General features: G+C 65.5%; 46 protein-coding genes and 1 pseudogene. 21 read left to right on the top strand and 26 right to left on the bottom strand.

Annotated features, from left to right (window positions below):
• Nucleotides 1-10: 10 nt before the first annotated feature.
• The 3 genes from CO669_RS32870 to CO669_RS32860 form a co-directional block, all read right to left on the bottom strand.
• On the bottom strand, nucleotides 11-1198 hold the full coding sequence (locus CO669_RS32870; protein WP_097666496.1) for a pyridoxal-phosphate-dependent aminotransferase family protein: 1188 nt from the start codon (nucleotides 1196-1198) through the stop codon (nucleotides 11-13).
• A 102-nt stretch (nucleotides 1199-1300) separates the two neighbouring features.
• Entirely contained in the window at nucleotides 1301-2026 is a 726-nt protein-coding gene (locus CO669_RS32865) for a thermonuclease family protein (protein ID WP_097666538.1), read from the bottom strand.
• A gap of 154 nt (nucleotides 2027-2180) precedes the next feature.
• The gene (locus CO669_RS32860; RefSeq protein WP_097666494.1) at nucleotides 2181-3908 is read right to left on the bottom strand and encodes a hypothetical protein; all 1728 of its coding nucleotides are present in this window, start codon (nucleotides 3906-3908) and stop codon (nucleotides 2181-2183) included.
• Nucleotides 3909-4339: 431 nt separating this feature from the next.
• Between CO669_RS32860 and CO669_RS32855 the strand changes: the two genes are divergently transcribed.
• Nucleotides 4340-5188, top strand: coding sequence for a caspase family protein (locus tag CO669_RS32855; protein ID WP_097666492.1), 849 nt, complete (start codon nucleotides 4340-4342; stop codon nucleotides 5186-5188).
• 178 nt (nucleotides 5189-5366) lie between these two features.
• Here the strand turns inward: CO669_RS32855 and CO669_RS32850 are convergent, their stop codons facing one another.
• Complete coding sequence (locus tag CO669_RS32850; RefSeq protein ID WP_198964385.1) at nucleotides 5367-6257, bottom strand: efflux RND transporter periplasmic adaptor subunit; 891 nt, start codon at nucleotides 6255-6257, stop codon at nucleotides 5367-5369.
• 291 nt (nucleotides 6258-6548) lie between these two features.
• Between CO669_RS32850 and CO669_RS32845 the strand changes: the two genes are divergently transcribed.
• On the top strand, nucleotides 6549-7160 hold the full coding sequence (locus tag CO669_RS32845; RefSeq protein WP_097666488.1) for a PAS domain-containing protein: 612 nt from the start codon (nucleotides 6549-6551) through the stop codon (nucleotides 7158-7160).
• An 8-nt stretch (nucleotides 7161-7168) separates the two neighbouring features.
• On the opposite strand, the gene CO669_RS36260 is transcribed toward CO669_RS32845, so the two are convergent.
• The 3 genes from CO669_RS36260 to CO669_RS36585 form a co-directional block, all read right to left on the bottom strand.
• The gene (locus tag CO669_RS36260; protein ID WP_198964384.1) at nucleotides 7169-7339 is read right to left on the bottom strand and encodes a hypothetical protein; all 171 of its coding nucleotides are present in this window, start codon (nucleotides 7337-7339) and stop codon (nucleotides 7169-7171) included.
• Nucleotides 7340-7405: 66 nt separating this feature from the next.
• Nucleotides 7406-8548: a lactonase family protein gene (locus CO669_RS32840; protein WP_097666536.1), complete on the bottom strand. Its 1143-nt coding sequence runs from the start codon at nucleotides 8546-8548 to the stop codon at nucleotides 7406-7408.
• A gap of 128 nt (nucleotides 8549-8676) precedes the next feature.
• On the bottom strand, nucleotides 8677-8808 hold the full coding sequence (locus CO669_RS36585; RefSeq protein WP_283806837.1) for a hypothetical protein: 132 nt from the start codon (nucleotides 8806-8808) through the stop codon (nucleotides 8677-8679).
• A 139-nt stretch (nucleotides 8809-8947) separates the two neighbouring features.
• Here CO669_RS36585 and CO669_RS35785 point away from each other — a divergent pair, with 139 nt between their 5' ends.
• From CO669_RS35785 to scpC, 3 genes are all read left to right on the top strand, one after another.
• Nucleotides 8948-9124: a hypothetical protein gene (locus CO669_RS35785; RefSeq protein WP_158228808.1), complete on the top strand. Its 177-nt coding sequence runs from the start codon at nucleotides 8948-8950 to the stop codon at nucleotides 9122-9124.
• Between the two features lie 102 nt (nucleotides 9125-9226).
• Nucleotides 9227-9349 carry a hypothetical protein gene (locus CO669_RS36580; protein ID WP_283806835.1) on the top strand — a complete coding sequence of 41 codons (123 nt, stop codon included), beginning with the start codon at nucleotides 9227-9229 and terminating at the stop codon, nucleotides 9347-9349.
• Between the two features lie 231 nt (nucleotides 9350-9580).
• Nucleotides 9581-11074, top strand: coding sequence for a succinyl-CoA:acetate CoA-transferase ScpC (scpC, locus tag CO669_RS32830; RefSeq protein ID WP_097666534.1), 1494 nt, complete (start codon nucleotides 9581-9583; stop codon nucleotides 11072-11074).
• A gap of 200 nt (nucleotides 11075-11274) precedes the next feature.
• Here scpC and CO669_RS32825 read toward each other — a convergent pair whose 3' ends face one another.
• From CO669_RS32825 to CO669_RS36255, 3 genes are all read right to left on the bottom strand, one after another.
• The gene (locus CO669_RS32825) at nucleotides 11275-11832 is read right to left on the bottom strand and encodes a hypothetical protein (protein WP_097666486.1); all 558 of its coding nucleotides are present in this window, start codon (nucleotides 11830-11832) and stop codon (nucleotides 11275-11277) included.
• 169 nt (nucleotides 11833-12001) lie between these two features.
• A complete protein-coding gene (locus CO669_RS32820) occupies nucleotides 12002-14662 on the bottom strand; it encodes a bifunctional diguanylate cyclase/phosphodiesterase (protein ID WP_097666484.1) in 2661 nt (886 codons plus the stop codon).
• A 233-nt stretch (nucleotides 14663-14895) separates the two neighbouring features.
• Entirely contained in the window at nucleotides 14896-15615 is a 720-nt protein-coding gene (locus CO669_RS36255) for a hypothetical protein (RefSeq protein WP_502694548.1), read from the bottom strand.
• A gap of 183 nt (nucleotides 15616-15798) precedes the next feature.
• Here CO669_RS36255 and CO669_RS32810 point away from each other — a divergent pair, with 183 nt between their 5' ends.
• Nucleotides 15799-16908 carry a LysM peptidoglycan-binding domain-containing protein gene (locus CO669_RS32810; protein ID WP_097666482.1) on the top strand — a complete coding sequence of 370 codons (1110 nt, stop codon included), beginning with the start codon at nucleotides 15799-15801 and terminating at the stop codon, nucleotides 16906-16908.
• A gap of 368 nt (nucleotides 16909-17276) precedes the next feature.
• Nucleotides 17277-18569, top strand: coding sequence for a Spy/CpxP family protein refolding chaperone (locus CO669_RS32805; RefSeq protein ID WP_097666480.1), 1293 nt, complete (start codon nucleotides 17277-17279; stop codon nucleotides 18567-18569).
• Here CO669_RS32805 and CO669_RS32800 read toward each other — a convergent pair whose 3' ends face one another.
• The 3 genes from CO669_RS32800 to CO669_RS32790 all read right to left on the bottom strand — a co-directional run bounded on the left by CO669_RS32800 (nucleotide 18570) and on the right by CO669_RS32790 (nucleotide 25098).
• Nucleotides 18570-19397, bottom strand: coding sequence for a hypothetical protein (locus tag CO669_RS32800; protein ID WP_245444619.1), 828 nt, complete (start codon nucleotides 19395-19397; stop codon nucleotides 18570-18572).
• Between the two features lie 940 nt (nucleotides 19398-20337).
• Nucleotides 20338-22785, bottom strand: a complete 2448-nt coding sequence (locus CO669_RS32795; protein ID WP_097666471.1) for an adenylate/guanylate cyclase domain-containing protein — start codon at nucleotides 22783-22785, stop codon at nucleotides 20338-20340.
• Nucleotides 22786-23031: 246 nt separating this feature from the next.
• On the bottom strand, nucleotides 23032-25098 hold the full coding sequence (locus CO669_RS32790) for an AsmA family protein (RefSeq protein ID WP_097666469.1): 2067 nt from the start codon (nucleotides 25096-25098) through the stop codon (nucleotides 23032-23034).
• A gap of 247 nt (nucleotides 25099-25345) precedes the next feature.
• On the opposite strand from CO669_RS32790, the gene CO669_RS32785 reads away from it, so the two are divergent.
• Nucleotides 25346-26020, top strand: a complete 675-nt coding sequence (locus tag CO669_RS32785; protein ID WP_097666467.1) for a Crp/Fnr family transcriptional regulator — start codon at nucleotides 25346-25348, stop codon at nucleotides 26018-26020.
• Nucleotides 26021-26208: 188 nt separating this feature from the next.
• Here the strand turns inward: CO669_RS32785 and CO669_RS32780 are convergent, their stop codons facing one another.
• The 4 genes from CO669_RS32780 to CO669_RS32765 form a co-directional block, all read right to left on the bottom strand.
• Nucleotides 26209-29358 carry an efflux RND transporter permease subunit gene (locus CO669_RS32780; RefSeq protein ID WP_097666465.1) on the bottom strand — a complete coding sequence of 1050 codons (3150 nt, stop codon included), beginning with the start codon at nucleotides 29356-29358 and terminating at the stop codon, nucleotides 26209-26211.
• Nucleotides 29358-30287, bottom strand: a complete 930-nt coding sequence (locus tag CO669_RS32775; RefSeq protein WP_097666463.1) for an RND family efflux transporter — start codon at nucleotides 30285-30287, stop codon at nucleotides 29358-29360. The genes CO669_RS32780 and CO669_RS32775 overlap by 1 nt, the downstream gene beginning before the upstream one ends.
• Nucleotides 30288-30445: 158 nt before the next feature.
• The gene (locus CO669_RS32770) at nucleotides 30446-31129 is read right to left on the bottom strand and encodes an OmpA family protein (protein WP_198964383.1); all 684 of its coding nucleotides are present in this window, start codon (nucleotides 31127-31129) and stop codon (nucleotides 30446-30448) included.
• A gap of 146 nt (nucleotides 31130-31275) precedes the next feature.
• Entirely contained in the window at nucleotides 31276-32826 is a 1551-nt protein-coding gene (locus CO669_RS32765) for a caspase family protein (RefSeq protein ID WP_097666459.1), read from the bottom strand.
• A 380-nt stretch (nucleotides 32827-33206) separates the two neighbouring features.
• Between CO669_RS32765 and CO669_RS32760 the strand changes: the two genes are divergently transcribed.
• Nucleotides 33207-34013: an N-acyl homoserine lactonase family protein gene (locus CO669_RS32760; RefSeq protein ID WP_198964382.1), complete on the top strand. Its 807-nt coding sequence runs from the start codon at nucleotides 33207-33209 to the stop codon at nucleotides 34011-34013.
• Between the two features lie 121 nt (nucleotides 34014-34134).
• On the opposite strand, the gene CO669_RS32755 is transcribed toward CO669_RS32760, so the two are convergent.
• Nucleotides 34135-34677, bottom strand: coding sequence for a MarR family winged helix-turn-helix transcriptional regulator (locus CO669_RS32755; protein ID WP_097666532.1), 543 nt, complete (start codon nucleotides 34675-34677; stop codon nucleotides 34135-34137).
• Nucleotides 34678-34785: 108 nt separating this feature from the next.
• Here CO669_RS32755 and CO669_RS32750 point away from each other — a divergent pair, with 108 nt between their 5' ends.
• The 5 genes from CO669_RS32750 (at nucleotide 34786) to fahA (ending at nucleotide 40472) form a co-directional block, all read left to right on the top strand.
• Nucleotides 34786-36414 (top strand): FAD-dependent oxidoreductase, encoded by a 1629-nt coding sequence (locus CO669_RS32750; protein WP_097666455.1) that lies wholly within the window; start codon nucleotides 34786-34788, stop codon nucleotides 36412-36414.
• A gap of 22 nt (nucleotides 36415-36436) precedes the next feature.
• Nucleotides 36437-36661, top strand: coding sequence for a DUF2783 domain-containing protein (locus tag CO669_RS32745; RefSeq protein ID WP_097666453.1), 225 nt, complete (start codon nucleotides 36437-36439; stop codon nucleotides 36659-36661).
• A 24-nt stretch (nucleotides 36662-36685) separates the two neighbouring features.
• Nucleotides 36686-37642 carry an MBL fold metallo-hydrolase gene (locus CO669_RS32740; protein WP_097666451.1) on the top strand — a complete coding sequence of 319 codons (957 nt, stop codon included), beginning with the start codon at nucleotides 36686-36688 and terminating at the stop codon, nucleotides 37640-37642.
• Between the two features lie 2 nt (nucleotides 37643-37644).
• Complete coding sequence (gene hmgA / locus CO669_RS32735) at nucleotides 37645-38991, top strand: homogentisate 1,2-dioxygenase (RefSeq protein WP_198964381.1); 1347 nt, start codon at nucleotides 37645-37647, stop codon at nucleotides 38989-38991.
• A 209-nt stretch (nucleotides 38992-39200) separates the two neighbouring features.
• Entirely contained in the window at nucleotides 39201-40472 is a 1272-nt protein-coding gene (gene fahA, locus CO669_RS32730; RefSeq protein WP_097666447.1) for a fumarylacetoacetase, read from the top strand.
• A 95-nt stretch (nucleotides 40473-40567) separates the two neighbouring features.
• On the opposite strand, the gene CO669_RS32725 is transcribed toward fahA, so the two are convergent.
• The gene (locus tag CO669_RS32725) at nucleotides 40568-40879 is read right to left on the bottom strand and encodes a DUF1272 domain-containing protein (RefSeq protein WP_097666445.1); all 312 of its coding nucleotides are present in this window, start codon (nucleotides 40877-40879) and stop codon (nucleotides 40568-40570) included.
• A gap of 72 nt (nucleotides 40880-40951) precedes the next feature.
• A complete protein-coding gene (locus CO669_RS32720) occupies nucleotides 40952-41431 on the bottom strand; it encodes an Lrp/AsnC family transcriptional regulator (RefSeq protein ID WP_097666443.1) in 480 nt (159 codons plus the stop codon).
• Between the two features lie 121 nt (nucleotides 41432-41552).
• On the opposite strand from CO669_RS32720, the gene hppD reads away from it, so the two are divergent.
• Nucleotides 41553-42671, top strand: coding sequence for a 4-hydroxyphenylpyruvate dioxygenase (gene hppD, locus CO669_RS32715; protein WP_097666441.1), 1119 nt, complete (start codon nucleotides 41553-41555; stop codon nucleotides 42669-42671).
• 134 nt (nucleotides 42672-42805) lie between these two features.
• On the opposite strand, the gene CO669_RS32710 is transcribed toward hppD, so the two are convergent.
• The 4 genes from CO669_RS32710 to CO669_RS32695 form a co-directional block, all read right to left on the bottom strand.
• On the bottom strand, nucleotides 42806-43924 hold the full coding sequence (locus tag CO669_RS32710; RefSeq protein ID WP_097666439.1) for a CaiB/BaiF CoA transferase family protein: 1119 nt from the start codon (nucleotides 43922-43924) through the stop codon (nucleotides 42806-42808).
• Between the two features lie 281 nt (nucleotides 43925-44205).
• A complete protein-coding gene (locus CO669_RS32705) occupies nucleotides 44206-45006 on the bottom strand; it encodes an FAD binding domain-containing protein (protein WP_097666437.1) in 801 nt (266 codons plus the stop codon).
• A gap of 138 nt (nucleotides 45007-45144) precedes the next feature.
• The gene (locus tag CO669_RS32700) at nucleotides 45145-47487 is read right to left on the bottom strand and encodes a xanthine dehydrogenase family protein molybdopterin-binding subunit (RefSeq protein ID WP_097666435.1); all 2343 of its coding nucleotides are present in this window, start codon (nucleotides 47485-47487) and stop codon (nucleotides 45145-45147) included.
• An 85-nt stretch (nucleotides 47488-47572) separates the two neighbouring features.
• Complete coding sequence (locus CO669_RS32695; protein ID WP_097666433.1) at nucleotides 47573-48058, bottom strand: (2Fe-2S)-binding protein; 486 nt, start codon at nucleotides 48056-48058, stop codon at nucleotides 47573-47575.
• Nucleotides 48059-48575: 517 nt separating this feature from the next.
• Here CO669_RS32695 and CO669_RS32690 point away from each other — a divergent pair.
• The 5 genes from CO669_RS32690 to CO669_RS32670 all read left to right on the top strand — a co-directional run bounded on the left by CO669_RS32690 (nucleotide 48576) and on the right by CO669_RS32670 (nucleotide 53907).
• Nucleotides 48576-49025, top strand: coding sequence for an SRPBCC family protein (locus CO669_RS32690; RefSeq protein ID WP_097666530.1), 450 nt, complete (start codon nucleotides 48576-48578; stop codon nucleotides 49023-49025).
• A gap of 272 nt (nucleotides 49026-49297) precedes the next feature.
• Nucleotides 49298-50989, top strand: coding sequence for a PQQ-dependent methanol/ethanol family dehydrogenase (locus CO669_RS32685; protein ID WP_198964380.1), 1692 nt, complete (start codon nucleotides 49298-49300; stop codon nucleotides 50987-50989).
• Between the two features lie 128 nt (nucleotides 50990-51117).
• Entirely contained in the window at nucleotides 51118-52308 is a 1191-nt protein-coding gene (locus tag CO669_RS32680) for a c-type cytochrome (RefSeq protein ID WP_502694547.1), read from the top strand.
• Between the two features lie 122 nt (nucleotides 52309-52430).
• Nucleotides 52431-53117 carry a response regulator gene (locus tag CO669_RS32675; protein WP_097666428.1) on the top strand — a complete coding sequence of 229 codons (687 nt, stop codon included), beginning with the start codon at nucleotides 52431-52433 and terminating at the stop codon, nucleotides 53115-53117.
• A 100-nt stretch (nucleotides 53118-53217) separates the two neighbouring features.
• Nucleotides 53218-53907: a response regulator gene (locus CO669_RS32670; RefSeq protein ID WP_097666426.1), complete on the top strand. Its 690-nt coding sequence runs from the start codon at nucleotides 53218-53220 to the stop codon at nucleotides 53905-53907.
• Between the two features lie 7 nt (nucleotides 53908-53914).
• Here CO669_RS32670 and CO669_RS32665 read toward each other — a convergent pair whose 3' ends face one another.
• Together CO669_RS32665 and CO669_RS32660 are read right to left on the bottom strand one after the other, a co-directional pair.
• The gene (locus tag CO669_RS32665) at nucleotides 53915-55273 is read right to left on the bottom strand and encodes a hybrid sensor histidine kinase/response regulator (protein ID WP_097666424.1); all 1359 of its coding nucleotides are present in this window, start codon (nucleotides 55271-55273) and stop codon (nucleotides 53915-53917) included.
• Nucleotides 55270-56436, bottom strand: a complete 1167-nt coding sequence (locus CO669_RS32660; RefSeq protein WP_097666422.1) for an FIST N-terminal domain-containing protein — start codon at nucleotides 56434-56436, stop codon at nucleotides 55270-55272. The genes CO669_RS32665 and CO669_RS32660 overlap by 4 nt, the downstream gene beginning before the upstream one ends.
• Before the next feature lie 338 nt (nucleotides 56437-56774).
• On the opposite strand from CO669_RS32660, the pseudogene CO669_RS32655 reads away from it, so the two are divergent.
• Nucleotides 56775-57671 (top strand): annotated as a pseudogene (locus CO669_RS32655) (methyl-accepting chemotaxis protein); the annotation flags it as partial.

Raw genomic sequence — 57671 nt, 5'->3', positions numbered from 1 at the left:
GGCCGGCGCCTTACGCCGCCACCTCGTCGCCGAGATACGACACCGCCGCTTCCAGCCCGCCCTTGCCGTGCGGGATCTTCAGCGCGTTCAGCCCGACCTCGATCACCCCGAGCGTGCCGAGCAGCATCGGGGCGTTGACGTGGCCCATATGGGCGATGCGGAAGGCTTGGCCGGAGAGATCGCCGATGCCGGTGCCGAGCACGACGCCGCATTTGTCCTTGCAATAGCGCTGCAGCACCGCCGGGTCGTGGCCGTTGCTCATGGTCACCGTGGTCACGGTGTTGGAGCGCTCGTTCGCCTCCGCGACGTTGAAGCCGAGCACCTGGCCTTCCGACCAGACCGAGACCGCGCGGCGCGCGGCTTCGCCGAGCAGGCTGTGACGGCGGAAGGCGTTCTCCAGGCCTTCCTCGTGCAGCATGTCGATCGCCTTGCGCAGCGCGAACAACAGATGCACCGGCGCAGTGCCGGCGTATTTGCGATAGTTCTCGGTGCCCTCGCGCTCGCTCCAGCTCCAATAGGGCGTCGACATATTGGCCTTCTTGTGCACCTCGAGCGCGCGCGCATTGGCGGCGACGAAGCCGAGGCCGGGCGGCGTCATCAGGCCCTTCTGCGAGCCGGACATCGCGACGTCGATGCCCCATTTGTCCATCTCGAACGGCATGCAGCCGAGCGAGGCCACGGTGTCGACCATGTACAATGCGGGATGGCCGCTCGCCTTGATCGCCTTGCCGATCGCCTCGATGTCGTTCTGCACGCCGCTGGCCGTGTCGACCTGGACCACGACGACGGCCTTGATGGTGTGCTCCTTGTCGCGGCGCAGCCGCTCCTCGACCTCGTGCGGCCGCACCGCGCGGCGCCAGTCGCCCTTGAGCACCTCGACCTCGGCGCCCATCAGCGCCGCCGCATTGCCCCAGCCGATCGCGAAGCGCCCGCTCTCCAGCACCAGCACCTTGTCGCCGCGCGACAGCACGTTGCTGAGCGCGGCTTCCCAGGCGCCGTGACCGTTGGCGATGTAGATGTAGGACTTGCCCCTGGTCGCGAACAGTTTCGAGATGTCGCCGAGCAGGCTCTCGGTCAGGTCGAGCATCTCCTTGGAGTAGATGTCGATCGCCGGACGATGCATCGCCCGCAGCACCTCGTCGGGCATCGTGGTGGGCCCGGGGATGGCCAGAAACTCCCGGCCCGCGCGAACGGTCATTGCTGTCGGTCCTTATTGCCAGAGAACAGATGGGTGGGTGGCTGTAACAACGGTTTTACGCGGGGCGGGGGCGGTGGAAAAGCGTCCAAAACGCAGGTCTGGTTAGCGCTTGGTCTCGCGGCAGCCGGCGGCCTCGGCTTCTTCCACCGAGCAGAACCAGCGGGTGCCCTTGCTGATCTTCATCTTGATCTGGGTGTACCAGCGGCTGGTCGGCTGGTGATAGATGCACTCGCCGGCGCTGTTGACGTTGCCCTTGATGGTGCAGTCCGGGGAGGGCGCCACCGGCCCCGAGGCCGAGGCGAGCAGCACGGCGTATGCGCCATCAGGCGGCTTGGTCGCACCCAGGATCTGCGTCTTCTTGTTGCGGACCCGCCAGTCCCAGGGCGCGATGAAGGCGCCCTGCCACATCCCGGCTTTTGCCTCACGCGCGGCGGCCTCGTCGGGCTCGTAGTCCTTGGAGATGCGGGTGTAGGCCAGCGCCCAGCCGCTGCGCACCAGCCATTTCTGGATGTCCTCACCGCCGACCTCGCAACGCGCCACGGTGCGGCCGCGCCGGTCGATCGAACGGGCGTGGCAGACCCAGCTCTTGCCGTCAGCGTATTTGGCGAGCTCGTCGCGCGCTGCGATGCCGCAGGTCCAGCGCTCGGTCTTGGTGTTGAGGCAGAGCTGGTCGATCGCGGGCGCGTCGATGCCGCCAAGCCGGATCCGCGTATTTCCGATCACGACGGAGTCGCCGGCGCGGACTTTTGCCGTGCCGGTGATGTCGGCGGCGTGCGCGAGCGAGGGAAGAGCGAGGAGAGACAGCGCAATCAGGAATTTTCGCAACATGCCGGTCCGCGGGTTCAGGATCATTTCGATAAGCCGCGCAATTGTGGTCGGCTTTTGGCCTCGCGGCCAGCTTATGCCTAACGATTGAGCTTTCAACTTCCCGTCATTGCGCGAGGTCTCGCTTTCACCCTCCAGGGGAGGGTAAGAGCACACATCACCCCCGCGCCATCACCCGCTTCGCCACCGCCAATCCCATCAGCACAAAGGCCGAGGTCACCTCTGGCCCGCCCACCAGGATCCGCGTCGGCGTCTTCATCTTGTTCCACTCATAGGCGCGGAACGGACCGCGGCGGCCGCCTTCGCCAAGGCTGGCGACGATCACGTTCAGCGCCGGCGCGAAGGCGCGCGGGTCGGCGCCGAGATGGCCGAGCGCGATCAGCGCCAGCGCCGCGTCGAACACGTTCATCTCCGCGGCCATCAGCTCGCCCTTGACGTAGGAGAGCACGCGATGGCGGATGAAGTCGAAATCGCCGTTCGGGTCGATCGCGGCCTGCGCGGCCAGCGGCAGCGCCAGGAAGGCCGCATAGCAGCGGCCGAAATAGGCGCTGTAGAGTTCCGGCAGGTAATAGATGTGCGAGCGCGGATTGGCGAAGGCGCCGCTTGCGGCCAGCCGCTTCTGGAAGCCGATGATGCGATGCACCGTGGCGAGCCGCGACGGCGTCTCCAGAACTTTCCAGCGCGCGAGGTTGCGAAAGCTCACCTCGAGAATGTCGAGATTGAGCGTCGGATCGAGGTCGTTGCCGTAGGGTCGCTCGCCCCTGAGATTGTCGATCCAGGTCGCAACGCCGCCCTCATGGTCGATGTTGTCGTTGAGCGGCACGGTCACGCGCGGCTCGTTGACGCCGGCGTGGACCTGATAGCCGGAATAGAAGTCGAGCAGCGGCTGGTCGATGATCGCGTCGGTGCAGCCGGCCTGGGTCGCGGCCGAGATCGAGCACGCCGTGGTGTCGCAATCCGGCACGTAGATGCCGAAGCCGAGATCCTGCTTGATCTGCGCGAAGTAGCGCGAGAAGCGCGGATGCGGCGCGGGCGCCAGCGCAGTGACGACGTTGAAGCGCGCGCCGTCGATGCCCTCGACCTCTTCGCGGCTGATGTTGACGCAGAAATCCACCATGTCGGCGATGGCGCGCTCCGCTGCAACCTTGTCGGCCGGTGAGGCCAGCCCGGTCTCGCCATAGCTCAGCAGCGCCTCGATGAAGAACGCATCGTAATAGGCCGAACGGTGGCGGATCTGCACCGGCTCCCACATCGGCTCGGCGATCCCGCGCCAGGGCGGATTGACGACGGCGGCGGCCTTCGAGCGCGCGATGAAGACGCGGGCGAGGTTGAACAGCAGCGACGAGTTCTTGTAGCCGCGGGCGTTGAGGCCCGTGAGCGCCATGATCAGCTCACGGCCGCGAAAATCGGGATCGCCGATCAGGTTGAAGGCGGCATAGGTCGGCAGAAAGCCGTTTCGGCGGTACGAGCCGAGCAGATGTTGCGCGCAGTCGCGGATTGCGCCGTCGATCTGCGCTTGCGGCGGCGCCGAGCCGGTGAACATCGCCGGCGGCGGCCTGGGATGGTCGAGCGCGATGCTGTCGACGAGATCGGCGACCGGCTGGCCGACCGCCGCCCAGTCGGGCTCGGCCTCGTCCCGGGCGCGAGCCAGCGCCGCGCGCAGCGCCGTCAGCCTGGCCTCGTCACGCAGCTCGGGCAGTCCGGCCCGCCTGAGCAGCACCCGCAGTGCGGGATTGCCGAGCGCGGTCTTGTAGAACTTGGCCAGATGCGGATCGCCGCCCGCGGTAGCAGACAATACGGGATCGCAGACATCGTAAAGAGAAGGGCCATCCTTCGGCGCCAGCAGCGCCCGGCAGGTGGCGCCGGCAAAATATTGAAAGCTCATGAAATACCTGGTCGCGGGGACTTTGGCGGGGTTTGGCCGGGGGCCGGCCAGCGCGCTCCCAGCTCCGCGCCACCCCCTGCAAGTCGTTGAAAAGGCTACCCGGATTCGCGGGAAATACAAATGTGACGATAGTCACGGAAAAGGTCGGCACGAAGGCTGCATGGTGGAAGCTCGAAGAGGGCTCCGGGAGGAAAAAACGCGCAAATCTGGGCGATCGAATTAACGAACATCTTCAATCGCTTAGTTCAATTTTTGGGCAATCTATTGCCCGGAAGGCGATATCCGGTTAAGGGTTTGTTTGGTGCGGCGCCGCAAATTGCGCGCAATTCGGGGGCACATCCCCGGCCAATCCCTCAAACCTAAAGACGCTATCGCGCTACTCAAACAGTGTGCGCGCGCTTGGCTGGTCTTTGGCACAGGAACGAACCGAGATGAATGTAAAGCAGCTCGACCTTTCCCGACGCACCATCGCGTTGGCTGCTGCCCTGATCGGCACGGTCTCCCTGGTGATCGGCGCTCATGCTGCTCTCAACATGCGCGCGATCGATGCTGCCAAGGCCGTCTCCACGGACCAGATCACCGGTTCGATCGGCCAGAGCTCGCGCCTCGCGCTGGTCATCGGCAATGGACATTATCCCGACGCCAGCGCGCCGCTGACGCAGTCGATCAACGACGCCCGCGCGCTGTCCTCCAGCTTGCGCAAGAGCGGGTTTGACGTCGACATGGTGGAAGACGCGACCAAGGACGACATGGTCCGCGCCGTGAACCGCCTGAAGTCCCGCATCAAGCACGACACCGTCGTCATGCTGTTCTTCGGCGGCTACGGCGTGCAGGCCGGCCGCGAGAGCTACATGCTGCCGGTCGATGCCGTGATCTGGAAGGAGAGCGACGTCCGTCGCCAGGGCGTCTCGATCGACGGCGTGCTCGCCATGATGAAGGAGCAGGGCGCCAAGGCCAAGCTCGTCGTCGTCGACGCTTCCCGCCGTAACCCCTACGAGCGCCGTTTCCGCTCCTACAGCCACGGCCTCGCGCCGATCAGCGCGTCCGACAATGCGCTGATCCTCTCCTCGGCCTCGCCGGGCAAGGTCGTCGACGACGGCAAGGGCGAGCACAGCGTGCTGGTCAGCGAGTTCCTGAACAACCTCAATGCCAAGGGCAGCGCCGAGAGCGTCTTCAACAAGACCCGCGTCGCCATCTCCCGCGCCAGCGAGGGCGATCAGGTCCCGACCGTCTCCTCCTCGCTGCTCGAGGACGTCCATTTCGGCGAAGCCGGCGGCTAGGTTTTCTTACCCTGCCCTGGAGGGGGAGGGTCGATCGCGCGTAAGCGCGAGCGGGGTGGGGTGATCTCTCCCCACGAATAGTGCCCGTGCCGAGAGATCACCCCACCCCGTCTCACATTTCGCTGCGCTCAAAGTGAGCCGACCCTCCCCCTCCAGGGGAGGGTGAAGCGGCGCGCTGCTACTTCGCCGCTTCCGCAGCCATCACCGGGCGCACCGGATCGCCTTCGCGCAGCAGCGCGCCGGCGCGGGCGACGACGACATCGCCGTCGTTGAGGCCATCGCGGACCTCGATATTGCCGCCCGACATCAAGCCGACCTCGACACGCTTGGTCTCGACGCGGTTGCGGCGGATCACCTGCACCACGGTGCCGGCCGAGGAATATTGCACAGCCGTCAGCGGCACCGCGACGTTGCAGCTCTGTCCGGTCTTGATCAGCGCACGCCCGCTCGCCTTCAGCAGCAGCCGCTTCTGCGAGGAGATGCCGATATAGACCATGCCCTGCTGGATGTTGGGCTCGACGGTCGGGCCGATGCGGCGCACCTTGCCCTCGACGTCGCCGGCACCCGCGATCCGCACGGTCGCGGTCTGGTTGATGGCGAGCTTGCGCATGTCGGAAGTCGCCACGAGACCGACGAGGTCATATTCGCTGCGCGCCACGATCGTGAACAGCGCCTCGCCCTTGGCCGAGGCGAAATTGCCGATCTGTGCGGTCGACGTCGCGATCACGCCGGCCACGGGTGCGGTGACCTGCAGCGTGCCGCCCTCGGGGAGGGCGAGCCGCGCCAGCACCTGGCCCGCGGTGGCGGTGTCGCCGGCTTCCGCCAGCACGTCGGTGACCTTGAGGCCCGGCCGCTCTGGCCGCACCGAGGTTTCCTCGCGCGCGATGATCGTGCCGGTGGCTTCGACGATGTCGGAGAAGCAGGATTTCGCGACCTTCAGCACCGTGACCGCCGGCCCCTTGGGCGCCTCGTCGTCCGCGGCGCGGGCCGGGGACTGACCGAGGACCAGCAGGCCGGCCAGAGTCGCGGGGTACAGGCTTCGAGCAACGGCACGGGACAAATGACGCATCGGAAATTCCACGGGGGCTATGCTTCCAATCGATAGCAGATGGCGGCCGTGCGGACTACGGCAGCGTCATCCTCCGAAAGGAAACCGCACCACCGCCGGTCCTCGCGGCAAGTCTTTGATTAGTCGCGGGATTGGGCAACAGGTTCGCGTTTTATCGGCGGGGCGTCCCGGCTCGGCCTACTTCCAAAGTGCGGGCTATCACGGTCTTCTCATCTGCCAGACCGGCCTGTATGGAACTAGGATCAGGACGACGCGGCAAGGCCGCCGCAAGGCTCATGGTCGAGAGGTGGGATGCAACGGTTCGTCTGCGAGCAGAATATCGTTCATTTCGAGCGGCTGCTCCATGAAACCGCCGACCCGACGGTCCAGAACACCGTGCGCCCGCTGCTGGCATCGGCAAGGCGCCAGCTGGCGCTGCTGAACTCGGCGGCATCAGGGGCCGACACGACGCCGTTTGAACAGCGCCGGCGGCAGCCTGGCGACGCCGATACGATCCGCCGCCAATTCCAGCCCGAATTCGATGCCTCGCCGCATCCCTACATGCTGCTGGATCCGGGGCCGGGCCTCGTGATCGTCGACGTCAACGATGCCTATGCGGACGCGACCCTGACAGGCCGGACCGATATCGTCGGCCGCTCGCTGTTCGAGATATTCCCCGACAATCCCGACGATCCGCTCGCCGACGGCGTCAGCAATCTCTACGGCAGCCTGAGGATCGTCGGCGAAACCGGACGGGCGCATGCCATGGCGATCCAGCGCTACGACATCCGGGATCCCGGCGGGGTCTTCGTCGAGCGCCATTGGCAGCCGATCAACTCGCCGATCCACAACACGGCGGGCCATCTGGTCTACCTGTTGCACCACGTCGAGGACGTCACCGCGCAGGTTACGGCGCGGCCCTGAATTGCCGGTCAGCCGCGGCGCTCGCCCAGCAGTTTGCCGCTGGAGCGATCGATGAAATGCAGGCGGGTGCAGGCCGGGCAGGATACGGAAACATGCGTGCGGTCAGCCGGCTCGTCGCCGAGCCGATGCTGCACGTTCATGCCGGTCTGGGGGCATTTGAAGACGATCTGACGGTCCATGGTCCTGATATGACGGCAAGGCGCGCGCTCCGAAATTACGGATGTTTACGTAGGTCGGTCCCTCACTCACGGCAGGGTCAGGAACTCCACCCAGTTCGGCTTCTTGCCGGTGGGGTAGGATTTCAGTTGGACCAGCGCGCCGCTGCCCTGGTCGATCGCGTAGACCGTCATGCTGTCGGAGAGCTCGCCGACCGCGGCGAGGTAGCGGCCGGAGGGGTCGATATGGAAGCCGCGCGGCTGCTTCTCGGTCGGCACGCTGCCGATCGTGGTCAGCTTGCCGCTTGATCCGTCCACCTTGTAGGCGGTGAGCGTGCCGGTGGTGCGCTCGGAGGCGTAGAGGAAGCGGCCGTCCGGGGTGATGTGGATGTCGGCGGCCCAAGGTTTCTTGCCGGACTCTTGACCGTTAAAGCCCTCCGGCAGCGCGGTGGTGCGCTGGATCTCGTCCCAGGCGCCGCTCCTCGCCTCGTAGCTGAACGCCGCGACGTCGCCGTTCAGCTCGTGGATGAGATAGACGAACTTGCCATTGGGGTGGAATACGAAGTGCCGCGGCCCCGATTTTTCCGGCACCTTGTGGGCCGGCGGGTCGCTTGGCGTCAGCGTGCCGGCCGCGGCATCGAACGCAAAAGCCAGCACCTGATCGGAGCCGAGATTGGTCGCGAACACGAAGCGGTTGTCGGGCGAGGGCAGGAAGGCGTGCGCGTTCAGCCCGGTCGGGATCACCTGCTTCGGCTCGCCGGCGACGCCGTTCGTGCCAAGCGGATTCAGCGCGACCTTGTTGCCGCCATAGGAGGCGCTGAACAGGAATTTGCCGCTGCGGTCGATCGCGATATTGGCCATGCTGTCGGCGAGCGGACCGTTGCCGATCGGGCTGAGCTGGCCCGTTCTCGGATCGATCGCAAAGCTCACCGCGAGGTAGGGCTGCGAGCGGACGCCGGCAATCAGCACGCGGTGGTCCGGCGTGATCGCGAGCGGCGTCGAGGAGCCGGGCTTCTCAACGCCCTTGAAGGCGGCCGTCTGCACCGGAATCATCTCGCCGCTCTCGGCCATCTCGAACACGCTGATGTCATTGCTGTCGGCGTTGCCGACATAGGCGAAGGTCTCGGCCATGCCGGCACGGACTCCAGAAATGAGAGTGAGGACAGCGAACAGGGTGGTGACGATCGCAGCGCGCGGCGCGTTGGATGCGATGCGTCGGGTCGGACTCAACATGGGCTCCTCCTGAAGGCCGCGCCCGCGGCCTTGTCGTTTTGCCGGCGAGGATAGCGGGCGGCGCTCCGCCGCACCAAATTCCAATTGGGATTGATCGATGCCGAAATTGTATCGGTCGCCGGGGAAGGCTACCGCATCGCCGCCGTGCGCGAGGGCAGATGCGGGCCGGACGGATGCGCCGGCGGTCCGAGCACGGTCCAGACGCCGACCGCGACCAGCGCGGACGTCAGGATGGTCCAGGTGATGAGCCGTTTTCGCATCTGGCCGAATTCGTCCGCGTCATGAAGGTCCCGGGCGCTCGATCGTGCACCGCAAACCGCGGCAATCCTATGAACTCGTTCACAGCCGAAATCGGCCTGCGCAATGCGAACCAAAGCCGCGCGAGTGCATTGAACCGGCATGCCCCGCGAAAATGATCTCGAAGGCAAGCCCGACATGGGTGGCAAGCATGGCGGCCAGGCCGGCCAGCCGAAGTCGCCGCCGCGCCCGCGCCAGGGCGAGCGCGATGAGGACGTCGTGGCAAAGCGCCACACCGGTCAAACCGATCAGGCCTCGCCGCCGACCAAATCAAAATAGCGCTTCGCCGCGCGGTCGTGCCGCGCCTCGCGTCGGGAACGGCCACATCGCTGCGCTGTTATCCCGATCCTGCGGGCGCGAGATGAAAACGGAGGCTGGCTCGTGTTTTGGATCTATTGGGACACCGCCTGGTCGCTGATCATCAGCGGCATCTGGGTCGCCACCATCGTCAGCCACCCCGACTCCGAATTTGTCGAAGTGCAGGCTGCCAGACGGCCGATGTGAACCATCGTCTCCGTTGAGGCGTTGGCTGCCCGATCGCGGCTTCGCCTCACCGTGAAGTTCGTGGTCCGAGGTCCGGTCTGGATTCGCCTCCGTTGCCGGGCCTCGTCCTCCCGCGCCGGATCGCTGCATCGCCGCCGGCTTCCAATGCGCCGCGCCGCGTGTTTGACCTAGATCATGTAGGGACAGCTCATTTCATGGAGAATTCGCGAAATCTGTGAGGTTGAAGTGTCTATCGATCATTCGCGAATCTCGTCGCCGGCGTTCCGTTCGAAAATCATGTCGGCCGACGAGGCCGCGACGCTGGTGCCGCACGGCGCGAATGTCGGCATGAGCGGCTTCACCGGGTCGGGGCACCCGAAGGCCGTTCCGATGGCGCTGGCGCGCCGGATCGAGCAGGCGCATGCACGCGGCGACCAGCTTCGGATCGGCGTGTGGACCGGCGCCTCGACCGCGCCCGAGCTGGACGGCGCGCTCGCCAAGGTCAACGGCATCGAGTTGCGCCTGCCCTACCAGTCCGATCCCGTCACGCGCGAGCGCATCAATGCCGGTGCGATGGACTACATCGACATTCATCTCAGCCATGTCGCGCAGTTCGCCTGGTTCGGCTTTCTCGGCCATCTCGATGTCGCGCTGATCGAGGTCACCGCCATCCTGCCGGACGGCAGTCTGGTGCCCTCGGCCTCCGTCGGCAACAACAAGACCTGGCTGGACCAGGCCGACCGCATCATCCTCGAGGTCAATTCCGGCGTGAGCACGGCTCTGCACGGCATGCACGACATCTACTACGGCACGAGGCTGCCGCCGCACCGCAAGCCCATCCCCATCGTCTCCCCCGGCGACAGGATCGGCGACACCGCGTTCCGCTGCGATCCGAGCAAGGTGATCGCCGTGGTCGAGACCAATGCTCCCGATCGCGACACGACCTTCACCCAACCCGACGCGACGTCGAAGGCGATCGCGGGCCATGTTCTCGAGTTTTTCAGCCATGAGGTTCGCCGCGGCCGGCTGCCGCCGGAACTGCTGCCGATCCAGTCCGGGGTCAGCAACGTCGCCAATGCCGTGATGGCGGGCCTCGAGGACGGTCCCTTCGGCCGGCTGACCGCCTATACCGAGGTGCTGCAGGACGGCATGCTGAACCTGCTGCGCTCGGATCGCATGATGCTCGCGTCCGCCACCGCGCTCTCGCTCAGCGCGGACGCCACCCGGCAATTCAACAGCGAGATCGACCGGCTGAAGCACAAGATCGTGCTGCGCACGCAGGAGATCTCCAATCATCCGGAGGTCATCCGGCGGCTCGGCGTCATCGCCATGAACGGCATGATCGAGGCCGACATCTACGGCAACGTCAACTCGACCCATATTCGCGGCAGCGCCATCATGAACGGCATCGGCGGCTCCGGCGATTTCTCCCGCAACGCCTATCTCTCGATCTTCATGACGCCGTCGACCGCGAAGGGCGGATCGATCTCGGCCATCGTGCCGATGGTGACGCATGTCGATCACACCGAGCATGACGTGCAGATCATCGTGACCGAGCAGGGCCTTGCCGATCTGCGCGGGCTGTCGCCCAAGCAGCGGGCCGCAAGCATCGTCAACAATGCGGCGCATCCCTCGTTCCGGCCGGCGCTTCAGGATTATTTCGACCGCGCCTGCCGGCTGTCGCCCGGAAAGCACACGCCGCATCTGCTCGACGAGGCCTTCCGCATGATCAAGGCGACGAGCTGAAGAGCACGCATCGATGGCGAGCTTGCCCGCCAGCGTTTTCCTCCGGTCCGCACGATGCGTATGAACTGCATGTCGCCGTGATCAGTGCCCAGCGTCGGGAAACTGTGGAGGTCTGCAAGCGAGAGCGGTCTGGTGGAGAAGGTCGAACGCGGCAACGCTTCCTGCCGCGTTCGTCGTCGTCGATCCCGAGCGTTCGGGGGTTACTGGGTCGGCGGCAGCACGGCCTGCGAGGTCTGCTGCGGCAGGTTGGTGTAAGTGGCGCTCTCCTTGGTGCAGATATCCCTGAACACCACGACGCCGGCCTGCGGATATTCCTTCACGAGGCAATTGCAATTGTTGTTGACGACCGGGGCGGGAGCGGGCGCCGGCGTGCTGGCAACAACTGTCGCGGGGCGCTGAACGACCACCGTCTCCTTCACCACCGGCGTCGGGACATACACCGGCCGGTTCACGACAACCGGCACCGGCCTGACCACGACCTGGGGCGGCACATAGACCGGGGGCGGCACGGGGCGGGGATACACGACGACCTGCGGCTGCACGGGCCGCGGACCGGGAACCACGACGACGGGACGCTGGCCGCCGTTCCCGCCATATCCGCCGAAATGGGGACCGATCTGGGGGCGGGCCTGGGTCGCATTGCCGTACTGTCCGTCCGGGCCCCAGCCGGCCTGCGCTGCGTTGCTCGTGACGCCTGCCGCCACGCTCATCAACACGATCGCCGCCGCCATCTTCGTGATCATCGCTGTCTTCGTCATGGTCCACCTGTTTGTTTGTTTTGCCGCAGATTGTCGCCGTGGGATGAGTGATAGCCGGACCTGACGCGCCCATCCGTGACGCTGCGCACACAACCTCCTTCGATCGAATGAGGGAACGGCACGACGTCCGCTGCCCTGAGGCGCGGACATCTCGCCGATGAGAGGGGCCTCAGGCCGCCGCCTGCGCCGCCAGCAATTGCTTCAGCTTCTCCGCAGGCACGGCCGGGCTGAACAGCCAGCCCTGCATCTGGCTGCATCCGAGCTGCCGCAGCACCTCGCGCTGGGCCTCGGTCTCGACGCCCTCGGCGGTCGTCGCCATGTGGCGCGCGGCGGCCATGTGCACCACGGCCTGCACGATCGGGGAGGAATCCTCGGATTGACCGATGTCGCTGATGAAGCTGCGGTCGATCTTGATCTTGTCGAACGGGAAGCGGTGCAGATAGCTCAGCGACGAATAGCCGGTGCCGAAATCGTCGAGCGCGATGCGCACGCCGAGCTCGCGCAGCTGCTGCAGGATCGTCAGCGCCTCCTCGTCGTCGCGGATCAGGACGGTCTCGGTGATCTCGAGCTCGAGCCGTCCCGGCGCAAGGCCCGACTCCGCGAGCGCCGCTGCGACCTTGAGCGCCAGCGTCCGCGAACGGAACTGCACCGGCGAGACGTTGACGGCGATGTGAATCTGGCCGGGCCAGGAGGCCGCCTCGCGGCAGGCCTGTTTCAGCACCCATTCGCCGATCTCGCCGATCAGTCCGGTGTCTTCCGCCACGGGAATGAAATCCGCCGGCGAGATCATGCCGCGCTCCGGATGGCGCCAGCGCAGCAGCGCCTCGCAGCCGGTCACAACGTTGGCTGCGAGATCGACCAGCGGCTGGTAGTGCACCTCGAACTCGCCGCGCACCAGCGCCTGGCGCAGATCGAGCTCGAGCTGGCGGCGCAGCCGCGCGTTGGCGTCGTATTCGGGCGTGAAGATGCGATAGGTGCGGCGCCCTTCCGACTTCGCCGCGTACATCGCAAGATCGGCGCGCTTGAGCAGGTCGTCGGGATTGTCGCCGTGGTCGGGCGCGATCGCGATGCCGATGCTGGCATCGGTCGGGACGTCCTGTCCCCCGCAATCCACCGGCGTGCGCAACGCCTTGAGGATGTTCTCCGCCAGCACGGCCAGCTCGGCCGGATCGCGGCAGCCGGCCTTGACGATGGCAAACTCGTCGCCTCCGAGCCGCGCGACGAGGTCGTTGCCGGAAACGCAGGCGCGCAGGCGGTTCGCCACCTGGCGCAGCAGCTCGTCGCCGACCTCGTGTCCGAGCGAATCGTTGACGCCCTTGAATTCGTCGACGTCGATATAGAGGATGGCGAACGGCTTGCCCTCGCCGAGCTCGGCGACGCGCCGCTCCAGATGCCCGCGCATCGTCACGCGGTTGGGCAGGTCGGTCAGCGCGTCGTAATGCGCCATATGCGCGATGCGCTCGTCGGCGCGGATGCGCGCGGTGACGTCGTCATGGGTCGCGAGCCAGCCGCCGGCGGCGCCGGGCTGGTTCTTGATCTCGATCAGGCGGCCGTCGGCGGTCTCCACGATGGTGTTCTGGAAGCGCCCGACATTGCCGAGGATGTCGTCGCAATAGGATTCGACGTCGCCGTGGAAGGAGCCGGTGTCATGACGATGCTGGATCACGTCGCGGAAATGGACGCCGGGCTTCACCACGTCGGCGGACAGGCCGTACATCTCGATGTAGCGCCGGTTGCAGACGATCAGCCGCTCGTCCTGATCGAACATCAGCAGGCCTTGCGTCATCGTGTTCATCGCGGTGTCGAGCCGCTGCTTTTCGAGCGAGAGCCGGTTCGTCACCTGGCGGAAGATCAGGAACAGCGTCAGCACCAGAAGGCCGATCGAGAGAACGGCGATGGTGACGAAGAACTTCGTTTGCGTGCGCCAGGTCGCCAGCGTTGCGTCCAGCGACTTGGTCGCGACCACGACCAGCGGTTCGCCGGCGAGCAGGCGCGAGGCCACGATGCGGTCCTTGCCGTCGATCGGGCTTGCGAGCTGCATGGAGACGAAGGTGCGCTCGAACACCGCCATCTGCTCCGGCGTGCCGTTGCGGAAGTTCTGGCCGATCATCGCATCGACATGCGGGATGCGGGCGAGCAACTGGCCGTTCTGATGATGCATCGCGATCGACGAGCCCTCGCCGAGCCCGGTCGAGGCGAAGAAGGATTCGAGCTGTTCGGGCGCGATCGCGCGGGAGACCAGCCCGAGGAATTCGCCGTGCGGGCCGGAGACGCGCCGCGCGAACACGATCGCCGGTCCGTTGCCGAACCGGCCGGACACGACCTCCACCTCCTCCTGCGCGGCCGGATCGTTCTTGAGGCGGTTGAAATAGGACCGGTCGGCGACCGAGATGTCGGCGACCGGCCAGCGCCGCGACGAGTTGATCAGCATGCCCCTGGAATCGAACAGATTGGCGCCGGCAACGTCAGACCAGCCGCGAGCTTTCGCGCGCAGCACCTCGTGCATGGCCAGCGTGCCCATCTCGCTGCGGAAGACGTCGGGGGATTCGATGCCGCGACTCTCGAGTTCGGTGATGATGCTCTTCTGGAGCACCGCAAAGTCCTCGAACTCGCGGTCGAAATGCCGGGCCAGCAGGCGCACGGAGCTTTCGAGGCTGTCGCGGCCGCTCTCGATCGCGTTCTGCCGGAAGCGGTCGACGGTGAGCGCGGTGCCGACGGCGGTTGCGGCCATCAGCACGAAGCCGCCGACGATCAGCCATGTCAGTGGCGCTCCCCGCCAGCGACGGAGCAGCGCGCGCATGCGCGCGGTCCATCGGATCGATGTGCCCATGCAGCCCTCCCGTGGGATGCAAGATGCAGCAAAACCTGAAAGACCCCGTTACCATCGAGGGTTAGTGAACGATGAATCGGAGTGAAATCAGAGGGTTGGTTCCGCTGCGCCGGAAGGTCCCGTGGGATGGGCAAAGGCGCGACAGCGCCGTGCCCACGATCTGCTTGAGATGGATAGAGGCGGCGGGCACGCGACGCTTTGCCCACCCGACGAGGCCAGCTGCGAAGCCGTCCTCACCGCTTGATCTCCCAGTTCAGCGCCTCCGCATTGCCCTTGGCGAACATCTTGGGGACGTCGAATGTGCCGGTCTTGAGGTCGTAGCGGCATTTCCAGTCGGCGAGTCCCTTCACGGCGACGTTCTTCGGATGCTTGTCCATTTCGCCCGACAGCGAGATCACGAGGTAGCGGTTGTTGGGCCAGTCGACGCCGAGCCAGCGATAGGCGTCCTCGGTGCCCTTCAGCAGATTGGCCGTGATGTGGTAGTCGAGCTTCATATTCTTCGTGTCGGGCCGGCTATGGAAATAGGCCCAGGCGAGGTCGCTGAGCGACTTCTGCGTCGCGTTCACGAAGGCGCCGTTCTCGACATGATAGAGAAAGAGATCCTGCGAGCCCGATCCGGTCTTCTGCATCCGCACCAGCCATTGCGAGTCGCTGGTGAAGCGGAAGCCGGCGCCATAGCCCTGCTCCGGCTTCAGCTCCGTCATCTGGTCGCCGCGCCGCGCCCAGACCTGCCATTTCACGTCGAACAGGTCTTCACTGTCCTTCATGTACTGCTCGAGCTTGGTGGTGCCGTCGGGCGAGGTGAAGGCGAATTCGGACCGCTCGGAGAGGACGAAGCCCGGCGGCGGGCCGGAGGCGGAAAGCGCGGGGGAAGCGGCGAGCGTCAGGACAAGCAGCCCAAGGGCTAGACGCTCGAGGGGCAGACTTGCGGCGGGACGGCGAAATGAGGTCACGGGAAAATTCCTCAAGAAAATGCCGCGGTGCGGCCTCGAGTGATTTGACGCCGGTGGGGTGGTGCCGGTTCATCCCCGATGGCGCCGGAACGGCGCTATCATCCCATCGGCCGTCTTGCTGCCGCAGCCAAATCAGCGCACCTTGCCGGCCTCGGTTGATTTGCCACCCAAGGTTCTTTTCCGATGATGACCGCATCCAAGGCCTTCATTGCTCTTTGCCTGCTCGCACTGGTCGGCACGGTGCTGGTGATCGGCCCGACCGAGCTGCGCCGCCTGCTGCCTGATGGGACCAAGACCGCCGTCGCCGCCAGGCCTGAGGCCAAGCCCGAGATCAAGGCCGAACCCAAGGTCGAGGCCAAGGTCGAGCCCAAGCCCGAGCCGAAACCGGAAGAGCCCAAACCGGACCCGTCAAAGCTGGCCGCCGTCACGCCGCCAGCGCCTGCATCTGCGCCAGCGGCGGTCGCGGCGCCCGAGCCCAAACCTGAGGCCAAACCTGAGTCCAAGCCGGGCGCGCTGGCCGACATCCAGAAGCAGGCCGCGGCGCTGCCCGATCTCGCGCCGGCCAAGCCGGCGGCGGCCGCCGACAGCGGCCCGCGTTTCGATGTTGCCCGCGTCGACGATCACGGCGAGGCGGCGGTGATTGCGGGCCAGGCCGCGCCGGGCTCCAGGGTCGAACTGCTGCGCGACGGTAAGCCGCTGGATACCGTGGTTGCCGACGCCTCGGGCCAGTTCGTGATGACCCCGCCGCAGCTTCCCGCCGGGTCTTATGAATTAACGCTGCGGGCCAAGGCGCCGGACGGCACGGTCACGCAGTCCAGCCGGACCATGCCGGTGACCATCGCCGAAGCGGCGCCGCCGCCCGCGCGTCCCGCACCGGTCGCCAAGCAAGAGACCAAGCAGGAGACCGGGCAACAGCCGAAGCAGGCAGAGAAGGTCGATGACAAATCCGATGTCGTGGCCGCCCTGCCGTCGCCGCGTCTGGCGTCGGCGCCCGAGAGGCTCGCTGCCCGGCCGAAATTCGTCGGCACGCCGAAGCCCAGGGTCATGGCGCGGACCCCTGCCGCCACGACGGTCGCATCGGCCTCGCCGGCCGACGTGCTCCACACCGCACCGGCGGAAGCTGGCGGCAGCCGGGTGATCTCCCGCGGCGACAGCCTGTGGGCACTCAGCCGCCTCGCCTATGGCGATGGTGCCCGCTATGCGGTGATCTTCAACGCCAACCGCGACAAGATCCACAATCCCAATCTGATCTATCCCGGCCAGACCTTTGTGATGCCGCAGAAGACGGAGTGAGGAGTTTTCCTCGCGCCTCATTGCGGGCCATCGTCCTTTCGACAGCTTCCCTGCAGCCATCCTTCGAGACGCCCGCCTTCGGCGGGCCCTCAGGATGAGGACGGAGCGCGTGGCTAGAGCTTCAATGAGCACAGACGCTGCTTAGCCTCATCCTGAGGAGGCGCGAAGCGCCGTCTCGAAGGACGAGGCGCGCGCTCCGCTCGCCGCCAAAGACACGATATGCGCAGTCCCGGGACAGGCGCCGCCAGCGACCGCGACGCTTTGCCCTGTCTCGCCTGGGAACAATTGGTTCCCCCGCGCGTCATCTCGATGCGACGCAGTGCGCGCGTGGCAGCCGGGAGGAGGCCGAATTGGTCAGGTCAGCGGTCATGTCGGGACGCATCGGACTGGCGCTGACCGGCGCGACCATCCTGATCGCGACGGTGCTGCTGCCCGTGAAGGCCGAGGCTCAGTTCGGGTTGCGCGGCGGCCCGCTCGGCGTGGCACGTTTCGCCGTCGGCCACGTCATCGGCCTGTCGCGCCTGCGCCACTCCCGCATGGCGGTACGCGGCAGCCGCTATCGCGCGGCTGCATTGCGATCGCAGGACCCGCGTGGGACCGAGCGCCCCCAGCCTGCCAACCCGTACGTGTTGCGTGCGGCGCTCACGGCGCAAGCCGCGCTTGTCGGCTGGCGCGGCGGCCGCCGCCCGCAGGGCTGGTGGCGTCATCCCGACGGCAGCTATGGCTGGGTCGGCCCGGTGTTCTGGCCGTTCGCACATGACGATCTCACCTCCGCCGTGATCCTCGGCGATGCGACCAGCCTCTCGCTCTACGGCTATGGCGATATCTATGCGGCGATCTTCGCGCCTTACGCGGTGACCGAGCTCGCGGCCTACGCCGCGCCGGCCGGCCGGCGCGCGCGGCGAATTCCGGCTGCCGAGACCCTTTGCGATGCCAGCGACACCGGCGGCCTGCCGGTCGAACGCATCGCTGCGGCCGTCTCCCCGAACGAATTACAACGGACCGCGCTGGACGAGCTCGCATCCGCCTGGAGCAGTGCGCGCGACACCATTCGCGTGGCCTGTCCGGCGCAGGCGCCCGTCACCGCGGCGGAGCGCCTCGGCCTGATGCGCGAGCGGCTCGAGGCCATGATCAAGGCGATCGACGCGGTCGCGCCGCCGCTGGCGAAATTCACCGATCTGCTCGACGACGACCAGAAGGCAAGGCTCGAGGCGCTCGGCAAGGACCGCCGCGCCGTGCTTGCGGCGATGCAGCGCAAAGATGCGGGCAAGGATACTGGCAAGGACGCGCAGGCGTCGAACGCCTGCGATCCCGACAGCGATCCACGCTACGACCAGAAGCTGCAGCGCCAATATGAGCAGCTCGTGCAGCAGCAATGGCCGGCGGGCGAGATCGCCACCACGCTCCGCCTCGACGAGGTCGCCCGCGCCCGCTTCGAGGTGCTTCAGGACACCGCCCTGCGCACCATGCAGACGCTCAGCGCCTGCCCGACACCGCCGGCCGCGACACCACAAGCGCGCCTCACTGCCGCAAAGGCTCGGCTGGAGACGATGCTTGCCGCCGTGAACGGCGTCACCGACGCGCTCGATGATTTCGAGGCGGATCTGAGCGACGAGCAGAAGGCCGGCTTCGAAGCGATCGGGCCGAAGCGCGGGGCGTGATCACCCGCACGCCCAGTCGAACTTCATGTCCCTGAAGTCGAGCTGCGCATTGCCGCCGCCGAAATTGTAGCCGCCGAAGTATTCCTCGAACTCGATGTAGAACGGGCTCATCTCCGGCACCGCCTGGCACGGCCGCATGGTGCCGCCGAGATGGTTGTGGGCGTGATCCCTGGCCCAGTCGTGCAGGAGGAAATTGTCGCGGCCCGGCTTGCCGCCGACATAATAGTAATAGGGCTGATAGCCGGTCGGCGGTTTGCTGCGCGTGTGCTCGTCCTGCGGCCCCTTGCCGGCGTTGGGATCGTCAGGGCGCGGCGTCATCGCGATCGCGCGCGTTTCGCCGAGATCGGTGCGCGGCGGAGCGGCGAACATCTTTTTGGCGAAAGTCGGAGCAGCCTCGAAGAAGGCGCTGGCGCCGCCGACATCGAGCCAGCGCGGCCGCTCCGCCGTCGCCAGCGCCAGCGCCGCGGGCGGCGCCGCGAACGGTCCTTCGTACTCGGCCCGCGTCAGCAGCAGCGCGGCATATTCGTAGTCGAGAATGTCGGTCATGCGCGCCAGCCGCGGATGCGCCGGCAGCGCCTTCACGGCCTCGCGGATTTCAGGATCATCGGGCGCGCCGCCGTCATTGTGATCGGGCGCGGTGGCAAAGAACGACACCGCGACGATGTCCGCGCCATGCACGCGATAATCCTCCGGCAGCAGAAGCGTGAAGCCGTGCATCAGCGGAAAGCCGGTGACAGGATCGAGCGGCCATTGCTCGCTGGCGATGCCCGGCGGCAGCCCAAACACCCAGCCCTGGTCGCGCGCGCGGTCAGCGGGACGGTCCAGCATCTGCAGATCATAAGCACGCGAAGGCAAGGCAAGCGCCACGGGCCGTCTCCCATAGAAATTGCCTCGCCGTTGAGGCGAGGGTTAGTCGCGGGGAGGAGAGATGTGGTTCGGGGCAAATGGACACAGCGAGATCATCCATGGCGAGTCAAAGGAACCCGGTCGCCTCTGCTTAGACCTCTCGTAACCCATCGACCGGCTGGTCTGTCTACGGTGCATGGGGTGTTTCGACGTTTGGGACTCTCGGCTTCGTCTTCGAATAATCAAAATTTCTCTTTACCCGAACCGCGACACACCCTATGCTCTCTCCCAACTCATCCCATGGTAAGGGACGGATCGCGATCGTCAGGGTTCGTGGGGTGAGGGGCGGTGGACGCGGGCGGCGTTGGTGCCAGATGCGGTCGCAGGGCGGGGTAGTCCCCCGTGAGCGATCGGCGGGCGCGTGTACGACGGCGCTGGCTTGCGTACGGCAAAATCGTGTGGTCGTGACGCCCGAACTTCTGGCGTCAAGTCTTGCGGCGGTGCGCGTGTCCGACCGGACATCGCATCCAATGAAAGCCGCAAGGCGACGGTGGCAACAGAGAATCGACTCACCGGCGAGAGCGCGACATAAGCCGTTTCAACCACTGCGCAGGGAAGGCCGGGCATTCGGCTGCACCTGTTTCTCCCCTGTGAGCGACTATCACGCACTCATGCACAGGGGTCTTGCGGGTGCCATCCGGTGCCCGGTCTTCCCTGCGCCCTTCCACTTCGAAGGGTGCCGTGACCCAAAGCAAAACCCGGGCGGAAGATGCCGCGGGATCGCGACAGGCTGCTTGTGAGGGATACAAGGGCCGGTAGCCCGGATGGAGCGGAGCGCAATCCGGGACCGCCTTCGCTTGTGGCACGCCCCTGGATTTCGCTCCGCTCCATCCGGGCTACGGCGCGCACGCAGGCGAGGACATCATCCCCGCCGCCGCACGGCGGAGGCGTCCACCACGTTCTCGACCTCCTCGCGCCAGCTCAGGATCTCCATCGCCAGCACGGGGTGGTTAAAACCCTTGAGCTGGAGATCGTCGAGGGCGCGGGCCTCGACCCAGGGCTCGACCATGCCGTAGACGCGGCGGCTCACCACGATCTGGTTGGGCTTGGCCTCGCCGCACAGGCGCGAGGCGAGGTTGGTGACGCTGCCGATCGCGGCATATTCCAGCCGCTGCTCGAAGCCGACCTGGCCGAGCGTGGCATAGCCGAGCGCAATGCCGATGCCGAATCCCAGGCTGTGGCCGCGGTTGCGCCAGCGCTCGGTCAGCGGGCCGATGGTCTCGCGCATCTCCACCGCCATCTTCACGGCGCGGCGGGTGTGGTCCTCGAACTGGATCGGCGCGTTGAACAGGATCATCACGCCGTCGCCGGCATATTTGTCGAGCGTGCCCTCGTATTTGAAGATCAGCTCGCCGAGCGCGGCGTGATATTCGCGCAGCACGTTCATCGCCTCTTCCGGCTCGGTCGCTTCCGTGAACGCGGTGAAGCCGCGCAGGTCGCAGAACACCACGGTGACCTCGCGGCGCTGGCTGGTGAGCAGCCCTTCCGGGCTGTCGGACGAGGCGATCAGCTGCGCCACCTGCGGCGCCAGGAAACGTTCGAGCTTGCGGATGCGCTCGATCTCGCCGAGCTGGGTCTTGACGCGCTCCTCCAGCGACTTGTTCCAGTCCTTGAGCTGCTCGGTCTGCATCCGCAGCTTGTCGGCCTGGGCGCGCACGGTCTCGTTCGCCGCCTCCAGCTCGCGGCCCTTGGCGTCGACCTCGGTGAACAGGCGCGCATTGCGCATCGCCAGCACGGCCTGGTTGGCGAAGGTGCGCATCAGGCCGATGATGCCGGGTGCGAACTCGCCATCGGCGCGGCGCAGCACCACCAGCGCGCCGAGCGTGCCCTGCTGGTCGATCAGCGGCACCACCAGCACCGAATGGAAGCCGGCCGCGAGCGCGGCCTCGCGCAGCGGCTGCTCGGCGGCCTGGTCGAGATCGGCAAGTGCGATCGGCTCGCCGCTGCGGGCGGCATCGCTCAGGATGTTGTCGCCTTCCGCGATGGTGACATGGGCGCCGTCGGCGGATCGGTCGATGCCGCCGGCCTCGACCAGGTTGAAGCGGCGCCGCTCGGCGTCGAAGCCGTAGATCAGCACGGCATCGGCATGGGTGATCTCGATCGCGCGCGCGGCGATCGTCGGCAGCACGGCATTGAGATCGAGCGAGGACGCGAGCGCGCGGCCGACCTCTTCCAGCACCTTCAATTCGTTGATCGACTGCGCGAGGTCGCGCGTGCGCTCCTCGACCTTGGTCTCCAGGTTCGAATAGGTCTCCTGGATCTGGCCGGCCATGCGGTTGAACTGGCCGGCGAGGTCTTCCAGCTCGTCCGACGTGTGGACGTCGATGCGATGGCTGAAATCGCCCTCGCCGAGCAGCTGCGCGCCGTCGCGCAGCGCCGTGATCGGGATGATCATGCGGCGCGCGAGCAGCGTGCCGGCGAGGATCGCGACCAAGAGGCCCATGCCGATCAGCAGCGCGATGCGCACCAGCTGGTCGCGGATCGGCATCAGGGCCTGCGTGGTCGGCTGCTCGAACAGCACGCTCCAGCCGAGCTTCGGCACGGTGCTCGCGGCGCTCATCACCGATTGGCCGTTGAAGTCGGTGCCCGATGTGTCGGGCTCCCGGCCGGGCGCGATCGCGGCCGCGACCTGCGGCAGCTTCGACAGATCCTTGCCGACATCGGGTCCCTTCGACGACGTCGCCAGCACGCGGCCGCGCGGGTCGACCACATAGGCGAAGGCGGCCTTGCCGACCTGGGCATCGGACAGGAAGTCGGAGAGGAAGCTGAGGTCGATCTCGGCGACGGTGACGCCGGCATTGAAGCCGGAATGCGCCACCGAGATCGACATCAACGGCGTCCGGTCGGCGAACCAGGCCGGCGCATAGCTCACGCCGCGGGCGACGGTCTCGGTGAAACGTGCGTCGCGGGAGAGGTCGGCATTGCTGCCGGTCGTGGTCGACTGGCGCGAGACGCGCAGCACCTCGCGGCCCTCGCCGTTGAGCTGGAACAGCTGGTTGACGACCGCGACCTGGTGCAGCAGCGAGGCGTAGTCGGCGCGGCGCTTTTCGAGCGTATCCTGGCTCGCCCGCGTCACCCAGCTGATCTGGCGGTCGAGCTCGGAGATCGACTGTTCGATTCTTCGGGCCGTTCCTTGCGCCTTGTCCTCGAGGCCGTCGGTCAGCTGGGTCCTCGTGGCGCGGTAGGAGATCCAGGTCTCCATCGCGCCGTTGACGGCGAGGACGAACACGACGAGGCCGACGAGGGAGACGACGTATTTGGCGAACAGGCCCTCGCGCAGAAACCGTGTCTTGTCGTTCGCTCCTGCCATCCCGATCCTCTCGCGCCGCCATCGACGCCGACGCTACGGGCCGTCAAGCCCTCGCGGGGCCGTTCTATCACAATTTGGGCCAGAGGACCGCCGCACGGGCCTAAGGACCGCCCGGCTTGGTTTACCCCCTGTGGACGCGGGTGGACGGCGCGCGAATTGCCGCCGCCTCATCCGTTCGGAGGAAGCCGGGGGCGGGGAGGTTGGGTTAAGGGGATTGCCGTGCAGTTCAGCCCGCCCGTCCGCCCATTACCGGTTGAAGAGTTGCCGCAGCACGTCGTTCATTGGCTGACTGTCCTGCTGCGCGACCGGCGGGTCGTCCAGGGTCGGGGCCGCGGGCGAGGCCTGCGGCGCCGGTGTGGAGGACGTTGCCGGCAGGCTGCGGCTGCGGCCACTGCCCGGCGCGGCGCCGGTGCTGCTTCCCGCGCCATTGGACAGTCCCTGCTGAATCAAATTGCCGATTGCCTGGCCCAGCGGACCACCGAGCAGATTGTTCTGCCCCGGCTGCTGGGCCTGCGGAGTGGCGTTGCCGGCCGCATTGCCGCCGGGTGCAGCGGCTCCGCCCAGACCAAGGCTTCCCAGAATGTTGCCGAGCCCGGCGCCATCAGGGCCGAACAGGCCCTTGCCCATCTCGCGCAGCTTGGCATAGGCGGCATCCGGATTGTCCAGCATGCCGGCCATATCGGGGTAGATCTTCGGCTGCGACCAGGAGCCCTGGATCATCACGGGGATGCCGAAGCCGACCGGCTCATTGCTGCGGCCCTGGCCTTCGGTCGTCATCACGAGCTTCGGTTCGACGCGAAAACCCATCATCTTGGTGTCGAGCGCGATGGTGCCGGCGCCGGTAACGCGCACCAGCGGTCCGATCAGATTGAGATCGGTCGTCACAGCCTGGCCCTTGTCGATACGGAACGAGGCCGAGAGCTGCGACAGGTCGGTGCTCTGCTCCTGGCTGGGGCTCTGGTTGTCCTGCCAGCCGGACAGCGTGCCGGTCGTCAGCGAGCGGATCATCTGCGCGACATTGATGCCGCGGATGGCACCGTCCTGGAAATTGACGAAGGCGGTGCCTTGCATGTTCGCCATCAGCGCGCGCTGGCTGGTGCCGGCGCTGCGCAGAGCGAGCTTGGCCTGCAGCTTGCCGTCGATGCGGTCGAATTCGGCGAGGCCCTGCAGCAGCGGCAGTGCGCGCACGCCGACGAGGTCGGAGTGCATGGCAAAGCTCGGCGCGCCCGTGGTCGCGTCCAGGATCACTTCCCCCGAGACCTGGCCGCCATAGGCGCCGAGATTGGCCGTGCCGGCCTTCAACACGCCGCCGGCGAGCTTGGCATCGAGCGCCAGCGGCGCGATGCGGGCGTCGCCGATCACGGCCTCGTTCGCGGAGATTCTCACCTGCGCATCGACGTAATTGAGCCCGGACACGTCGATCGGCGCATTGCTCCAGGGTTGCCCGGCCGCGCCCTCCGGCGTTTTCGCCAGCGGAATCGTCAGCCGCTGGAAGTCGAGGTCGAGCTTGACCAGCGGCTTGCTGGCGATGTCGACCGAAGCCCAGCCGTTGAAGCTGCCGTCGCCGAGCCGGCCGTTGACACCGTTGATCATGACGATGTCGCCGTTCATCCGCATCTCGGCATGACCGGTGAGCTGGGACTTCAGCACGTCGGGCATGTCGATGGCGAAATCCACCGGGATCGTCGGCCGGTCGGCCGGCGGCGCCGGCGTGGTCGCCTTGATGTCGAACTTGGTCGGGTGGTCGCCGATGCGCGCGGTGCCGGTGAGATTGACCTTGCGGTCGGGGCCAACGACCGCGTCGGCGTTGATGGCGCTGATGCGGCCTTCGACACGGTCGCGCAGGCGCGAGAACGCGACTTCGCCGTCGGTGATCCTGACGCGATCGACCGAGGCGCCGTCGACATCGAGCGCGATCGGCGGCTTCGACGAGCCTCCCGCATTCGGCAGGCGTTCACGCAGCAGCGGCTGGTAGAGCACGGGATGGGTGACGACGAGCTCGGTGATCTTCGGGCGGCCCGACCACACGCTGGACAGCGACATGTCGGCCTGCACGCTGTCGACCGTCAGCCGCGTGATGCCGCTGCGGTCCTTCGGGTCGGACAGCGTGAGATCGTTGAGGGTGACATTGAGTGTCGGCCACAGGCTGATCTTGGTGGTGCCGTCGATCGCCAGGCGATAGCCGGTCGCACTCTCGACGCGCGAGGCGATCGTCGAGCTCAGGAAGCCCGATGGGATCCCGACCACCAGAACGACTGCGATCAAGATGATGACAACGGCCAAAGCCGCGCCGGCGAATTTCAGAGCTCTCATGTCGACTTTCCAACGACGGACAATCGGCGTCGAATCCCGCAGAATGCCGTCCTACGCACCATCCTTCACGCCCTGAGTTTATCCCCGGACGGGAAGTGGCTCCAAGCGTGTAAAAATAGTCAGGGGGTGCTGCAAAGTTATGTGACTTATGACACACTTCCCCGGCGCGGTTTTACGCGATCCTGACGGCGATGGTTTCAAGCGATTTCCCAACAAGACTGACCAGGACGTTCACAAGGACATTGAAATGAGCAAGCAGGCCGAATTTGCGGTCATTCTGAAGATGAACGCAATGTTCGCGGATCTCGGGACGGACGAGCTCCAGCGGCTGTCCAATCTCTGCCACACCCAGCATCTGGGGAATGGCGAGGTGCTGTTCCAGAAGGGCGATCCCGGCGACGCGCTGTTCGGGGTGCGTCGCGGCCAGGTCCGCATCGAGACCGGCGCCTCCGACGGCAGCCGGCTGACCCTGAACTTCATGGGACCGGGTGACCTGTTCGGCGAAGTCGCGGTGCTGGACGGCCAGAATCGCACGGCGGATGCGACCGCGGGCGAGGCCAGCGAATTGTTCGTGCTGCGGCGCGAGGATTTCCTCAGCTTCCTCGAACGCGAGCCGAAGGTCGCGATCAAGATCATCGCACTGCTCTGCCAGCGCATCCGCTGGCAGAGCGAGCGCATGGAAGAATCCATGCTGCAGCCGCTGCCGGTGCGGCTGGCGCGGCGGCTGTGCGCGCTCGCCGCCGATTTCGGCTCCGAGGTGCACATCTCGCAGGAACAGCTCGGTGTCTTCGTCGGCGCCGCCCGCGAGAGCGTCAACCGTCAGCTCCAGGCCTGGCGCAAGGAAGCGATCCTCGATCTGCAGCGCGGCCGTATCCTGCTCAGGAACATGACCAAGCTGACGGCGATCGCGCGGAACGAGTGAAGTCGCCAGCTCCGTACATCGATCGCGTCGGGGCCTGGTAGCTCGTCAGAAGAGCCCCGACTGGAGGTCCACGCTTTGACGGCCTCCAGCGGTCCGGCTTGCCCTGTCCGCTTGAACATTTCGCAGCGAAGAACGTTTTCCGCGACGTCAGCCTCGCGCAGTCACGTCCCGCGCTTCCGACATCGCGGCTACTCCGCCGCGGGGTGCACGATGTTCTTCGGTGCCGGCCCTGCTTCTGCCGGGGCCGCGCCGTGATGCCCGGCCGTCTCGGCATCCTCGCTGTGGACGATCAGCCGCTTGGCGAAGCGCCAGATCAGGGCGCCGAGATCGTCCATCACCATGAACATCGCGGGCACGAACACCAGCGACAGGATGGTCGAGAAGATCAGGCCGCCGATCACGGCGAGGGCCATCGGCGAGCGGAACTCGCCGCCGGCGCCGACCGCGAGCGCGCTCGGCATCATGCCGGCGGCCATCGCGATCGTGGTCATCACGATCGGGCGGGCGCGCTTCATGCCGGCGTCGATCATCGCCTCGTCGCGCGGCTTGCCGGCGTGAATGGCTTCGATGGCGAACTCCACCAGCATGATCGCGTTCTTGGTGACGATGCCCATCAGCATCAGAATGCCGATCCACACCGGCGTGGTGAGCTGCTTGCCGGTGAGGAGTAGGGCCGCGATGGCGCCGCCGATCGAGAGCGGCAGCGAGAACAGGATGGTGATCGGCTGCAGGAAGGTGCCGAACAGCAGCACCAGCACGGCGTAGACCATCATCAGGCCCGCGGTGATCGCGGTGGCGAAGCCGTCGGACAGCTCGTTCAGGCTTTCGGCGTCGCCGGAGGGCGAGACCTTCACGCCCTTCGGCCGGCTCTTCATCACCGGCAGGTCGTAGATCTTCTTGGTGGCGTCGCCGAGCGCGGCGGAGCCGACGAGGTCGGCGGCGACGGTCGCCTGCCGCTCGCGGTCATAGCGGTTGATGCTGGTCGGACCCTGGTCGAGCTTGACGTCGGCGATGACCGAGAGCGGCACGCCGCCCTTTTCGCCGTGCTCGCCGAGCGGCACGCGCAGCTGCTCCAGCGTCTTCAGATTGCCGCGCGCGGCATCCTCGAGCTGGACGCGGATCGGCACCAGGCGGTCGCCGACGTCGAACTTGGCCAGCGCGGGTCCGACGTCGCCGATGGTGGCGACGCGGATGGTCTGCGACAGGCTTTCGGTCGAGACGCCGAGCCGTGCGGCGAGATCCGCGCGCGGTTCGACGCGCAGCTCGGGCCGTTCCAGCGTGGTTTCCGAGATCACGTTGGAGATGGTCGGAATCCGCTTCATCTGCGTCGCGAGCTCGCTCGCGAAATTGTTGACGATGTTGGCGTCGACGCCGGTCACGACCAGCGAGATGGCGCGCAGGCCGTTCTCGTCGAGGAACCAGAAGCGGATGTCCGGGATGTTCTCCAATTCCTGGCTGATCGAGAATTCGAGCTCGCGCTGGGTGATGTCGCGGGCATCCTTGGGCGTGTAATTGATGATCAGCGAGGCGCGCCGGACTTCCTGGGTGCCGGGCGGGACGCGCCCGCCGTCGACGAAGATGCTCTTCACCTCGGGCCGCTTGCGCAGGCGCGCGACGATGTCCTCGGTGACCTTTTCGGTGTAGGCGAGCTGGGTGCCTGGCGGCAGCTCGAGGGCGAGCAGCGAACGCGCGCTGTCCTGCGCCGGCAGGAAGCCCTGCGGCAGCAGCGTGATGCTCCAGATCGAGGCCGCGAACACGCCGAAGCCGATCAGCACCGTGATGAAATAATGTCTCACCGACCAGGCCACGATGCGGTGATAGGACCGCAAGATGCGCCCGGGCGGCGGCTCCTCGTGATTGCCGTGCTTGAGGAAGTAGGCGGCCAGCACCGGCGTGACGAAGCGCGCCGCGAGCAGCGAGAAGAACACCTGCACCGAGACGGTGATGCCGAACTGCTTGAAGAACTGTCCGGCGATGCCCGACATGAAGCTCGCGGGAGCGAAGATCGCGATGATGGTCAGCGAGATCGCGATCACCGCCAGGCCGATCTCGTCGGCGGCCTCGAGCGCGGCACGATAGGGCGATTTGCCCATGTTCATGTGCCGGACGATGTTCTCGATCTCGACGATGGCGTCGTCGACCAGGATGCCTGTCGACAGCGTGATCGCGAGGAAGCTGACGAGGTTCAGCGAGAAGCCGAGCAGGTCCATCGCCCAGAACGCCGGGAAGATCGACAGCGGCAGCGAGATCGCGGCGATGATGGTGGCGCGCAGGTCTCGCAGGAACAAGAGCACGATGACGACGGCGAGGATGGCGCCTTCGAACAGGGTCGAGATCGCCGCGTGGTAATTGCCGTTGGTGTATTCGACCGAGGTGTCGATCACCTTGAGGTCGACGTCGGGGTAGGCGGCCTTGAGCGCGTCGACCCGCTTCTGCACGGCCTCGGCCACCTTCACGTCGCTGGCGCCCTTGGAGCGCTTGATGCCGAGCGCGACGATGGGCTCGCCATTGAAGCGGGCGAAGGTGCGGCGGTCGGCGATGGTGTCGGTGACGGTGCCGAGATCGTCGAGCCGGACCTCACCGCCGCCGAACAGCGGGATCATGGTGCCGGCGAGGTCGCCCAGCGTTTTGGCGCCGGCGAGCGTGCGGATCGCCTGGTCGTTCTTGCCGATCTCGGCGCGGCCGCCAGCGACGTCGACGTTGGTGCCGCGCAGGCTCTGGCTGACATTGACGGCGGTCAGGCCCATCGCCTGCAGGCGATCGGGATCGAGCGAGACCAGGATCTCGCGCTCGACACCGCCGATGCGCTCGACCTGGGCGACGCCGCGGACGCCTTGCAGGGCGCGCTTGACCACGTCGTCGACGAAGTAGGAGAGCTGCTCCGGCGTCTTGCCGGGCGAGATCGCGGCATAGGTGACGATCGGCAGGCCGATCACGTCGACGCGCTGGATCAGCGGCTCGGTGACGTTCTGCGGCAGGTTGGAGCGCACGCGCGTCACCGCGTCCTTGACGTCGTTGAGGGCGCGGTCGGTGTTGGTCTCCAGCGCGAACTGGATCGTGGTCACGGACACGCCGTCGGTGATCTGCGAGGTGATGTGCCGCACGCCCTCGACGCCGGAGACCGCGTCTTCGACCGTCTTGGTGACCTGCGATTCGAGCTCGGCGGGCGCCGCACCGAATTGCGAGACCACGACCGAGATCACGGGAATGTCGGCCGACGGCAGCCGCGTCACCGCGAGCTTGGTGAAGGAGACCCAGCCGAGAACCAGGAGGATGATCGAGAAGACGACCGACGGCAGCGGATTGCGGATCGACCAAGCCGAGATATTGAGAGCCATCAGCGTACCCGCGTGCGATCGAGTTCATCGGCGAACATGGTCTTGATCTGGTCGCCGTCATGGAGTGAAGAGCCGGCATCGGCCACGACGATTTCGCCGACGTCGAGGCCTTCCAGGATTTCCGTGGCGCTGTCGGACGACAGTCCGACCCGCACCTTGCGCGTCTCGATCGTGTTGCCCTTGACGACCTGAATCGTGAGATGGTCGATCGCGGTCTTGGGAATCGAGACGCCGCAGCTTCGCTTGGCGTCGATCGAGGCGCGCGCGAACACGCCGACCTTGAGCGAGGGATTGTTGGTGACGCTGATGCGAACGCGGCCGAGCTGCGTGGCGCGGTCGATCTCGGGCGCAACCAGCCTGACACGGCCGATCAGATCGGGCGCGTCGTCGCGGCTGATGCGCACGGTGGCGCCGGAGCTGAGCTTGGGCATGTGCACCGCCGGGACCTGAGCATCGAGCTCGATCTCGTTGTTGACCGCGATGCGGAACATCGGGCCGGCCTGCGGAGATGCGGGCGCGCCGACGATGGTGCGGACTTCGGTGACGAGGCCCGGCGCGGGTGCCTTCAGCGAGACCGGACCTTGCGGGCCCGGCCGTTGCGGCTGGCCCGGGATCTGCGGCGGCGCGGTCAGCCGCGCCAGCTCCTGATTGTCGGCGACGACGGCGCCTTCGGTGACCAGGAGGTCGGTGACCCTGGAGCCTTCCTGGTCGGGGATGACCACGGCCTCGCGGCGCGGCACGAAGAAGCCGGTGACCCGCACGAGGTCGGAGAAGCAGGCATTGGTCGACTTCGTCACGATGACGAGCGCCTCGCTTTGCGTCTCCTTTGGCTCGGGACGCTTGCGATGTTCGAACAGGTAATAGCCGACGCCGAGCGCGACGACGAACACCACGGTTCCGGCAGGCTTGAGATATTCGGAGAGATTCATCGCCGGATCATCCTCGCCTGGCTCACGGCCATCCGCGCGAGGCCCATGAAAAGCGTTTCCCTGAAACAAAGCGGCGTCCCGCAAGGCTGCGGGACGCGCTTTGGAAGCGAGACTTTACACCACATCACGACTGGTCATTCCAAGGGATTGCGTCGTGCTTACTTCGATGCGGTGGTCTTGTTTTCCATGTTGACGACCTGCACGCGGCGATTGACCTCCGCCATCGGCTGGCCCGGATCCTTCAGCTTGCTCTTGCCGTAGCCGACGGTGACGAGGTCGGTCGCGGAGATCTTGTACTTGTCGACGAGGTAGCGCTTGATCGAATCCGCGCGGCGCTCCGACAGGTCCTGGTTGTAGCCCTCGCCGCCGGCGGCGTCGGTGTGGCCGGCGACCACGAAGGTCGAGCCCTTGAGGTCGGGACTGGTCAGCGCACGGCCGAGCGCCTGCACGGAGGGCATCGACTTGGCGCTGATATTGGCCGAGTTGTAGTCGAAGGTGATTTCGAGATCGATGTTGGGCTTGTCCTTGGCGACGGACGCGATTTCCTCGCGCTCGGTCGACGACAGCGAACGCGTCGAGCGGCCGCGCACCGACTGGATCAGCTTGGTCTCCGCCGCGTTCGGCGCGGGATCGGCTTGCGGGGCGCCGATCGACAGGCCGCGGGTCAGCGGCTTTTTCGGCGCCGGCGCCAGTGCGCGGAGGATCTCTTCCTCGGTGACGTTCTTGCTGTTGCCGTCGTCGCCGGCGAAAGCGGGCGAGACCGGCAGCGACAGGGCGCCAAGCGTGACGCTGAGAGTGACGACAGACAGGAGCGTGGTAAGTCCCTTTGCAGCCGATTTCATAGCCAGTCCCTCCTGCGCAGCGAGCTCGCGCGGTTCGAAAATTCCTGCAATGCGCCTCCCGGAGAAGGCCGCCTGCGGCATCCGTTTGTTAGTCTTTCCTGAGCCGCCAAGGTTCGAGGCGCCGCCTGCCTCAACCCAAAAAAATACTAGCGTACTCCGTAGCTTGCGAATTCCTGAACGATGTTCGGATCCATCGCCTTGGCATTGGCGATATCGAGCGCCCCTTCCTGGGCGGAGCCGTTGCGTTGCTTGGCGAGGCCGCGTCCGTAGAGCGAGGAGGTCAGGCGCGGGTTGATCTTCAGGGCCGCGTCGAAATCGGCGATGGCATTCTTGACCGCGCCTGACTTCAGATTGACGAGCCCGCGGCTGTCCAGCGCATCGACGAAGTTCGGCCTCAGCCGCAGCGCCTCGTTGCAATCCTTCAATGCGCCCTGGAGATCGCCGACCACGGTGCGGGTCCAGCAGCGGTTGTTCAGCGCCTCGACGTCCTTCGAATTGATCCGGAGCGTGTCGTCGAAATCCTTGATGGCGAGGTTATAGGCGCCCTTGCTGGCGTAGACCTGGCCGCGCCGGTACAGCGCGTTCACGTCGTCCGGGTTGGCGGCGATCTTGGAGGTGAGGCTCTTGATCGTCGGGTCGTCAGCCAGCGCGGCCGCGCTCGGCCCGCTGTCCGGGCTCGGAGCCGGAGCGGTCTCGATCGGTTTCACCGGCGGGGGCGGCGGAGGCGGCGGTAGGGCGGCCTCGACCTGCGGTTTCGGCGTGGGGGCCGGTGCGGACGCAGGCGGTGGAGCAGGTGCAGGGGCCGGTGCGGCAGCGGTGTCGGCCGGCTTCGGCGGCGGAGCTGGTGTCGGCGGCGCGGGCGGGGCCGGCGGCGGGTTGTTGGCGACGACCGGCGGCGGCGCGGGAGGCGCAGGCGGCGCGCCAGGTGCCGGACGTGATCCGCCGGCTCCCGGGCTGAACGAGAAATCTTCGGCGAGTGAAGAGGATATCCACGGCACCTGCTCGCCGCGCGAGGCCCTTGTGACGCCCATCTTGGTGCGGTTGAGGGTCTCCTCGGCCATCAGGTCGGGGACGCGGATCTCCTTCAGCAGCTCCTGGACGAACAGGCTGTGATCGCCGCCGGCGTCCGAGACCACGGAGGCGAGCGCCGCCGAATACATCACCAGCGTGCCATTCGGCGCGATGACCGGGGTCAGGCCGGCCGAGAAGCTGCGGAACCGGCGCTCGAACGGATTGCGCCTGGAGGCGTCGATCAGCGCGATCTTGACGCCGGCGCCGCGGGTGTTGAGCTCGCCCAGGATGGTCTCGAGGCTGAAACCGTCGCGGCGGACGTCCGATTCCGTCCAGATCTGCGCATCGATCGGTAGCATGTAGCTCTGGCGCGCCGACTGGATGCCGAAGCCGCTGAAGAACACCAGCGCCACCGATCCCGGCTTGATCTTGCCGTAGAGCTTGTCGAGGGCGCGGCGCATGCCGTCGCCGGTCAGATTTTCGCCGATCTCGACCGCAAAGCCGTCGCGCTTGAGCTCGTCGGCGACGTCGCGCGCATCGTTGATCGGTTCCTTCAGCGGGGCATCCGCATCCGGATATTTGGCATTGCCGATCACCAGCGCAAAGCGGTCACCGGCCGCCAGCGAGGGCGCCGTCGGGACGAATGAGATGAGCAGGGGCAGAAGAAAAAAGAAGCGAATTTTCATAATCAGCGCGGTCCAGCCAAAAAGGCGCCGTTCCAGCTTGCGCCGCGGCGACCTTAACTTACGCTCCCAGCATTATCAAACCGAGGACGGGAGGCGTCAACCGCTTGGAGTTTCGGCGTTATCGCGGCGATTGACCGCAACGCCGGGGCGCGGTGCAAGGGGAATAAACGGGTTCTCATGATTGTGCTCGACGCGATGCAGCTCGATCCTGTCGGCAGCACGTTAGGGCAGGCATGGCGAGGAAAATGTGATTGGTCTCACATTGAAGGCCTGCTCGGGGCGCGCCGCGCGGCGTTTGACCTTTGCCGCGGACAATGGCTTGGTGCGCAGGATCGTCCCCAAAAGATCCACTCAGAAAAGCAAAGCCAAAAGCAAGAGCCATGGGAAACGCCTACGAAATCTACGCCCTGCGCTATGCGACGATGTCGCCGCGCACCCCCAGCATGAACTTCCTTCAGCCCGATCCGCATGACAGCGCGGCGCAGGACCTCGACTATTTCGTCTGGCTGATCCGAGGGCACGGCCGCGACATCCTGGTCGATACCGGCTTCAATGCCGAGGAGGCGAGCGCGCGGGCGCGCAAGCTGACGCTCAATCCGGTCGACGCGCTGGAGCGCTTTGGCGTTGCGGCGTCGAGCATTCCCGACGTCATCGTGACGCATCTGCATTACGACCATGCCGGCAATCTCGATCGCTTCCCGAACGCGCGCTTCCATCTCCAGGAACGCGAGATGGCCTATGCGACGGGGCGCTGCATGTGTAACGGCCTGCTGCGACATCCGTTCTCGGTCGAGCACGTCACCCAGATGGTGCGCCATGTCTATGGCGAGCGCGTCAATTTCTATTCGGGCGACGGCGAGGTCGCGCCCGGCGTCACCGTGCATCGTGTCGGTGGCCATTCTGACGGATTGCAGGTGGTCAAGGTCGAGACTGCGCGCGGGCCGGTGGTGCTGGCATCCGATGCCGCACATTACTACGCCAATCTGCAGCGGCGCAGCCCGTTTCCGATCGTCTACAATGTCGGCGACATGGCGGTCGGCTGGGAAACCATCGAGCGCCTCGCCGGCCATCCCGATCGATTCATTCCCGGCCACGATCCTGTTGTGACGGAGATCTATCCGCGTGCCAGCGACAAGGTCGACGCCTGGGCGCTGCACCTGCCGCCGTCGCGGTCGTTTGCGAGATAGCGGCTGGGCCGTCATTCCGGGGCGCGCGTAGCGCGAACCCGGAATCCATCGATCGACGTAACCGGTGGCACGATAGATTCCGGGTTCGCCGCTTTGCGGCACCCCGGAATGACAGCGGAAATCAATACGCCTGCTTGGCGTCCGCTTCCTTGCTGGTCTGGATCAGGTCGAGACTCTCCTCGATCTTGCCGAGCAGCATTGAGAGCTGCTTGCGCTCCTGCGTGGAGAGGCAGGCGAGGATATCATCTTCCCGCCGCAGCAGGCGCGGGAACAGCTCTTCGTAGAGCGCGCGGCCCTTCTTGCTGAGCTGCAGGCGGAATTCGCGGCGGTCGGCCTCGTTCTCGACGCGCTCGATCAGGGCTTCGGTGAGCAGCATGGTCACCGCGCGGCTGATGGTGGATTTGTGCGTGCGGGTGCATTGCGCGATGTACTGCGCGCTGCAGGCGTCGTTGCGGAACCCGAGCGTGGCGATCACGCGCCAGGCCGGAATGTCGAGACCATGCCGATCTTCATATTCGACCGAGAGCGCGGAACTGACCTCGGCTGCGAGCCGGTTGAGGCGGAACGGCACGAACTTGAACAGGTCGAGCCTTGCTTTTAGCCGCGGTGAAGCCTCATCGGCCTCGCGCGTCTTCAGTGCGGTGTCGCTGGATGTCCTTGCCAAGGGGCGCTCCGAATTCCAGTTGACGGCCGGCCGGCTCCGGTCCAAAATGGTTGCACGTGAGACTATCTAGCAGATCAGTGCTCTCCTGACCATAGCCGAGGTTCGTGTATGGCGCAGGCCAAGACACATCAGGTCAACACACACCAAGCCAAAACCCAGTTCGGCTATCGCCGCCATCCCGATCAGGACCGCACCGGCCACGGCACGGCCGAGCATCCGGTCGTGGTTGTCGGCGCCGGCCCGGTCGGTTTGTCGCTGGCGATCGATCTCGCCCAACGCGGCCAGCGCGTCGTCCTTCTGGATGACGCCGACCGCATCGGCGAGGGCTCGCGCGCGATCTGCTTCTCGAAGCGGTCGCTGGAATATTGGGACCGGCTCGGCGTCGGCGACCGCATGGTCGCCAAGGGCGTGGTGTGGAGCGTCGGCCGCATCTTCCACGGCGACTCCCAGCTCTATCAGTTCAACCTCCTGCCCGAGGACGGCCACAAGCGGCCGGCCTTCATCAACCTCCAGCAATATTACGCCGAGGCCTATCTGGTCGATCGCATCCAGGATCTGCCCGAGGTCGACCTGCGCTGGCGTAACAAGGTGACGGCGCTGGAGCAGCGCAACGACGGCGTGGCGCTGACGATCGAGACGCCGGAGGGCGCCTATCGCCTGCATGCGCAGTATGTCATCGCCTGCGACGGCGCACGCTCCTCGCTGCGGCAGATGGTCGGCGCCGAGTTTGCCGGCCAGGTGTTCGAGGACCAGTTCCTGATCGCCGACGTCAAGATGACCGCGGAATTCCCGACCGAGCGCTGGTTCTGGTTCGATCCGCCATTTCATGCCGGCCGCTCCGCGCTGCTGCACCGGCAGCCCGACGACGTCTGGCGCATCGATCTTCAGCTCAATCGCCACGCCGATCCCGTGATCGAGAGGAAGCCGGAGAATGTGCGGCCCCGGATCGCGCGCATGCTCGGTCACGACAAGTTCGAGTTCGAGTGGATCTCGCTCTACAAATTCCAGTGCCGGCGGATGGACCGCTTCATCCATGGCCGCGTGATCTTCGCGGGCGATTCGGCGCATCAGGTCTCGCCGTTCGGGGCACGTGGCGCGAATTCGGGGTTAGAGGACGCGGAAAATCTTTCCTGGAAGCTCGACCGCGTGCTGCGCGGCACCTCACCCGCGAGCCTGCTGGAGAGCTACCACACCGAGCGCAGCATGGCGGCCGACGAGAACATCCGCGAATCCACCCGCTCGACCGACTTCATGGCGCCGAACTCGCACCAGGAAGCGCGGCTGCGCAAGGCCGTGCTGTCGCTCGCCAAGGAGACCGAGTTCGGCAAGCGCATGGTCAATGGCGGGCGGCTGTCGGTGCCGTGCAGCTACGACTCGCCGCTGTCATCGCGCGATGCAGATTCCTGGCGCGGCGGTCCGCCTCCGGGCTGCTCCATGCTCGATGCCCCGATCGCCGAGCCGGCCTACCTGACGGATGCCTTCCGCAAGGGTGGAACGGACTTCACCCTGCTGTCGTTCAGCAATGGCGCCGCGCTCGATCCGCCCGGGGGCGTCAGGAATATTCGGATCGGTGGCAGCGGACTTGCCGATCCCTCGGGCCTCGTCACGAAACGTTATGATGCCGAGCCCGGCACGGCCTACCTGCTCAGGCCCGACGGCTATGTCGCGGCGCGCTTCCGCCATCCGACGCGCGAAGCCGTCGTCGCGGCGCTGTCGCGTGCACAAGGCCTGAACTGAAGGATTCGAATCGAGGTTTCGCATGCCCTTGTCCACCAGCTCCAATTTCGCGCGACCCGACGATGCCTTTCGCGCCATCGTCGAAGCGCATCGTGGCCTCACCGGGGAGCAGAGCGCCGATTTCGACTCGGCGCTGGTGCTGATCCTCGCCAACCATATCGGTGATATCGACGTGCTGCGTGAGGCGATCGGGCTCGCCAAGCGCCGCATGATCGACGGCCAGCAGCAGCAACAGCAACAACAATAACCTCAGGACTCAAAGGACGAATTGATGGCGAAGAACTTCGCATCCACCGGCGATCTCGCGGAGAAGAAGATCACCTTCTCCGAGATCGGCACCGATCTCTATGCCTTCACCGCCGAGGGCGATCCGAACACGGCCGTGATCGTCGGCGACGACGGCTGCCTGGTGTTCGACGCGCAGGCGACGCCCGCGATGGCGAACAAGGTGATCGAGCGCGTGCGCACCGTCACCGACAAGCCGATCAAATATGTCGTGCTGTCGCATTATCACGCCGTGCGCGTGCTGGGCGCCTCGGCCTATCACGCGCAAGGCATCGTCGCCTCGCAGGAGACCTATCGTCTCATCGAGGAGCGCGGCAAGCAGGATTGGGACTCCGAATATGGCCGCTTCCCGCGTCTGTTCCAGGATGCGCAGAGCATTCCGGGCCTGACCTGGCCGACGCTGACCTTCGAGGGCGAGATGTCGATCTATCTCGGCAAGCGCGAGGTGCGCCTGATGCAGCTTGGCGCCGGCCACACCTCCGGCGACATCGTCGCCTGGGTGCCGGATGCGGAAGTGATGTTCTCCGGCGACCTCATCGAATATCACTCGGCCTGCTATTGCGGCGATGCGCACTTACGCGAATGGCCGATGACGCTGACCGAGATCCGCAACTTCAATCCCAAGGCAATCGCGCCGGGCCGCGGCGACGCGCTCAAGGGCACCGCCACGGTGCGCGAGGCCATCGCGATGACGCGCGACTTCGTCACCTCGCTCTATGGCGCCGCCGAAATCTCGGTCGCGAAGGGCCGCAGCTTGAAGGACTCGATGGCGGCGACGCGCGAGGTGATGGATCCGAAGTTCTCCAGCTTCGCCATCTACGAGCACTGCCTGCCGTTCAACGTGTCGCGCGCCTATGACGAGGCGTCGGGCATCGACGATCCCGTGATCTGGACCGACAAGCGCGACCAGGAGATGTGGGCGAACTTGCAAGGAGGAGGATAGTCATGAACATCAACACCTCGCCTGACCAGATCATCCGCAGTTCGGCGCAGGTGACGCCGGGCTACATGTCCGGCTTCGGCAACAGTTTTGAAACCGAGGCGCTGCCGGGTGCGCTGCCGATCGGGCGCAACTCGCCGCAGCGCTGCGCGTACGGGCTTTACGCCGAGCAATTGTCCGGCTCGCCCTTCACCGCGCCGCGCGGCACCAACGAGCGCTCGTGGCTCTATCGCATCCGTCCCTCGGTGAAGCATTCCGGTCGCTTCGAGAAGGTCGATGCCGGGCTGTGGCGTTCGGCGCCATGCCATGAATACGACCTGCCGATCGCGCAGATGCGCTGGGATCCGACGCCGTTGCCGAAGGATGACGTCACCTTCGTTCATGGCGTGCAGACGATGACGACGGCGGGTGACGTCAACACGCAGGCCGGCATGGCCGCGCATGTCTACCTCATCACCAGGTCGATGGTGGATCAGCATTTCTACAATGCGGATGGCGAGCTGATGTTCGTGCTGCAGCAGGGCAATCTGCGTCTCGTCACCGAATTCGGCCGTATCGATGCCGAGCCCGGCGAGATCGTGGTGATCCCGCGCGGCGTCAAGTTCCGCGTCGAAATTCCGAACGGGCCGGCGCGCGGCTATCTCTGCGAGAATTACGGCGGCGCCTTCACGCTGCCGGAGCGCGGTCCGATCGGCGCCAACTGCCTTGCCAACGCGCGCGACTTCCTCACCCCCGTCGCGCATTACGAGGACAAGGACACGCCGAGCGAGCTGTTCGTGAAATGGGGCGGGTCGCTGTTCAAGACGACCTTGCCGCATTCGCCGATCGACGTCGTCGCCTGGCACGGCAATTACGCGCCTTACAAATACGATCTGCGCACCTTCTCGCCGGTCGGCGCGATCGGCTTCGACCATCCCGATCCCTCGATCTTCACGGTGCTGACCTCGCCGTCGGAGACCGCGGGCACCGCGAATATCGACTTCGTCATCTTCCCCGAGCGCTGGATGGTGGCCGACAACACCTTCCGTCCGCCCTGGTACCACATGAACATCATGAGCGAGTTCATGGGCCTGATCTACGGCGTCTACGACGCCAAGCCGCAGGGCTTCGTGCCCGGCGGCATGAGCCTGCACAATTGCATGCTGCCGCACGGTCCCGATCGCGACGCGTTCGAGCATGCCAGCAATGGCGAGTTGAAGCCGGTGAAGCTCACGGGCACCATGGCCTTCATGTTCGAGACCCGCTATCCGCAGCGCGTCACCGCGCATGCGGCGAATGCGCCCACGCTCCAGGACGATTACGCGGATTGCTGGAAAGGTCTGGAGAAGCGGTTCGATCCGAGCAAGCCGTGAGGCCTCTTACCCTCCCCTGGAAGGGGAGGGTCGCTACGCATGCAGCGAAGCGGAATGCGTAGCGGGGTGGGGTGACATCTTTCCGCAGGGAACACTGCCCGTGTTGAGAGATCACCCCACCCCGTCTCATATTTCGCTGCGCTCAATATGAGCCGACCCTCCCCCTCCAGGGGAGGGTGACACCGTCACCGCCGTGCCACGGGAAACCAATGCCCCACCCCAACGACCCCAGCCTCCGCTCCTTCATCGAGGTCGATCCTTCTTCCGACTTCCCGATCCAGAACCTGCCCTATGGCGTGTTCTCGACCCCCGGCAATCCGACGCCTCGCATCGGTGTCGCGATCGGCGAATATGTGCTCGATCTCTGGGAGCTGGAGCAGGATTGTCGGCTCGAGGTCGGTCCGCTCGGCGTGTTCTCGGGAGGCTCGCTCAATCCATTCATGGCGCTGGGGCCGAAGGTGTGGACCAGGACGCGCGCGCGGATCAGCGAATTGTTGCGCCATGATCATCCGGAGCTGCGCGACAACGAGGAGCTGCGCAGCCGCGCGCTGGTGCCGATGCGCGACGCCAGGCTGCACCTGCCGTTCGCCGTCTCCGGCTACACCGATTTCTATTCGTCGAAGGAGCACGCCACCAATGTCGGCGTGATGTTCCGCGGCAAGGACAATGCGCTGCAGCCGAACTGGCTGCACATGCCGATCGCCTATAACGGCCGCGCCTCCACGGTCGTGGTGTCGGGCACGAAGGTGAAGCGCCCGCGCGGACAGCTCAAGCCGCCGAATGTGGAGGTGCCGAGCTTCGGTCCCTGCAAGCGACTCGATTTCGAGCTGGAGATCGGTGTTGTCATCGGTCAGCCCTCGCCGATGGGCGGCATGCTGACGGAGAGCCAGGCCGAGGAGATGATCTTCGGCTTCGTGCTGCTCAACGACTGGAGCGCGCGCGACATCCAGCAATGGGAATATGTGCCGCTCGGGCCGTTCCTCGCCAAGGCCTTTGCGACCTCGATCAGCCCGTGGGTGGTGACGCGCGAGGCGCTGGAGCCGTTCCGGCTGAAGGGACCGGAGCAGGAGCCGGTGCCGCTCGATTATCTCAGGCAGACCAGGCCGCAGAACTATGATGTCGAGCTGGATGTGTCCTTGCGTGCGGCCGGGGCCAACGCGCCTGCGAGCATCAGCCGCACCAGTTTCAAATACATGTATTGGTCGTCAGTGCAGCAGCTGATGCACCACGCCTCCTCCGGCTGCGCCATGAATGTCGGCGATCTCCTCGGCAGCGGCACGATCTCCGGCCCGGAGAAGAATCAGCGCGGCAGCCTGCTCGAGATCAGCTGGAACGGTACCGAGCCGGTCGAGCTCCCCGGTGGCGCCAAGCGTTCGTTCCTGGAAGACGGCGACAGCCTCGTGATGCGCGGCTGGTGCCAGGGCAACGGCTATCGCGTCGGGTTCGGTGAGGTCGAGGGGACGATTCTCGCGGCGGAGTAGGATCACTGTCATTCCAGGGCGATGCGAAGCATCGAACCCGGAATCTCGAGGTTCCGGGTTCGCGCTTTGCGCGCCCCGGAACGACGGCCTCGAACCTACCGCCTCTCCGGCGGCACGTCGCGGACCCGCGCGCAATGCGCTGCGACGTCCTCGACGCTGTATTTCAAATGCACCCGCTTGTCCGACGGCGCCTGCCTGCTCGTGCAGACGCCCGCGCGCCATTCCTGCGTCGGCCGGATCGGGCGCGGCGCAAAACCGCCGCCGCAGTTCGGGCAGACGTTGAAGAGTTTTGTCTCGACGCAGTCCGCGCAGAACGTGCATTCATAGGAGCAGATCCGCGCGTTCGTCGCATCCGGCGGCAGGTCGCAATCGCAATATTCGCAGTTCGGTCGAAGCTGCAGGGCCATGGTTGAATCTCCGGATTGGTTGGGATCATCGCAGACCGCGCGGGGAGCGCGAATGACGTAGTTCCCTCGATTTCAGCCGGGCTTGATTTCCTTCAGCGGCAATCGCGAACTTTCCTTCAGCCTGTCGAGCACGATCGAGGAGCGCACATGCGCCACGCTCTGGTGCGGCATCAGCACGTCGTTGACGAGGTTGGAGAGGCCCTTGAGATCGCGCAGCACCGCCTTCAGCACGTAATCGGCATCACCTGTGAGCGAATAGGCCTCCTGGATCTCGTCGATGCGGTTCACCAGCGCGCGGAAGCGCTTGGAATTATCGGGCGAATGGGTCGCAAGCCCGACCTGGATGAAGGCGATCACGCCGAAGCCCAGCGCCTCGCTGGAGAGATCGGCGTGGTAGCCCGCGATCACCTTGTCCTCCTCCAGCCGCATCCGCCGGCGCGAGCATTGCGAGGCGGACAGCCCGGCGAGGTCGGCGAGCTCCTGGTTGGTGAGGCGGCCGTCGTCCTGGAGCGCACCGAGGATCTTGAGGTCGAAGGCGTCAACCGGAATCATGCGTTATTGGTCCAATCCATGCACAGATCGTGCATACGATAGCGAAAATGCATCCCGTTTGCACGCTCCTTGCGCGTCCCATGAAGGATAGTTCTTCCCAGCAACCTTTCGGGAGAACACCATGGGACCGTTTCCGCACGATGCACCGCCGGCCACTGTCAGCGCCGACAATCCGATGGGCACCGACGGGTTCGAGTTCGTGGAATATGCGCATCCCCATCCGGAGGAGTTGCACGCGCTGTTCAAGCTGATGGGCTATGCCCCTGTCGCGCGCCACAGGACCAAGAACATCACGGTCTATCGCCAGGGCGACATCAACTACCTCGTCAACGAGGAGCCCGGCACCCATGGCTACGAGTTCGTCGCCGCGCACGGCCCCTGTGCGCCGTCGATGGCGTTCCGCGTCGTCGATGCCAAGGCGGCCTATGACCGCGCGATTTCGCTCGGCGCGGAGCCGGCGGATGTCTCGTCCGCCCAGAAGACGCTCGATGTGCCCGCGATCAAGGGCATCGGCGGCAGCCTGCTGTATCTGGTCGATCGCTACGGCGCCAAGGGCTCCGCCTATGATGCGGAGTACGAATGGCTGGGTGCGCGCGATCCCAAGCCGGTCGGGGCCGGCCTGTTCTATCTCGACCATCTCACCCACAACGTCCATCGCGGCCGCATGGATGTCTGGGCGGGCTTCTACGAAAAACTGTTCAACTTCCGCCAGATCCGTTTCTTCGACATCGAGGGCCGCGCCTCCGGCCTGTTCTCGCGCGCGCTGACCAGCCCGGACGGCAAGATCCGGATTCCGATCAACGAGGACGCCGGCGATTCCGGACAGATCGAGGAATATCTGAAGACCTATCGCGGCGAGGGCATCCAGCACATCGCCTGCGGCTGCCGCGACATCTACCGCACCATCGAGGGCCTGCGCGAGGCCGGCCTGCCGTTCATGCCGTTGCCGCCGAACACCTATTTCGAGAAGGTCGACACACGCTTGCCCAGGCACGGCGAGGATCTCGCGCGCCTGCAGAAGAACGGCATCCTGATCGACGGCGAGGGCGTGGTCGAAGGCGGCCAGACCAAGGTGCTGCTGCAGATCTTCTCGGCGAATGCGATCGGCCCGATCTTCTTCGAGTTCATCCAGCGCAAGGGTGACGACGGATTTGGCGAGGGCAATTTCAAGGCCCTGTTCGAATCGATCGAGGAAGATCAGATCCGCCGCGGTGTGCTGAAGGTGGATAACGCGGCGTAGGCGCGTGCATCACGCACACTGCCGTAGGGCGGGCAAAGCGCAGCGTGCCCACGTTCCGTTGCAATCACGAATAGGTGGTGGGCACGGCGCTTCGCGCCTTTGCCCACCCTACGAGATCTCTGCCGGGGTTGGATTTATCGCTTCCACGCAGCCGTCACTGCGCCGATCTCCGCGCCTTCCGGCTCGCGCACGGTCGAGGGCGTGCGCGAGAAGCGCGGGGCGGGTGCGGGCTGCTTGACGCCGTGGCGCTCGATGAAGACTTCGCGCGCGACCATGTGCGGATGCTTTGTCGCCTCCGACATGGTCAGCACCGGCGCGAAACAGATGTCGGTGCCTTCCATGATCTTGCACCAGTCCTCGCGCGTCTTGCTCTTGAACACCGCCTTCAGCTTTTCCTTCAGCGCCGGCCAGGCCTTGGGGTTCATCTGCGCGTCGAAATCGGCATCCGTCAGGCCCGCATGCTCGCGCAGCAGCGCGTAGAATTGCGGCTCGATCGAGCCGATCGAAACGAAGTGCCCGCAGGCGCATTCATAGACGCCGTAGAAATGCGCGCCGCCGTCGAGGAAGTTCTGGTCGCGCCCTTCGGTCCAGCGTCCCAGCGTGGTCATGTCGAAGAAGAACGACATCAGCGATGCCGCGCCGTCGCACATCGCGGCATCGACCACCTGGCCCTTGCCGGACTTCTGCGCTTCCAGCAGCGCTGCGAGCACGCCGACGACGAGGTAGAGCGCGCCGCCGCCGAAATCGCCGACGAGATTGAGCGGCGGCACCGGCGCTTCCTTGGTGCCGATCGCGGCGAGCGCGCCGGTGATGGAGATGTAATTGATGTCGTGGCCGGCGGCGTTGGCGAGCGGGCCTTCCTGGCCCCAGCCGGTCATGCGGCCATAGACGAGCTTCGGATTGCGCGCGAGCACGACGTCCGGCCCGAGGCCGAGCCGCTCCATCACGCCGGGACGAAAGCCTTCGACCAGCGCATCGGCGCTGGCGAGCAGGTCGAGCACCTGCGCGATTGCCGCCTTGTCCTTCAGGTCGAGCTCGATCACCTTGCGGCCGCGGCCCGCCACCGACTTCATGCTCTTCTTCGCGCCGACACGGTCGAGCGTGACGACGTCTGCGCCCATGTCCGCGAGCATCATGCAGGCGAACGGGCCTGGCCCGATGCCGGCGAATTCGACGATGCGGAAGCCCGAGAGCGGGCCGGAGGCGCGGCCGGAGGAGCCTTCTGGTTTTTCTTGGGCTGATTTGTCGAGCACGTTGTTGTTTCCTCGGGGCGCGGACAGGTGCCGGTGATCCGGCAATCATCTCTGACAGTTCTTCGGTGGGGCGAGTTAATCGCCCGATTAACTTTTCTCGCCTTCACGCTGGCGAGGCAAGCGGTTTTCATGCCGCATGGTCAAAATAAAACGGCGCGCACCGAAGTGCGCGCCGCGGAAAATTTGTGTCGAGACGCTGGCGGAGCGCCGCGCTGTCGCGCTTGATTGCTATTTGAGCATGATCTTGTCGGAAAACCGCTTCGCACTTTTCCCGATCATGCTCAGCCCGCAGCCTTCACCGCGCGCTGCGCCATCACCTTGACGAGGTTGGCACGGTACTCCGCCGAGCCGTGGATATCGGCCAGCAGTCCATTCGCCGAAATCGTCACGCCATCGATCGCCGATGGCGACCAGTTCGCCTTCAGCGCGGCCTCGATCGCAGGAACCCGCATCACACCGGATTGCGAGGCGCCGGTGGCGGCGACGCGCACCTCGCCCGACTTGGCCTGCGCGACGAACACGCCGGTCAGCGCAAAGCGCGAGGCCGGATGCCGCATCTTCTCGTAGCCCGCCTTCGCGGGCACCGGGAACGACACGGCGGTGATGATCTCGCCGTCTTCCAGTGCCGTGGTGAACAGGCCCTTGAAGAAGTCATCGGCTACAATCGACCGCTTGTTGGTCTTCACGGTGGCGCCGAGCGCGAGCAGCGCAGCCGGGAAATCCGCGGCGGGATCGTTGTTGGCGATCGAGCCGCCGATCGTGCCACGATAGCGCACGGCGGGATCGCCGAGCACCGAGGTGAGATGGGCGATCGCGGGGATCGCCTTCTTCACATCGGCATTGGTCATGATGTCGTAATAGATCGTGCCCGCCTTGATGGTCAGCGTGTCGCCCGCCAATTCGACGCCCTGCAGCTCCTTGATCTTGCCGAGGTCGATCACGTCGGAGGGGCTGGCGAGGCGCTGCTTCATCACCGGCAGCAGCGTCTGGCCGCCGGCGAGGAACTTGGCTTCGCTGCTCTTGCCGAACAAGCTCACGGCTTCGTCGACGGAGGAGGCGCGATGATAAGTGGTCTGGTACATCTTGGTTGCTCCTGAAATCTTTTCTCTGTCATTCCGGGATGCGCCAAAGGCGCAGACCCGGAATCTCGAGGTTGAATTCGTGGCTCCAGATTCCGGGTTCAACGCTGGGCGTCGCCCCGGAATGACGATGATGAGGTGTTAAGCCGCGTGGATCGTGCGCCACACCCGGTCCGGGGTTGCGGGCATTTCCAGATTGTTCTTGCCGATCGCATCCGTGATCGCGTTGATCACGGCCGCCGATGCGCCGATCGCGCCGGCCTCACCGCAACCCTTGATGCCCAGGGGATTGCCCGGGCACAGCGTCGTGGTGTGGGAGAGGTTGAAGGACGGCACATCGTCGGCGCGCGGCATGGCGTAGTCCATGAACGAGGCCGTGACCGGCTGGCCGTTGGCATCGTAGATGGCGTGCTCGAGCAGCGCCTGCCCGATGCCCTGGACCAGGCCGCCATGGACCTGGCCCTCGACGATCATCGGGTTGATCAGCCGGCCGAAATCGTCGGCCGCGACGAAGTTGACGAAGGAGGTCTTGCCCGTGCCGGGATCGACCTCGAGCTCGCAGATATAGGTGCCGGCCGGGAAGGTGAAGTTGGTCGGATCGTAGAAGGCGCTTTCCTTCAGGCCCGGCTCCATTCCGTCAGGCAGATTGTGCGCGGTATAGGCCGCGAGCGCGACCATCGGCAGGGCGATCGCCTTGTCGGTCCCGGTCACCTTGAACTCGCCGTTCTCGATGACGATGTCGGCCTCGGAAGCTTCCAGCGCATGCGCTGCAATCTTCTTGGCCTTCGATTCCATCTTCTCCATCGCCTTCAGGATCGCGGTGAGGCCGACGGCCGCCGAGCGCGAGCCGTAGGTGCCCATGCCGAACTGCACCTTGTCGGTGTCGCCATGGACGATCGAGACCTGGCTGATGGGAACGCCGAGACGCTCGGCGACGAGCTGGCAGAACGTGGTTTCGTGGCCCTGGCCGTGGCTATGCGAGCCCGTGAGGATCTCGATGGTGCCGACCGGGTTGACGCGCACCTCGGCCGATTCCCACAGGCCGACGCCGGCACCCAGGCTGCCGACCGCCTTGGACGGGGCGATGCCGCAGGCCTCGATGTAGCAGGACACGCCGATTCCGCGCAGCTTGCCGTCGGCTTTCGCCTTGGCTTTGCGTCCGGCAAAGCCGGCATAGTCGATCGCCTTCATCGCCGCGTCGAGCGAGGCGTTAAAGTCGCCGGTGTCATAGGCCATGATCACGGGCGTCTGGTGCGGGAACTGGGTGATGAAGTTGGTCCGGCGCAGCTGGGCCGGATCGACCTTGAGCTGCCGCGCCGCCGTCTCCATCAGACGTTCGATGAGATAGCTCGCCTCGGGGCGGCCCGCGCCGCGATAGGCGTCGACCGGCGTGGTGTTGGTGTAGACGCCGACCACCTCGGCGTGGATCGCCGGGATGTTGTACTGGCCCGACAGCAGCGTCGCGTAGAGATAGGTCGGCACCGACGACGAGAACAGCGACATATAGGCGCCGAAATTGGCGTAGGTCTTCACCTTGAGGCCGGTGATCTTGTTGTTGGCGTCGAACGCCATCTCGGCATGCGTGACATGGTCGCGGCCATGCGCGTCGGTGAGGAAGGCCTCGGTGCGGTCGCCGGTCCATTTCACGGGACGACCGACCTTCTTGGAGGCCCACAGCGCCACCATCTCTTCGGGATAGATGAAGATCTTGGAGCCGAAGCCGCCACCGACGTCGGGGGCGATCACGCGCAGCTTGTGCTCGGGCGCGATGTTGTAGAACGCCGACAGCACGAGGCGGGCGACGTGCGGGTTCTGCGAGGTGGTGTAGAGCGTGAAATGCTCCTCCGCCGCGTCGTAGTCGGCGATCGCCGCGCGCGGCTCCATCGCATTCGGCGCCAGGCGGTTGTTGGTGACGTCGAGCTTGACGACGTTAGCGGCCTTGGCGAAGGCGGCATCAGTGGCGCCCTCGTCGCCGATCACCCAGTCATAGACCTGGTTGCCGGGCGCTTCGGGATGCAGCTGCGGCGCGCCTGACTTGATCGCGGCGTGGACGTCGGCGACCGCGGGAAGCTCTTCGTAATTGACGACGACCGCTTCTGCGGCGTCGCGCGCCAGATTCTTGCTCTCGGCGATCACGACCGCGACGGCCTGGCCGACGAAGCGCACCGTCTCCGGCGCCATTGCCGGCCATGCGCCCATCTTCATCGGGCTGCCGTCCTTGGACGTGATGGCCCAGCCGCAAATGAGGTTGCCGACCTTGTCGTCGACGATCTGCTGGCCCGTGAGCACCGCGACGACACCCGGCATCTTCAGCGCGGCGGAGGAGTCGATCCCCTTGACCTTGGCGTGGGCGTGGGGGCTGCGGACGAAATGGGCATGGGTCATGCCCGTCAGCTTGATATCGTCGACGTAACGGCCCTTGCCGGTAATGAAACGCTTGTCTTCCTTACGCACGACGCGTGCGCCGATGCCTTCAACACCCATGTCTGGTCCTCCCGACCGGAAATTTTATGGCTGCGCTTTCCTTCGAGAGCGGCAGCGGTGATTTGTTCTATCGAGGCGCGCCGCTTTACTCGGCCGCCTGCGAGACCTTCATGCGCCCGGCCGCATCCAGCACGGCTTTGACGATGTTGTGGTAGCCGGTGCAGCGGCAGATATTGCCTTCCAGCTCGGCGCGGACGGTCGTCTCGTCGAGCTGACCACCATGGCGATGCACGATGTCGATCGCCGACATGATCATGCCCGGCGTGCAATAGCCGCACTGAAGGCCGTGATTGTCGCGGAAGGCGGCCTGCATCGGGTGCAGCTCGTCGCCCTTGGCGATGCCCTCGATGGTGGTGATGCTGGCGCCGTCGGCCTGGCCCGCCAGCATGGTGCAGGATTTCACCGCGCGGCCGTCCATGTGCACGACACAGGCGCCGCACTGGCTGGTGTCGCAGCCGACATGGGTCCCGGTGAGATTGAGGTGTTCGCGCAGCAACTGGACCAGCAGCGTGCGGTCCTCGACCTCGACAGCAACGGCCTTGCCGTTCACCGTCAGTTTGACTGTAGACACGTGACGTCCTCCCAAAGTGATTTTGATTGGTTCTAATTAGAGACAGCGCAACGAAACTTTGCAACTGGCATTTTGGTGACCTCGCGTCATGGAAAGGTCATCGGGGCGGCCGTCACGGCGCGCGAATCGATCATGATGCTCCGGCCCGTCGCCAACATCTGGCGCGGCTGTCGGGCAAATCTGGAAAGTCCGGCATATCGTCCGCAGCGAACGTCGCATCGTCGCTGCCGCGCAGCGCCGCATTGGCTCGCGGGTTCAGCCCTGTCGCACGTCGTTCTCCCCTTGATGTCTCGTTCGTTGGCGCGAATTGGAGCACGTGCCTGCGGCTTTGTAACCGCGATCTTGGTAGTATGAAAAAGGAAGCTAAGCCTTTGATTTCGTTGTGGTCGCGTGCCGACATCCTCGCTCGCGGGCGCCGCGCGCGCGAGACTTCGGCCCGTCTCCTACTTCCTGGCGATTGATCGACGGCGCATGCCGCCCTATCCGCGCTGAACAAACACAACGGAGGGTGGAAGCGATGCAGATGAACGACAGCCAGCGCATTCCGGCGTCGAAAGCCAAGGTATGGGCCGCGCTCAACGATCCCGAGATTCTCAGGCGCTGCATTCCCGGCTGCCAATCGCTCGAGATGGCCTCGCCGACGGAGATGACGGCGACGGTGGTGCTGAAGGTCGGTCCGGTGAAGGCGACGTTCAGCGGCAAGGTGACGCTGGCCGATATCGATGCGCCGAACGGCTACCGCATCATCGGCGAAGGCGCCGGCGGCGTCGCGGGCTTTGCCAAGGGCGGCGCGAAGGTCAGGCTGGAAGAGGAATCGCCCGATGTCACCATCCTGCACTACGAGGCCGACGCGCAGATCGGCGGCAAGCTCGCACAGCTCGGCGCGCGCCTGATCGACTCGACGTCGCGAAAACTCGCCACGAGCTTCTTCGACAACTTCGCGGCCGTGGTAGCGCCATCATCGTGATCGTGTCGCGGTGTCGCCGGAATCCGAATGCGCATTTCGAGCTGTAAAACAAGGCCAAGACGCGAGGCGGCACAACGACATGAGCGGCGAAAGCCGCCAATGATTTGCACTACTACCTTCCGCCTATACTAAGCGCGAAACGGCGATGCTGTAATTTCGAACGATGGCTCGCAGACGAACTGCGCATCACGGCGCAACGCGCTCCGACGCCCAACGTGGCGTGCACAACAACATCGTGGAGGGAATACATGACCTTTGGAACGAAGGGATTCTTGGCTGGCATTTCGATGATTGCGATGCTCGCCGCCGTCACGTCGGGCGTTCGCGCCAACGACTCGCTGATCAAGGCGCAATCCGACCAGAACCAGTGGGCCGTCGCCGGCCACGACTACGGCAATACGCGCTACAGCCCGCTGAAGCAGATCAACACCGAGAACGCCGGCAAGCTGACGCTCGCCTACTCGTTCTCGCTGGCCTCGCTGCGCTCGAACGAATCCTCGCCGATCGTCGTCGGCAACACGCTGTACGTGTCGAGCTCCTGGGGACCGAAATACGTCTACGCGCTCGATGCCGCGACCGGTGTCCGCAAGTGGACCTGGGAGCCCGAGATTCCCGAGGACGTGCTGCAATATGCCTGCTGCGACGTGAACAATCGCGGCGTCTCCTATGCGGATGGAAAGATCTTCGTCGGCCGTCTCGACGGCAAGCTGACGGCGCTCGATGCCGCGACCGGCAAGTCGCTCTGGACGACCAAGGTCGTCGACTACAAGCAGGGCTCGGTCATCACCTCGCCTCCGCTGGTCGTGCGCGACAAGGTCATCACCGGCTTCGGCGGCGGCGAGTACGGCGTGCGCGGCTCGCTTCAGGCCTTCGACATCAACACCGGCAAGCAATTGTGGCAGACCTTCACCGTTCCGAGTCCGGACGAGCCCGGCGGCGACACCTGGAAGGGCGATTCTGCCCAGCATGGCGGCGGTGCGGCCTGGCTGGTCGGCTCCTACGATCCCAAGACCGATACCGTCTATTGGGGCACCAGCAATCCCGGTCCGTGGAACACCGGCGTGCGTTCGACCGGCGACGGCAATTTCGGCAAGCTGACCAATCTCTACACGGCGTCGACCCTCGCGCTCGATCCCAACACCGGCAAGATCAAATGGCACATCCAGACCACGCCGGCCGATGCCTGGGATTATGACGGCGTCAACGAGGCCGTGCTCGCGGACCTGAAGATCGGCGGCAGCACCGTGCCGACGCTGATGAAGGCGGATCGCAACGGCTACTTCTTCGTCGCCAACCGCGAGACCGGCAAGGTGCTCTCGGCGGAGAAATACGTCTTCTCGAACTGGGCGAAGAAGTGGGACGTCAACACGATGCGCGCGGAAGAGGATCCGGACAAGCGTCCGGGACCGAACCATCCCGCCAAGGACATCTGCCCGAACCTGATCGGCGGCAAGAACTGGCAGCCGATGTCGTTCAACCCGCAGACCGGCCTCGTCTACATCCCTTCGAATAACGTCTGCATGGACTGGTCGGTCTCCGACATCGCCTACAAGCGCGGCGTGTTCTATCTCGGCGCCGAGTTCCCGACCAAGGAAGGCCCCGGCGGCTTCCTCGGCGAGCTCGTGGCCTGGGATCCGGTGGCGCAGAAGAAGGTCTGGTCGATCAAGGAAGACCTGCCGTTCAACGGCGGCACGCTGACCACCGGTGGTGGCCTCGTGTTCGCCGGCAACATCCACGGCGACTTCCGCGCCATCGATGCGAAGTCAGGCAAGGTGCTCTGGAGCAAGAATCTCGGCTCCGGCATCGGCGCAGGCCCGGTGACCTACAGTGTCGACGGCAAGCAATACGTCGCCATCGTCGTCGGCCGCACGGCAGCATTGCCCGCGTTCCTGGGCGAGGTTGGAAAGAAGATGACGGCCGCAGCCCCCGAGGGCGGCTCGCTCTTCGTGTTCTCCGTCCAGTGACAACTCGCGCGCGTATCCCGAAGGAGACGGGATACGCGCGTGCTTTCTCGACATCGCGCGGCGGCGGCACCAGCCAGATCCTGGGCCGCAACGCCTGGTCCAACCATTCCCAAATGCCGGAGATGAGGATGCGTCCGATCAATCCAGGTAACGGCAAGCGCCGACATCGCACCATCGCGGGACGACTCGCATGGCTCGCCGCGTCCGCGGTGATCGCGTCGGTCGCAGCCGTCCATGCCGACGAGACCAAGCCGTTCCGCCTGTGCGCCGATCCGACCAACCTGCCATTCTCGAGCGATGATCCGTCGCAGCCGGGCTTCTATGTCGAGATCGGTCAGGCGCTGGCGCAGGCGCTCGGCCAGCCCATCACCTACGACTGGTACAAATCCTATTTCGGCAAACGGACCGTGCGGGTCACGCTGCTCGGCAAGCAATGCGACGCCATGATCGGCTTGCCGCGCTCGGAGGATTTCATGGGGCCGGCCGTGATCTTCTCCAGCACGTTTGCAAAGGAGGGTTATGCCCTGGTTGCGGCGAGGGGGCAGGCGATCGGCAGCGTGGACGATCTCAGGAGCAAGCGCGTCGCCGTCCAGTACGCCTCGACGCCGCAAAATCTTCTGGCGACCCGTGACGACATCCAGAAGGTGACGGTGCTGTCGCCCGAGGAAGCGATGCAGGCGCTCGACCAGGGCAGGGCGGACATCGCCTTCATCTGGGGGCCGGTCGCCGGCTGGCTAAACATGACCGCCTACGGCGATCGCTATCAGATCCGGCTGACCGAAGGTGAGGGCCTGTCATGGGATGCCGCGATCGGCTTCGCAAAGGGATCGAGCGAGCTGCGCAATCGGGTCGATGCGATCCTGCCGACGCTTCAGCGCACGATCGCCGATCTTGCGGTGAAATACGGCTTGCCGGCCGGACAACCGGTCCGCTTCGGCGCTGCCGAAGCCGTGCCGGCGGGAACCGCGACCGGGACCGGTCCTGGGCCGGGCGTGGCGCAAGTCGCAAATGTGGTGGCGACCGAGACCAAGGGCGATGCGGCTGCGCCGAATGCGGAAGTTGCCGGTGCGGGCAAGGAGATCTTCAACGGAACCTGCGCGCATTGCCACGGCCCCGACGCCATCCAGAGCGAACGGAAGATCGACCTGCGGCTCTTGCGGCACCGCTATGGCGACGACATGCGCGCCACGTTCTGGCGGACCGTGCATGAGGGGCGTCCCGCCAAGGGCATGCCGGCATGGAAGGAGGTCTTCACCGACAACCAGTTCGACAGCATCTATTCCTTCCTGCTGTCGGTTCAGGTCGAATCGAACGACTGAACGGCCTTGACCGGACGGGGTCGGGAAGATGTGGTAGAGTCCATCCTGCATCCTTCCGACGCCGAACCGGCCAGGAGGGATGCGCTGCTGCCGCTGCTGCGGTGGATCTTTTGGAAGGCGCCATGGCCAGCTTCCTGATCATCGACGATCATCCGCTGTTTCGCGAAGCCCTGGGCAATGCGGTGCGGCTGGCCCTGCCGGAGGCCCGTATCCTGGAGGCGATGTCGATCGAGGACGCACTGGAAATCCTGTCGGCCGAGCAGGGGATCGACCTCGCGCTGCTCGATCTGTCGCTGCCGGATGCGACCGGCTTCTCCGGCTTCCTCCGCTTGCGCGAGACATATCCACGTCTGCCGGTCGCCATCGTGTCGAGCGAGGAGGACCAGCACGTGGTCCGCGAGGCGCTGGCGCTCGGCGCGGCTGGCTATCTGCCGAAATCGACGTCGAAGCGCGAGCTGGCGCAGTCGATCGAGGGCGTGCTGTCCGGATCGGTGTCGGTGCCGCGAGATTTCGTGGCAACGCCGCAGCGGCGGAAAGCCGAGACCAGCAAGGCCCTCGAGGTCAAGCTCCGCGAGCTCACGCCGCAGCAGCTCAGGGTTCTGGACCTGCTGCGCCGCGGCTATCCGAACCGGCAGATCGCGCAGGAGCTGCAGCTCGCCGAATCCACGATCAAGGCGCACATCACCGAGATCCTGCGCAAGCTCGGGCTGTTCAGCCGAAACAAGGCGATCATCGAGATCGGCAAGATGGACCTGCCCGATCCCAGGAACCGGCCCTATGCGCGGGTCGACCGCGGGAGACCGCAATGATCGGCGCCGCCATTGTTGACCTCGATCAAGCCGGTACGCGCCGGCTGAGACATGCTCGGGCAAGCTCGAAATCCGGCAACGAATTGGAAATGGCTGACGCGTGACGCGATTTCTGATTGTCGAAGACCATCCATTGTTCCGCGAGGCGCTCGAAGGCGCGCTGCAAATGGTGGCGCCCGCGGCCGAGATCCTGCAGGCGATTTCGGTCGACGGCGCGCTCGAGCAGCTGTCCGCGGGCGCCGAACTCGACCTGCTTCTGCTCGATCTGTCGATGCCGGGCACGACCGGCCTTTCGGGCATCGTTCGCATCCGCAAGGCGTTTCCGAAGGTCCCGGTCGTCATCGTGTCGGGGCATCAGGATTCCAGGATCATCTCGAGCGCCTTGTCGCTCGGTGTGGCCGGCTACATCTTCAAATCCTCGTCCAAGCAGGAGCTCGCCCGGTCGATCGGCGAGGCGCTGCAGGGGATCGTCTGTCTTCCCAATGCCTATCGCGCACCCCGGCCGCAGCGCGCTCCGAGTCCTGCCCATGATCTGCTGAAGCGGCTGCATGATCTGACGCCGCAGCAATTGCGTGTCCTCGACATGCTCAAGCGCGGCCTCCAGAACAAGCAGATCGCCTATGAGCTGAAGATTTCCGAAACGACGGTGAAGGTCCATGTCTCCGACATCCTGCGCAAGCTGAACGTCGTCAGCCGCACCAAGGCGATCGTCGAGATGTCGAAGATCGATTTTGCGACGCTGGCAAGCGACGAGAGCCGGGCGAAGCACGATCGCGCACAGTCGGAATAGATGGCCGTCACGTCAGCAGGAACGAGAGCAGTGCGCGCATCTCGGCGGGCTTGATCGGCTTCTTCAGCACTTCGAGGCCGGAGAGGCTCGCCTGCTTGGCGGCCTGCTCGGAGTAGTCGGCGGTGATGATCATCGCGGGCACGTCGAGCTTCAGATGCTGCCGGATGTCGGCAATCGCCGACAATCCGCTCTCGCCGTGATCGAGATGAAGATCGGCGATGACGGCATCGGGCGCGCCGCCGAGCTCGCTCAGACGCAGCAGCGCGTCCGCGGCCGATGGCGTGGTCGCGACGTCGCAGCCCCACCCTTCCAGCAGGGCGGCCATGGCCTCGGAGCCTGACGGATCGTTCTCGACCAGCAGGATCTTGGCGCCTTCGAGGCCGCCATATCGACGTTCGCTGAGCTTGGTCTCGTGCACCTCGTCGCTGACTTCGGCGGGATCGGCCGGTTCGAGCGCCAGGATGAAGGTCGATCCCTTGCCGACCTGCGACGACAATTGCACCTCATGACCGAGCACCGTCGCGAAGCGGCGAACGATGGAGAGACCGAGCCCGAACCCGGCCTGGTCGGTCGCGCTGGCCTCACCGCGCTGGAATTCGCGAAAGATCGCCTCTTGCTGCGCCTGCGCAATTCCTGGTCCGGTATCGGAAACCTGGACGCAGATTCGGTCGTTGCGGCGCCTGCATCCCATCACGACGCCGCCGCTGCGGGTGTAGCGGATGGCATTGGCGAGCAGATTTTGCAGGATGCGCCGGAGCATCATCGCGTCCGACGAAACGGCGAGCGGCGACGTGCGGATACGCAAGGACAGGCCCTGCCGCGCCGCAATCGGCGCGAATTCGTTGCGAAGCTGCTCGAACAGCGGCGCCAGTGCCAACGGACGCACGTCGGGCCTGAGCGCGCCGGCGTCGAGCTTGGCGATCTCCAGCAACGACCGCAGCAGATCCTCCAGCGTCACCAGCGAGCGATCGACCTGGTCGACCAGCAGGCCCGACTCCTGCGTTTCCATCATCTCGGCCAGCGCCGAGAGCGTCAGCCGCGCCGCGTTCAGCGGCTGTAGCAGGTCGTGGGTGACGGAGATCAGAACGGACGATTTGAGCGAGCTTGCCGCCTCGGCCTGCTGCTTGGCGCGATAAAGACCCTCATTGGCGCGTTCGATCGAATGCAGGGCTTCGCGCAGCTGGGTGGTCCGGTCCCGGACCTGGCGGTCGAGCGCGATGGCGGTCTCGAACAGCGAGAAGGCGTTGAGCTGCTGGTCCATCGAGCGCTCGACGCGGGACATCAGCGCGGCATTGATCTTCTTCAGCTTCGCGGTTTCCCGCTGCAGCTGCGCGACCGTGTCGGGGTCCTGCCACAGCTCGGTCACGACGGGCGCCTGCCGATCGCGACGCCCGTGAAGGTCTGGTTCACATGCATCGAGCCGAACTGCTCGCCATAGGTATGAAAGCCGACCACGCGATTCTGCCGGTAGAGCTCGGACATGTCGCGGGCGAGCTGGTGCTGCTCGGCGTCGAGCCGGCGCAGCAGGCACTCGAAACCGATATAGAGCGAGACGTCGCCGATCTGCTCGCGCGTCTCCGCGAAGGCCGCGCGCGTCGTGCCGACGAGGCTGCGCGATGTGGCCGCCGTCAGCACCATGCCTTCGTCGATGGCGCAAAAGAAGTGCAGCGACCCGTCCGGTTCGACGCGCTGGATCGAGCGGGCATAATAGGAGCCGCCGACGCGGACCAGAACGGGATGCGAGGCGAAGGAGAACGGATCGAGCTTGGCATCCATGATCCCGACGACGCGGGAATACTCCTGGGCGGCAGGCTCGGCGTTCAGCTCCCTGACGGTGCGATTCTCGACGTCGGCCTCGGTGACCACCATCTTCTGGGGCCGCGGTTCGAAATTGTCACATTTGAAAACCCGGAACGGTAGCGACGTGCTCAGGAGGATGAGGAGAGCGGCGTTGGTGTGCGCCTTGCCGTCGAGGAACACCCAGGTCCGCTCGAACCGCATGCCGTCGCCCGCCGAGCCGCCGACGATGGGGATGTCGTCCAGCGAGGCATAGAGCGCGGACATCACCGCTTCTTCCCGGCGGCACAGACCGTCGATCAGGACCAGGCCAAACGGATTTCTGCGCTCGACCTGGGAGGACCCCCGCAGCAATTCCTGCCGGGCCTCGGCGCTGATCCTGCGGCCGTCCTCGACGTGAAAGCTGTCGAGATTGAGAATCGGGCGTACCACGGCCGAGAAATCGGCGCTGCTGAAGGCGAGCGCGACGACGCTGTTCTCGTCCCAGCCGTCGGGAGCCAGCTCGCCGGCCGTGGTGCAACCGCAGACCGGGATCCCGTCGAATTGGCGGCTGATCCCGGCGATGAACTGGTGGGGATCGTAGCTCGGGGAGACGAAGAGCAGAACGAGCGCCAGCTCGTCGGACGGAAGCTGAGCGGCGAGGTCGGCAACGGCTTGCTCGGCGCCCGCAGCCTTCGACTTCGCGACGGCAACGCCAGACGCACCGCCAAACCGAAAGTCGGTTTGCCCCACTCCGTTTCTCCCCTCAAAGGCCCGTTCGGTCTCATGCCGCGTGCCTGACAAGTGTCCAGAGAATATGGTCTTTTTTGTCTGGTCGCAACACGGCGGCCAGTTCCGCGGAACGTGTGCTCCGTGGCAGGTGACGGCGGGTTGGAGGAATTTACCGCCCCTTGACGTTTCTGCCCTAATTTTCATCGCCGGTCGGGGAAGGGCTGCTCCCGGGCCGTGCTGCACGTGCAAGAACTGATCTATTGGGGGTGGGAATGTCCGGGCGTATCGCGTCGCCGTCTAAGCGCACAATATTTCCGACCCTGAGATTCCGCGCCAAGATCATCCTTGGATTCGCTGCCGTGCTGGTGATCTCCGCCGGCAGCATGGCCTTCTCCTATTTCGGCTTCGAGCGGGTCTCGGCCGGGGTCGGCTCCTACCGCAGCAGCGTTTCGGAGGCCGATCTCGCCCGCAACATCGATCGCGAGCTGCTCGCCTACCGTTCGGCCGTCAAATATTTCGTCGTCACCGGCAAGGAAGATGACGCCAAGGCGGCGCTTGATACCGAGGCCAGCCTGAAGAACGCCATCGACCAGGCCGTCAAGAGCGCCAAGAGCCCGGCGCGGAAGGAGAGCCTCGACAAGCTCGCCAAGGAGTTCTCGAATTTCTCCGCCACCTTCGCCAAGGTTCTCCAGGCCAAGCGTGACAGCACGCTGCTGGTGCAGAACCAGCTGCAGCGCCAGGCCAATCTCCTGAAGTACAAGCTCGACGACGTCGGCAACAACGCGTCCGATTCCGAGGCGCAGGCGATCGAGTTCGGCACCAAGCAGGTCAACGCCCAGTTCCAGACCGCGAGCGCCGCGGCCACCAATTTCGTGCTGACGTCCGACCAGGCGATCGCAACCAGCGCGCTGGCCCGCCTGAAATTCGTCGAGAACTCGCTCGGCGCGGTCTATTCCATGGACGAGAAGATCGTTGCCGGCCTGAAGGATGCCAAGACCATCCTCGGCGCCTACCGCGAAGCGCTGGAGAAGCTGATCGCCAACGCCAAGCTGGTCGACGAGCTCGTCACCGAGATGAGCGGCTCGGCCGGTGCGATCCTGCAAGGCGCGACCGCCATGAAGGCGGACCTCGTCGCCGAGCAGCAGCGGCTGGATTTGGAATCCGAAGCCACGATCGGGAAGACCGAGCAACTGGTTCTGATGCTGGCCATCGGCGGTACGCTGCTGGGTGCGGTTCTCGCCTTCCTGCTTGGCACG

This window comes from Bradyrhizobium sp. Y36 (assembly GCF_002531575.1).
Lineage (GTDB): Bacteria > Pseudomonadota > Alphaproteobacteria > Rhizobiales > Xanthobacteraceae > Bradyrhizobium.
Note: the sequence above shows the minus strand (reverse complement) of the source record. Positions and strands in the feature narration are given on the sequence as shown.

What these genes read in the sequence shown, in the direction of transcription:
- CO669_RS32870 (WP_097666496.1), bottom strand. Translation starts at nt 1,198, where the DNA reads ATGACCGTTCGCGCGGGCCGGGAGTTTCTGGCCATCCCCGGGCCCACC.
- CO669_RS32865 (WP_097666538.1), bottom strand. Translation starts at nt 2,026, where the DNA reads ATGTTGCGAAAATTCCTGATTGCGCTGTCTCTCCTCGCTCTTCCCTCG.
- CO669_RS32860 (WP_097666494.1), bottom strand. Translation starts at nt 3,908, where the DNA reads ATGAGCTTTCAATATTTTGCCGGCGCCACCTGCCGGGCGCTGCTGGCG.
- CO669_RS32855 (WP_097666492.1), top strand. Translation starts at nt 4,340, where the DNA reads ATGAATGTAAAGCAGCTCGACCTTTCCCGACGCACCATCGCGTTGGCT.
- CO669_RS32850 (WP_198964385.1), bottom strand. Translation starts at nt 6,257, where the DNA reads ATGCGTCATTTGTCCCGTGCCGTTGCTCGAAGCCTGTACCCCGCGACT.
- CO669_RS32845 (WP_097666488.1), top strand. Translation starts at nt 6,549, where the DNA reads ATGCAACGGTTCGTCTGCGAGCAGAATATCGTTCATTTCGAGCGGCTG.
- CO669_RS36260 (WP_198964384.1), bottom strand. Translation starts at nt 7,339, where the DNA reads ATGGACCGTCAGATCGTCTTCAAATGCCCCCAGACCGGCATGAACGTG.
- CO669_RS32840 (WP_097666536.1), bottom strand. Translation starts at nt 8,548, where the DNA reads ATGTTGAGTCCGACCCGACGCATCGCATCCAACGCGCCGCGCGCTGCG.
- CO669_RS36585 (WP_283806837.1), bottom strand. Translation starts at nt 8,808, where the DNA reads ATGCGAAAACGGCTCATCACCTGGACCATCCTGACGTCCGCGCTGGTC.
- CO669_RS35785 (WP_158228808.1), top strand. Translation starts at nt 8,948, where the DNA reads ATGCCCCGCGAAAATGATCTCGAAGGCAAGCCCGACATGGGTGGCAAG.
- CO669_RS32825 (WP_097666486.1), bottom strand. Translation starts at nt 11,832, where the DNA reads ATGACGAAGACAGCGATGATCACGAAGATGGCGGCGGCGATCGTGTTG.
- CO669_RS32820 (WP_097666484.1), bottom strand. Translation starts at nt 14,662, where the DNA reads ATGGGCACATCGATCCGATGGACCGCGCGCATGCGCGCGCTGCTCCGT.
- CO669_RS32810 (WP_097666482.1), top strand. Translation starts at nt 15,799, where the DNA reads ATGATGACCGCATCCAAGGCCTTCATTGCTCTTTGCCTGCTCGCACTG.
- CO669_RS32805 (WP_097666480.1), top strand. Translation starts at nt 17,277, where the DNA reads ATGTCGGGACGCATCGGACTGGCGCTGACCGGCGCGACCATCCTGATC.
- CO669_RS32800 (WP_245444619.1), bottom strand. Translation starts at nt 19,397, where the DNA reads ATGCTGGACCGTCCCGCTGACCGCGCGCGCGACCAGGGCTGGGTGTTT.
- CO669_RS32795 (WP_097666471.1), bottom strand. Translation starts at nt 22,785, where the DNA reads ATGGCAGGAGCGAACGACAAGACACGGTTTCTGCGCGAGGGCCTGTTC.
- CO669_RS32790 (WP_097666469.1), bottom strand. Translation starts at nt 25,098, where the DNA reads ATGAGAGCTCTGAAATTCGCCGGCGCGGCTTTGGCCGTTGTCATCATC.
- CO669_RS32785 (WP_097666467.1), top strand. Translation starts at nt 25,346, where the DNA reads ATGAGCAAGCAGGCCGAATTTGCGGTCATTCTGAAGATGAACGCAATG.
- CO669_RS32780 (WP_097666465.1), bottom strand. Translation starts at nt 29,358, where the DNA reads ATGGCTCTCAATATCTCGGCTTGGTCGATCCGCAATCCGCTGCCGTCG.
- CO669_RS32775 (WP_097666463.1), bottom strand. Translation starts at nt 30,287, where the DNA reads ATGAATCTCTCCGAATATCTCAAGCCTGCCGGAACCGTGGTGTTCGTC.
- CO669_RS32770 (WP_198964383.1), bottom strand. Translation starts at nt 31,129, where the DNA reads ATGAAATCGGCTGCAAAGGGACTTACCACGCTCCTGTCTGTCGTCACT.
- CO669_RS32765 (WP_097666459.1), bottom strand. Translation starts at nt 32,826, where the DNA reads ATGAAAATTCGCTTCTTTTTTCTTCTGCCCCTGCTCATCTCATTCGTC.
- CO669_RS32760 (WP_198964382.1), top strand. Translation starts at nt 33,207, where the DNA reads ATGGGAAACGCCTACGAAATCTACGCCCTGCGCTATGCGACGATGTCG.
- CO669_RS32750 (WP_097666455.1), top strand. Translation starts at nt 34,786, where the DNA reads ATGGCGCAGGCCAAGACACATCAGGTCAACACACACCAAGCCAAAACC.
- CO669_RS32745 (WP_097666453.1), top strand. Translation starts at nt 36,437, where the DNA reads ATGCCCTTGTCCACCAGCTCCAATTTCGCGCGACCCGACGATGCCTTT.
- CO669_RS32740 (WP_097666451.1), top strand. Translation starts at nt 36,686, where the DNA reads ATGGCGAAGAACTTCGCATCCACCGGCGATCTCGCGGAGAAGAAGATC.
- hmgA (WP_198964381.1), top strand. Translation starts at nt 37,645, where the DNA reads ATGAACATCAACACCTCGCCTGACCAGATCATCCGCAGTTCGGCGCAG.
- fahA (WP_097666447.1), top strand. Translation starts at nt 39,201, where the DNA reads ATGCCCCACCCCAACGACCCCAGCCTCCGCTCCTTCATCGAGGTCGAT.
- CO669_RS32725 (WP_097666445.1), bottom strand. Translation starts at nt 40,879, where the DNA reads ATGGCCCTGCAGCTTCGACCGAACTGCGAATATTGCGATTGCGACCTG.
- CO669_RS32720 (WP_097666443.1), bottom strand. Translation starts at nt 41,431, where the DNA reads ATGATTCCGGTTGACGCCTTCGACCTCAAGATCCTCGGTGCGCTCCAG.
- hppD (WP_097666441.1), top strand. Translation starts at nt 41,553, where the DNA reads ATGGGACCGTTTCCGCACGATGCACCGCCGGCCACTGTCAGCGCCGAC.
- CO669_RS32705 (WP_097666437.1), bottom strand. Translation starts at nt 45,006, where the DNA reads ATGTACCAGACCACTTATCATCGCGCCTCCTCCGTCGACGAAGCCGTG.
- CO669_RS32700 (WP_097666435.1), bottom strand. Translation starts at nt 47,487, where the DNA reads ATGGGTGTTGAAGGCATCGGCGCACGCGTCGTGCGTAAGGAAGACAAG.
- CO669_RS32690 (WP_097666530.1), top strand. Translation starts at nt 48,576, where the DNA reads ATGCAGATGAACGACAGCCAGCGCATTCCGGCGTCGAAAGCCAAGGTA.
- CO669_RS32680 (WP_502694547.1), top strand. Translation starts at nt 51,118, where the DNA reads ATGCGTCCGATCAATCCAGGTAACGGCAAGCGCCGACATCGCACCATC.
- CO669_RS32675 (WP_097666428.1), top strand. Translation starts at nt 52,431, where the DNA reads ATGGCCAGCTTCCTGATCATCGACGATCATCCGCTGTTTCGCGAAGCC.